General features: G+C 70.6%; 48 protein-coding genes and 1 pseudogene (1 of these 49 running past the window's edge). 22 read left to right on the plus strand and 27 right to left on the minus strand.

Annotation, left to right across the window (positions count from 1 at the left end; genetic code table 11):
* Positions 1-219: 219 nt before the first annotated feature.
* The 10 genes from PV679_RS26995 to PV679_RS27040 all read right to left on the minus strand — a co-directional run bounded on the left by PV679_RS26995 (position 220) and on the right by PV679_RS27040 (position 11,481).
* Positions 220-1,224 carry a sugar phosphate isomerase/epimerase family protein gene (locus PV679_RS26995; protein ID WP_319683008.1) on the minus strand — a complete coding sequence of 335 codons (1,005 nt, stop codon included), beginning with the start codon at positions 1,222-1,224 and terminating at the stop codon, positions 220-222.
* A 15-nt stretch (positions 1,225-1,239) separates the two neighbouring features.
* Positions 1,240-2,475 carry a Gfo/Idh/MocA family oxidoreductase gene (locus tag PV679_RS27000; protein WP_319683009.1) on the minus strand — a complete coding sequence of 412 codons (1,236 nt, stop codon included), beginning with the start codon at positions 2,473-2,475 and terminating at the stop codon, positions 1,240-1,242.
* Between the two features lie 51 nt (positions 2,476-2,526).
* A complete protein-coding gene (locus PV679_RS27005) occupies positions 2,527-3,567 on the minus strand; it encodes a substrate-binding domain-containing protein (protein WP_319683010.1) in 1,041 nt (346 codons plus the stop codon).
* 58 nt (positions 3,568-3,625) lie between these two features.
* Positions 3,626-4,693: an ABC transporter permease gene (locus PV679_RS27010; protein WP_319683011.1), complete on the minus strand. Its 1,068-nt coding sequence runs from the start codon at positions 4,691-4,693 to the stop codon at positions 3,626-3,628.
* Positions 4,690-6,222 carry a sugar ABC transporter ATP-binding protein gene (locus PV679_RS27015; protein WP_319683012.1) on the minus strand — a complete coding sequence of 511 codons (1,533 nt, stop codon included), beginning with the start codon at positions 6,220-6,222 and terminating at the stop codon, positions 4,690-4,692. The genes PV679_RS27010 and PV679_RS27015 overlap by 4 nt, the downstream gene beginning before the upstream one ends.
* Before the next feature lie 306 nt (positions 6,223-6,528).
* A complete protein-coding gene (locus PV679_RS27020; protein ID WP_319683013.1) occupies positions 6,529-7,710 on the minus strand; it encodes an ROK family transcriptional regulator in 1,182 nt (393 codons plus the stop codon).
* Between the two features lie 473 nt (positions 7,711-8,183).
* Positions 8,184-8,861, minus strand: coding sequence for a GntR family transcriptional regulator (locus tag PV679_RS27025; protein ID WP_319683014.1), 678 nt, complete (start codon positions 8,859-8,861; stop codon positions 8,184-8,186).
* A gap of 93 nt (positions 8,862-8,954) precedes the next feature.
* Positions 8,955-9,902: a beta-ketoacyl-ACP synthase III gene (locus PV679_RS27030; RefSeq protein ID WP_319683015.1), complete on the minus strand. Its 948-nt coding sequence runs from the start codon at positions 9,900-9,902 to the stop codon at positions 8,955-8,957.
* Between the two features lie 114 nt (positions 9,903-10,016).
* Positions 10,017-10,163: an MFS transporter small subunit gene (locus tag PV679_RS27035; RefSeq protein WP_319683016.1), complete on the minus strand. Its 147-nt coding sequence runs from the start codon at positions 10,161-10,163 to the stop codon at positions 10,017-10,019.
* On the minus strand, positions 10,126-11,481 hold the full coding sequence (locus PV679_RS27040) for an OFA family MFS transporter (RefSeq protein WP_319683017.1): 1,356 nt from the start codon (positions 11,479-11,481) through the stop codon (positions 10,126-10,128). The genes PV679_RS27035 and PV679_RS27040 overlap by 38 nt, the downstream gene beginning before the upstream one ends.
* Before the next feature lie 194 nt (positions 11,482-11,675).
* Here PV679_RS27040 and PV679_RS27045 point away from each other — a divergent pair, with 194 nt between their 5' ends.
* The 6 genes from PV679_RS27045 to PV679_RS27070 all read left to right on the plus strand — a co-directional run bounded on the left by PV679_RS27045 (position 11,676) and on the right by PV679_RS27070 (position 19,347).
* The gene (locus PV679_RS27045) at positions 11,676-12,647 is read left to right on the plus strand and encodes a 2-dehydropantoate 2-reductase (RefSeq protein WP_319683018.1); all 972 of its coding nucleotides are present in this window, start codon (positions 11,676-11,678) and stop codon (positions 12,645-12,647) included.
* 126 nt (positions 12,648-12,773) lie between these two features.
* A complete protein-coding gene (locus PV679_RS27050; RefSeq protein WP_319683019.1) occupies positions 12,774-14,699 on the plus strand; it encodes a molybdopterin oxidoreductase family protein in 1,926 nt (641 codons plus the stop codon).
* A gap of 6 nt (positions 14,700-14,705) precedes the next feature.
* Positions 14,706-16,616 (plus strand): NAD(P)H-dependent oxidoreductase subunit E, encoded by a 1,911-nt coding sequence (locus PV679_RS27055; RefSeq protein ID WP_319683020.1) that lies wholly within the window; start codon positions 14,706-14,708, stop codon positions 16,614-16,616.
* Positions 16,613-17,470: a 2Fe-2S iron-sulfur cluster-binding protein gene (locus PV679_RS27060; protein WP_319683021.1), complete on the plus strand. Its 858-nt coding sequence runs from the start codon at positions 16,613-16,615 to the stop codon at positions 17,468-17,470. The genes PV679_RS27055 and PV679_RS27060 overlap by 4 nt, the downstream gene beginning before the upstream one ends.
* Positions 17,471-17,512: 42 nt before the next feature.
* A complete protein-coding gene (gene fdhD / locus PV679_RS27065) occupies positions 17,513-18,352 on the plus strand; it encodes a formate dehydrogenase accessory sulfurtransferase FdhD (protein ID WP_319683022.1) in 840 nt (279 codons plus the stop codon).
* A 293-nt stretch (positions 18,353-18,645) separates the two neighbouring features.
* A complete protein-coding gene (locus PV679_RS27070; protein ID WP_319683023.1) occupies positions 18,646-19,347 on the plus strand; it encodes an alpha/beta fold hydrolase in 702 nt (233 codons plus the stop codon).
* A 106-nt stretch (positions 19,348-19,453) separates the two neighbouring features.
* Here PV679_RS27070 and PV679_RS27075 read toward each other — a convergent pair whose 3' ends face one another.
* Positions 19,454-20,500 carry a bile acid:sodium symporter family protein gene (locus PV679_RS27075; RefSeq protein ID WP_319683024.1) on the minus strand — a complete coding sequence of 349 codons (1,047 nt, stop codon included), beginning with the start codon at positions 20,498-20,500 and terminating at the stop codon, positions 19,454-19,456.
* Positions 20,501-20,626: 126 nt separating this feature from the next.
* Here PV679_RS27075 and PV679_RS27080 point away from each other — a divergent pair, with 126 nt between their 5' ends.
* The 3 genes from PV679_RS27080 to PV679_RS27090 all read left to right on the plus strand — a co-directional run bounded on the left by PV679_RS27080 (position 20,627) and on the right by PV679_RS27090 (position 24,572).
* Entirely contained in the window at positions 20,627-21,505 is an 879-nt protein-coding gene (locus PV679_RS27080) for a LysR substrate-binding domain-containing protein (protein WP_319683025.1), read from the plus strand.
* A gap of 310 nt (positions 21,506-21,815) precedes the next feature.
* Positions 21,816-23,639 (plus strand): AMP-dependent synthetase/ligase, encoded by a 1,824-nt coding sequence (locus tag PV679_RS27085; RefSeq protein WP_416069808.1) that lies wholly within the window; start codon positions 21,816-21,818, stop codon positions 23,637-23,639.
* 102 nt (positions 23,640-23,741) lie between these two features.
* Positions 23,742-24,572, plus strand: a complete 831-nt coding sequence (locus PV679_RS27090) for an aldo/keto reductase (RefSeq protein WP_319683026.1) — start codon at positions 23,742-23,744, stop codon at positions 24,570-24,572.
* A 138-nt stretch (positions 24,573-24,710) separates the two neighbouring features.
* On the opposite strand, the gene PV679_RS27095 is transcribed toward PV679_RS27090, so the two are convergent.
* A complete protein-coding gene (locus tag PV679_RS27095) occupies positions 24,711-25,691 on the minus strand; it encodes an AraC family transcriptional regulator (protein WP_319683027.1) in 981 nt (326 codons plus the stop codon).
* Positions 25,692-25,738: 47 nt separating this feature from the next.
* Positions 25,739-26,044, minus strand: coding sequence for a 4a-hydroxytetrahydrobiopterin dehydratase (locus tag PV679_RS27100; RefSeq protein WP_319683028.1), 306 nt, complete (start codon positions 26,042-26,044; stop codon positions 25,739-25,741).
* Positions 26,045-26,169: 125 nt separating this feature from the next.
* On the opposite strand from PV679_RS27100, the gene PV679_RS27105 reads away from it, so the two are divergent.
* Positions 26,170-26,991 carry a helix-turn-helix transcriptional regulator gene (locus PV679_RS27105; RefSeq protein WP_319683029.1) on the plus strand — a complete coding sequence of 274 codons (822 nt, stop codon included), beginning with the start codon at positions 26,170-26,172 and terminating at the stop codon, positions 26,989-26,991.
* A gap of 75 nt (positions 26,992-27,066) precedes the next feature.
* Here PV679_RS27105 and PV679_RS27110 read toward each other — a convergent pair whose 3' ends face one another.
* The gene (locus PV679_RS27110; RefSeq protein WP_319683030.1) at positions 27,067-29,100 is read right to left on the minus strand and encodes a DUF2264 domain-containing protein; all 2,034 of its coding nucleotides are present in this window, start codon (positions 29,098-29,100) and stop codon (positions 27,067-27,069) included.
* Between the two features lie 314 nt (positions 29,101-29,414).
* Between PV679_RS27110 and PV679_RS27115 the strand changes: the two genes are divergently transcribed.
* Both PV679_RS27115 and PV679_RS27120 read left to right on the plus strand, forming a co-directional pair.
* Positions 29,415-30,308 (plus strand): RNA polymerase sigma factor SigF, encoded by an 894-nt coding sequence (locus tag PV679_RS27115; protein WP_319683031.1) that lies wholly within the window; start codon positions 29,415-29,417, stop codon positions 30,306-30,308.
* Between the two features lie 109 nt (positions 30,309-30,417).
* Positions 30,418-30,675, plus strand: a complete 258-nt coding sequence (locus tag PV679_RS27120; protein ID WP_319683032.1) for a hypothetical protein — start codon at positions 30,418-30,420, stop codon at positions 30,673-30,675.
* Positions 30,676-30,779: 104 nt separating this feature from the next.
* Here PV679_RS27120 and PV679_RS27125 read toward each other — a convergent pair whose 3' ends face one another.
* The 6 genes from PV679_RS27125 to PV679_RS27150 form a co-directional block, all read right to left on the minus strand.
* The gene (locus tag PV679_RS27125) at positions 30,780-33,809 is read right to left on the minus strand and encodes an alpha-mannosidase (protein ID WP_319683033.1); all 3,030 of its coding nucleotides are present in this window, start codon (positions 33,807-33,809) and stop codon (positions 30,780-30,782) included.
* 34 nt (positions 33,810-33,843) lie between these two features.
* Positions 33,844-35,958: an endo-beta-N-acetylglucosaminidase gene (locus PV679_RS27130; protein ID WP_319683034.1), complete on the minus strand. Its 2,115-nt coding sequence runs from the start codon at positions 35,956-35,958 to the stop codon at positions 33,844-33,846.
* A gap of 82 nt (positions 35,959-36,040) precedes the next feature.
* Entirely contained in the window at positions 36,041-37,294 is a 1,254-nt protein-coding gene (locus PV679_RS27135; protein ID WP_319683035.1) for a glycosyl hydrolase, read from the minus strand.
* A 68-nt stretch (positions 37,295-37,362) separates the two neighbouring features.
* Complete coding sequence (locus PV679_RS27140; protein WP_319683036.1) at positions 37,363-38,223, minus strand: carbohydrate ABC transporter permease; 861 nt, start codon at positions 38,221-38,223, stop codon at positions 37,363-37,365.
* On the minus strand, positions 38,220-39,191 hold the full coding sequence (locus tag PV679_RS27145) for a carbohydrate ABC transporter permease (protein WP_416069809.1): 972 nt from the start codon (positions 39,189-39,191) through the stop codon (positions 38,220-38,222). Before PV679_RS27145 ends, PV679_RS27140 begins: the two co-directional genes overlap by 4 nt.
* A gap of 12 nt (positions 39,192-39,203) precedes the next feature.
* The gene (locus PV679_RS27150) at positions 39,204-40,490 is read right to left on the minus strand and encodes a sugar ABC transporter substrate-binding protein (protein ID WP_319683038.1); all 1,287 of its coding nucleotides are present in this window, start codon (positions 40,488-40,490) and stop codon (positions 39,204-39,206) included.
* A 393-nt stretch (positions 40,491-40,883) separates the two neighbouring features.
* Between PV679_RS27150 and PV679_RS27155 the strand changes: the two genes are divergently transcribed.
* The 5 genes from PV679_RS27155 (at position 40,884) to PV679_RS27175 (ending at position 46,582) form a co-directional block, all read left to right on the plus strand.
* Positions 40,884-41,939 carry a LacI family DNA-binding transcriptional regulator gene (locus tag PV679_RS27155; protein WP_319683067.1) on the plus strand — a complete coding sequence of 352 codons (1,056 nt, stop codon included), beginning with the start codon at positions 40,884-40,886 and terminating at the stop codon, positions 41,937-41,939.
* A gap of 12 nt (positions 41,940-41,951) precedes the next feature.
* Positions 41,952-42,641: a FadR/GntR family transcriptional regulator gene (locus PV679_RS27160; protein ID WP_319683039.1), complete on the plus strand. Its 690-nt coding sequence runs from the start codon at positions 41,952-41,954 to the stop codon at positions 42,639-42,641.
* Positions 42,638-43,450 (plus strand): creatininase family protein, encoded by an 813-nt coding sequence (locus PV679_RS27165; RefSeq protein WP_319683040.1) that lies wholly within the window; start codon positions 42,638-42,640, stop codon positions 43,448-43,450. Before PV679_RS27160 ends, PV679_RS27165 begins: the two co-directional genes overlap by 4 nt.
* Before the next feature lie 344 nt (positions 43,451-43,794).
* Positions 43,795-44,796, plus strand: coding sequence for a ferulic acid esterase (locus tag PV679_RS27170; protein ID WP_319683041.1), 1,002 nt, complete (start codon positions 43,795-43,797; stop codon positions 44,794-44,796).
* 199 nt (positions 44,797-44,995) lie between these two features.
* Entirely contained in the window at positions 44,996-46,582 is a 1,587-nt protein-coding gene (locus PV679_RS27175; protein ID WP_319683042.1) for an AbgT family transporter, read from the plus strand.
* 99 nt (positions 46,583-46,681) lie between these two features.
* On the opposite strand, the gene PV679_RS27180 is transcribed toward PV679_RS27175, so the two are convergent.
* From PV679_RS27180 to PV679_RS27195, 4 genes are all read right to left on the minus strand, one after another.
* The gene (locus tag PV679_RS27180; protein ID WP_319683043.1) at positions 46,682-46,903 is read right to left on the minus strand and encodes a hypothetical protein; all 222 of its coding nucleotides are present in this window, start codon (positions 46,901-46,903) and stop codon (positions 46,682-46,684) included.
* A gap of 72 nt (positions 46,904-46,975) precedes the next feature.
* Complete coding sequence (locus PV679_RS27185; protein WP_319683044.1) at positions 46,976-47,359, minus strand: hypothetical protein; 384 nt, start codon at positions 47,357-47,359, stop codon at positions 46,976-46,978.
* A gap of 91 nt (positions 47,360-47,450) precedes the next feature.
* On the minus strand, positions 47,451-49,574 hold the full coding sequence (locus tag PV679_RS27190; RefSeq protein WP_319683045.1) for a phage holin family protein: 2,124 nt from the start codon (positions 49,572-49,574) through the stop codon (positions 47,451-47,453).
* Positions 49,575-49,786: 212 nt separating this feature from the next.
* Positions 49,787-50,191 carry a hypothetical protein gene (locus PV679_RS27195; protein WP_319683046.1) on the minus strand — a complete coding sequence of 135 codons (405 nt, stop codon included), beginning with the start codon at positions 50,189-50,191 and terminating at the stop codon, positions 49,787-49,789.
* A gap of 264 nt (positions 50,192-50,455) precedes the next feature.
* Here PV679_RS27195 and PV679_RS27200 point away from each other — a divergent pair, with 264 nt between their 5' ends.
* Together PV679_RS27200 and PV679_RS27205 are read left to right on the plus strand one after the other, a co-directional pair.
* Positions 50,456-51,247 carry an MBL fold metallo-hydrolase gene (locus PV679_RS27200; protein ID WP_319683047.1) on the plus strand — a complete coding sequence of 264 codons (792 nt, stop codon included), beginning with the start codon at positions 50,456-50,458 and terminating at the stop codon, positions 51,245-51,247.
* Entirely contained in the window at positions 51,244-51,888 is a 645-nt protein-coding gene (locus PV679_RS27205; RefSeq protein ID WP_319683048.1) for a DedA family protein, read from the plus strand. Before PV679_RS27200 ends, PV679_RS27205 begins: the two co-directional genes overlap by 4 nt.
* Here PV679_RS27205 and PV679_RS27210 read toward each other — a convergent pair.
* On the minus strand, positions 51,868-52,998 hold the full coding sequence (locus tag PV679_RS27210; RefSeq protein WP_319683049.1) for an MBL fold metallo-hydrolase: 1,131 nt from the start codon (positions 52,996-52,998) through the stop codon (positions 51,868-51,870). The two genes, PV679_RS27205 and PV679_RS27210, sit on opposite strands and share 21 nt — an antisense overlap.
* Before the next feature lie 11 nt (positions 52,999-53,009).
* Positions 53,010-54,227, minus strand: coding sequence for an aminotransferase class I/II-fold pyridoxal phosphate-dependent enzyme (locus tag PV679_RS27215; protein ID WP_319683050.1), 1,218 nt, complete (start codon positions 54,225-54,227; stop codon positions 53,010-53,012).
* A 265-nt stretch (positions 54,228-54,492) separates the two neighbouring features.
* Here PV679_RS27215 and PV679_RS27220 point away from each other — a divergent pair, with 265 nt between their 5' ends.
* The 3 genes from PV679_RS27220 (at position 54,493) to PV679_RS27230 (ending at position 57,518) form a co-directional block, all read left to right on the plus strand.
* Entirely contained in the window at positions 54,493-56,001 is a 1,509-nt protein-coding gene (locus tag PV679_RS27220) for a bifunctional phosphatase PAP2/diacylglycerol kinase family protein (RefSeq protein ID WP_319683051.1), read from the plus strand.
* A gap of 123 nt (positions 56,002-56,124) precedes the next feature.
* Entirely contained in the window at positions 56,125-56,934 is an 810-nt protein-coding gene (locus PV679_RS27225; protein ID WP_319683052.1) for a methyltransferase domain-containing protein, read from the plus strand.
* A gap of 224 nt (positions 56,935-57,158) precedes the next feature.
* Positions 57,159-57,518, plus strand: a complete 360-nt coding sequence (locus PV679_RS27230; RefSeq protein ID WP_319683053.1) for a VOC family protein — start codon at positions 57,159-57,161, stop codon at positions 57,516-57,518.
* A gap of 145 nt (positions 57,519-57,663) precedes the next feature.
* Here the strand turns inward: PV679_RS27230 and PV679_RS27235 are convergent.
* Positions 57,664-57,671, minus strand: a pseudogene (locus PV679_RS27235) (arginase family protein); its annotated part runs 121 nt beyond the window's last position; the annotation flags it as partial.

Genomic DNA, 57,671 nt, shown 5'->3' on the forward strand with positions numbered 1-57,671 from the left:
GTAGCTATTATGGGTAATCCGATTCGGTCCTTCTGGCGTATCCACGTATTTGCATCATGGAGAGCGCGACACAAGCCCTGGCGCAACGGAGGCGCTTGGACGTCGAGGCGCCGCGGGCGTCGTCTATCGAGGCCGGCGGAGGCGGTGCCCAGGCCGGGGGGGCGGGGCTGGTCCGCGCCCAGCGCTGCGCTCGGCACGGACCAGCCCCGCCCTCAGGGCCTACTCACCGCCTCCGAACGCCGCGTCGAACGACGCCGTCGGCGCGTCGAAGTCGAAGCGCTTCAGGTCCGCCAGGGCCTCCGGCGCGCCCGCCAGGCGGTCCATACCGGCGTCCTCCCACTCGACCGAGATGGGTCCCTCGTACTTGATCGACCGCAGCATCCGGAAGACGTCCTCCCACGGCACGTCTCCGTGGCCCGCCGACACGAAGTCCCAGCCCCGCCGCGGGTCGCCCCACGGCAGATGCGAGCCGAGCCGGCCATTGCGGCCGTCGAGGCGCTTGCGCGCCTCCTTGCAGTCGACGTGATAGATCCGGTCCTGGAAGTCGTACAGGAAGTTGACCGGGTCCAGGTCCTGCCAGACGAAGTGGCTCGGGTCGAAGTTCAGCCCGAACGCGGGCCTGTTGTCGACCGCGTCCAGCGCGCGCCGTGTGGTCCAGTAGTCGTACGCGATCTCACTGGGATGGACCTCGTGCGCGAAGCGCACGCCCTCGGCGTCGAAGACGTCCAGGATCGGGTTCCAGCGCTCCGCGAAGTCCTCGTACCCACGGTCGATCATGCCCGGCGGTACCGGCGGGAACATCGCGACGAGATGCCAGATCGAGGAGCCGGTGAACCCGATGACCGTATTGACGCCGAACGCGGCGGCGGCCCTCGCGGTGTCCTTGATCTCGGCGGCTGCGCGCTGCCTGACGCCCTCGGGCTCGCCGTCGCCCCAGATCCGGGACGGCAGAATCCCCTGGTGGCGCTCGTCGATGGGGTTGTCGCAGACGGCCTGTCCCACCAGGTGGTTGGAGATCGCCCAGCACTTCAGCCCGTACTTGTCGAGCAGTTGGTGCCGGCTGTCCAGATATCCCGGGTCGGAGAGCGCCTTGTCTACCTCGAAGTGGTCGCCCCAGCAGGCGAGTTCCAGACCGTCGTAACCGAAGTCACGGGCGAGCCGGCACACCTCCTCCAAGGGCAGATCGGCCCACTGGCCGGTGAACAGTGTGAACGGACGTGGCATTCGGACCTCCTGAGCTCAAATTCCTGAAGCTTGAATTCCGGCCGGCGGCGGCACGGGCGTGTACACGGAATTCTTCGCGGCGCTGTCCTCCACCGCGGCCAGCACCCGTTGCACCTGGAGCCCGTCGGCGAAGGACGGCGCCGGATCGGTCCCGGCGGCGACCGCCTCGACCAGATCACGGGCCTGGTGGACGAAGGTGTGCTCGTAGCCGAGCGCGTGACCCGGCGGCCACCACGCCTCCAGATAGGGATGCTCCGGCTCCGTCACCAGGATCCGGCGGAAGCCGGACGACGGCGCGGGCTCGGTGTGGTCGTGGAACGACAGCTCGTTGAGCCGCTCCAGATCGAAGGCGAGCGAGCCGCGCTCGCCGTTGATCTCAAGATGGAGCGCGTTCTTACGGCCCGATGCCATCCGGGTGGCCTCGAAGGAGGCCAGCGCGCCCGAGGCGAGCCGCCCGCTGAAGAGCGCCGCGTCGTCCACGGTCACCGGGCCCGACTCGCCGCCACCGGTCGCCGAGAGCCCGGCCGACGCTCCGCTGAGCACCGGCCGTTCCTTGACGAAGGTCTCGGCGAGCGCGGAGACCCCGGTCAGCGGCTCCCCGGTCAGGAACTGCGCGAGATCGATGATGTGCGCCCCCAGGTCGCCGAGCGCTCCCGAGCCCGCGTGCTCCTTCTTGAGCCGCCAGGTGAGCGGGAAGGCCGGATCGACCAGCCAATCCTGGAGATAGCTGACCCGCACGTGCCGCAGTGTGCCGAGCCTGCCCTCCTCGATCAGCTTGCGGGCGTACGCGACGGCCGGCACCCGGCGGTAGTTGAAGCCGACCATGGCGAGCTGGCCGCGTGATCTGGCCTCCTCGGCCGCTCTGACCATGGCCTCGGCCTCGGCCACCGAATTGGCGAGGGGCTTCTCGCACAGGACGTGCTTGCCTGCCTCCAGCGCGGCGATGGCGATCTCCGCATGGCTGTCCCCGGGTGTGCAGATGTCGACCACCTGCACATCGTCGCGCGCTATGAGCGCCCGCCAGTCGGTCTCGGCGGCGGCCCAGCCGTGTTTGTCCGCCGCGGCGCGGACAGCGGCCGCGTCACGGCCGCAGACAGCGGCGAGTACGGGCCGCATCGGCAGGTCGAAGACACGTCCCGCCGTGCGCCACCCCTGTGAGTGGGCGGCGCCCATGAACGCGTATCCGACCATGCCGATGCCGAGTGTCGGCGGTGCACCGGCCTCTTTCTCCGACGCTTCCCTGGGGGTCATACGGAGTACTCCTCGTCTCTCGCTCGGTGGGGGCGGACGCGACAGGGCCGGTCAGCTGAAGCCCGTGGGGAGGTACTGGTCGATGTTCTCCTTGTCGACCACGGCGGAGAACACGGTGACCTGGGTCGGGATCTCCACCTCGGCGATCCCGCTGATGCCCTTGGCCTGGCCCAGCGCACGCGCCAGGTCGATGGCGGAGGCGGCCATGGTCGGCGGATAGAGGACGGTGGCCTTGAGGACGCTGTTGTCGGCCTTGATCGCGTCCATCGCCGACTTGGCCCCGGCGCCGCCCACCATCAGGAAGCCGTCCCGGCCCGCCTGGTCGATGGCGCGCAGCGCACCCACGCCCTGGTCGTCGTCGTGGTTCCAGATCGCGTCGAAGCTGGACTGCGCCTGAAGAAGCTGAGCCATCTTCGCCTGGCCGGACTCGACGGTGAAGTCGGCGGCCTGGCGGGCGACCTTCCTGATGTTCGGGAAGTTCTTCAGGGCGTCGTCGAAGCCCTTGGTGCGCTGCTGGGTCAGCTCCAGGGCGTCGATCCCCGCCAGCTCGATGACCTTGGCGTTGGGCTTGTCCTTGAGCTTCTCGCCGATGTAGTTGCCGGCGTTGAGACCCATGCCGTAGTTGTCGCCGCCGATCCAGCAGCGGTAGGCCTGCGGAGTGGCGAAGATCCGGTCCAGGTTGATGACGGGAATCCCGGCCCGCATCGCCTTGAGACCGGCCTGGGTGAGCGCCTTGCCGTCGGCCGGCAGGATCACCAGCACGTCGACCTTCTTGTTGATCAGCGTGTCGACCTGGCCGATCTGAGCGGCGGTGTCGTTGGAGCCCTCCGTGACCTCCAGCGTCACCTCGGAGTATGTCCCGGCCCGCGCCTTGGCCTGCTCGTTGATGGCGTTCAGCCAGCCGTGGTCGGCCTGGGGGCCCGCGAAACCGATGGTGACGGGCTTGCCCGGCTTGGTGTCGTCGGCCGCCGGCTGGGTGTTGGCCGCGGTCTCCTTCGCGTCGGGCTCGTTGCTGGTACAGGCGGTGAGGAAGGCACCCGCGGAGATGGCGGCGGTGCCGAAGAGCAGTCCTCTGCGGCTGGTTTCTGGCATGACGGTTCAACCCTTCAGTTAGGGCGGTACAACGGACGGCGGTGCGGGTGGTGCGAGGTCAGGCCTCGCCGTTGCGCGCGGTTCGGCGCTGGACCAGTACGGCGGCGACGATGATCGCGCCCTTGGCGATCTGCTGGACGTCGCTCTGCAGGTTGTTGAGCGCGAAGATATTGGTGATGGTGGTGAAGACCAGCACACCGAGTACGGAACCGACGATGGTGCCCCGGCCGCCGCTGAGCAGCGTGCCGCCGATGATGGCCGCGGCGATGGCGTCGAGTTCGTAAAGATTGCCGTTCGTGTTCTGTCCCGAGCCGGCCAGAATGATCAGCAGGAAGGCCGCGATACCGCAGCAGAGACCCGAGAGCAGATACAGGTAGAGCCGCTGCCTGCGGACATCGATGCCGGCGAGGCGGGTGGCCTCCGCGTTGCCGCCGACCGCGACGGTGCGGCGGCCGAAGGTCGTGCGGTTGAGCACCAGCCAGCCGATGACCGTGACGGCCGCGAAGACCAGGACCAGCGGCGGGATTCCCAGGATGTACGAGTCACGGACACCGAGGTCGAGGACCGACTGCACGGTGACGATCTGCGTCTGGCCGTCGGTGATCTGCAGGGCCAGACCGCGGGCGGACGCGAGCATCGCGAGGGTCGCGATGAACGGCACCATCCCGCCGTACGCGATCAGCAGCCCGTTCACCAGACCGCAGCCCAGACCCACGAGCACGGCCGTGAAGAGAATGCCGGCGAAGCCGAACTCCTGGGTGGCCAGTGTGGTCGCCCACACCGACGACAGCGCCAGGATCGCGCCGACCGAGAGGTCGATACCACCGCTGGTGATGACGAACGTCATGCCGACGGTGACCACACCGATGACCGACGCCTGGGTCAGGATGAGCTGAAGGTTGTTCGTGTCCAGGAACTGATCGGGCTTGGTGATTCCACCGACGACGGCCAGTGCGAGGAGTACACCCAGCAGGGAGAGGTTACGGAGATCGAGGCGCAGCCCGAGGGATCGCCAACCACCCTTCCCTTCGGTGGACTTGTCGGCCGTGCCGGACTGCGTGTGCGGCTCAGCGGCGGCTGCCGCGTCGGGCCCGCCCTGCTGTGCCTCGGAGGCAGGCTGTTTCATGGCGTCGGGCTCCCTTCCATCACAAGGTCGAGTACACGGTGCTCGTCGAGCTCCTGGGCCGGCGCCCGGTGGACGACCTGGCCCTCGCGGAGCACCAGCACCCGGTCGGCGAGGCCCAGGACTTCGGGGACCTCACTGGAGACGAGAAGTACGGCCAGGCCCTCGTCGGCCAGCCGGCGGATCACGGCGTACAGCTCGGCGCGCGCACCGACGTCGACACCGCGAGTCGGTTCGTCGAGTAGCAGGACCCGGCAGCCACGCAGCAGCCAGCGGGCGAGGACCGCCTTCTGCTGGTTGCCTCCGGAGAGGGTGCGGATGCGCGCCTCCGGATTGTCGGGCCGCAGCGAGAGCTCTCTGGTGGCCGTCCTGGCCGCCGTCCGCTCCGCCGCGTGGTCCAGCCAGCCGGCCCGCGAGAAGCGGGAAAGGGTCGACACCGACACATTGCGGGTGACCGATTCGAGCATCAGCAGGGCCTGCGCCTTGCGTTCCTCCGGCGCGAGGCCGAGGCCCGCGCGGACGGCGGCGCGGACGCTGCCGAGCCGCAGTGGCGTGCCGTCGACGACGACGCGGCCGGCGGTGGGTTTGCGCGCACCGTAGATCGTCTCCAGGATCTCGGAGCGTCCGGAGCCGACCAGCCCCGCGAGACCGACGATCTCGCCGGGCCGCAGTTCGAGATCGACCGGAGCGAACTCGCCTTCCCTGGCGAGTCCTTCGACCCGGAGTACGGGCTCGGCGCGGGCGGCGCCGGAGTCGGCGGGCCGGTCCGGGAAGACGTACTCGACGTTCCGGCCGGTCATCAGCGCGACGACCTCGCGGGTCGGCGTCTCCTTCGCGGGCAGCGCGACGGCCACGGTGCGTCCGTCCTTGATGACGGTGACGCGGTCGCCGATGCGCCGGATCTCCTCCAGCCGGTGGGAGATGTAGATGACGGCCACACCGTCGGCGGTGAGTGTGCCGACGATACGGAAGAGGTTGTCGACCTCGTCGGGGTCGAGGGCCGCGGACGGTTCGTCCATCACGATGAGACGTACGTCGTGGGAGAGGGCGCGGGCCATGGACACGATCTGCTGCTGGGCGGCGGAGAGCGAACCGACGGGCCGGTGCGCCTGGATCTCGGGGTGGCCGAGCCGCTTGAGCAGCGCGGTCGCCTCGGCCCTGGCCTCTCTGCCCTTGACCACGAAGCCCGCGGTGGTCGGCTCGTGTCCGAGGAAGATGTTCTCGGCGACCGACAGGCCCTCGACCAGGTCGAGTTCCTGGTAGATGGTCGCGATACCGAGCCGCATGGCGGCGATGGGCGACTTGAGCGTCACCGCTTCGCCGCGCCAGGTGATCACACCGCCGTCGGGCTGGTGCGCCCCGGCGAGCACCTTGATGAGGGTGGACTTGCCGGCACCGTTCTGGCCGAGCAGGCAGTGGACCTCGCCGGCCTGGACCTCCAGGTCCACGCCGTCGAGGGCGCGGACACCGGGAAATGTCTTGGTGATACCGGACATGGTGAGCAGAAGGGTTTCGGGTGGTGCTGGTGCCATGGCGTATCCCCTCGGCGGATGCGGCCGTAGAGCGGGCAGGGCAGAACAGGGCAGGGTGGACGGATGCAGGGCGGGACCAGGTGCGGCGGAGCTGTCGTACGCGTGCGGTGACGCGGTCGTACGGGTGCGGTGATACGGCTCGTGCAGGTGGTGCGGCTCGTGCGCGTGGTGCGTTGGAATGCGTGGTGCGTTGGTGCGGGTGGTGCGGCTCTTGCGGATGGTGCGTTTGGTGCGGTTCTCACAGGTGGTGCGGTTCTCACAGGTGGTGCGGGTGGTGCGGCTCGTGCGCGTGGCGCGCTACCGGCGTCAGGCCGGTGAGAACAAGTGGTCGCTGATGAGCCGGGCGGCGCCGGTGACACCGGCGACCGGGCCCAACTCGCCCAGGACGATGGGCAGATTGCCGGTGGCCAGTGGCAGCGACTGCCGGTAGACCTGGGTGCGGACGCTGGCGAGCAGTGTGTGGCCGAGGCCGGTGACCCCACCGCCGATCACCACAAGACCCGGGTTGAAGAAGCTGACCAGTCCGGCGATGACCTGGCCGACCCGGTTTCCGCCCTCGCGGATCAGGTCGAGCGCGGTCTCGTCACCGGCGGCCGCGGCCGCGGCGACATCCACCGCGGTGAGCCGGCCGGCCGTCTCCAGCCGGCCGGCCAGTTCGGGTGAGCGTCCGCTACGAGCGGCGTCGTCGGCGTCGCGGGCCAGCGCGGCGCCGCTGAAGTAGGCCTCAAGACAGCCTCTGTTGCCACAGGCACAGGCACGGCCGTCCGACTCGACCTGGATATGGCCGATGTCACCGGCGCTGCCGGTCGTGCCCCGGTAGACCTCACCGCCCACGACGATCCCGCAGCCGATGCCGGTGCCGATCTTGACGCAGAGGAAGTCGCCCACGGAGCGTGCGACGCCCGCGTGCTGCTCGCCCATCGCCATCAGATTCACATCGTTGTCGACCATGACCGGGCAGCCGAGCTCCTGGCTGAGCGCCTCCCGTACGGGAAAGCCGTCCCATCCGGGCATGATCGGCGGCGCGACCGGGACGCCTTCGGGGAAGCGGACGGGCCCCGGCACTCCGATCCCGGCACCGTCGAACTCGTCCGCGAGTCCGGAGACCTTGAGCTTGGCCGCCATGGCGAGCACCTGCTCGAAGATGGCGACGGGACCTTCGCGGACGTCCATCGGATGGTTGAGGTGCCCCAGCACCTCCAACTCCGCGTTGGTCACGGCCACATCGATGGAGGTGGCGCCGATGTCGACACCGAGGAAGCGCAGTGCGGGCGCCAGCCGGATGTTGTGGGAGCGGCGTCCGCCGCGCGAGGCGGCGAGTCCGTCGGCGACCACCAGGCCGGTCTCCAGCAGCCTGTCGACCTCGACGGCGAGCTTGGAGCGCGAGAGGTCCACCTGATCGCCGAGCTGCGCACGGGAGTTGGGGCCGCCGTCGCGCAACAGACGGAGCAGTCGCGCCTGGTGCGCGTTCGCGGGTCGTGCGGTCATACGTCTCACGCGCCCCTCCCCGCCTTCTCGGCTGTGTTGTCGGGCTTTCGAGGGGAACGTAGCAGCGCTTGACCGCAGTGGGAAGAAGTTGCGCGGGAATCTGTCCCAACTTTCTCCACACCGAGGACAAAGAAGCGCCGAGGGTTCTCCCGGAAGGGACCGGCGCGGCGCCGCACGGCACAGCGTGACGGCCGGCGAGAAGGGGCTCACATCGCGCCGGTAGCGGATGTCACGGGCGACGCTCCGGGCCGGGCCGGGCGGCGGTGTGGACCGGGACTCGGACGGCGGTGACACGGAGGACCGGGCGGCGCGCGGAGGACGGAGCCGGGCAGGACGGCCCGGCACGGGCGCGGAGGGGCGCGCCGATGCCGGTGAGGTGCGAGGCGGCGCGGCCGGCCGTGCCGGAGATCACCGGACGGCCGCCGCGCGATATGCGGTGACGGGCCTGGAAGCGCCCTGGTCACCGCCGGCGATCAGGACTTTTCGCGCTGGTGATAGGTCGTGCGGGTGTGCTCGGTGTGCGCCTTCATGATCTCGGTGGCGCGCCGCTCGTCCCGCGCGGAGATCGCGGCGATCAGCTCGCGGTGCTCGATCCAGGACTGCTTGCCGCGCTGCCGCGCGACCGGCGTGTAGTACCAGCGGACCCGGCGGTCCACCTGCGCGGCCAGCTCGGCCAGTACGACATTGCCCGCCAGCTCCATCACCTTGGCGTGGAAGGCGGCGTTGGTGGCGACCGTCAGATCCACGTCGTCGTCCGCCACCGACCGCTCGCCCTGCGCGCACAGCGCCTCCAGCGCGGCGATTCCCGCCGTGCCGGAGTTGGCCGCGGCGAGCCTCGCGGCCTCCGCCTCCAGGAGCGTACGGACCGACAGGAGCTGGTCCGCCTCGTCCTCGGTCGGCTCGTGGACGAACGCGCCCTGGGCCGGACGCAGATCGACCCAGCCCTCCGTATTGAGCCGCTGCAGCGCCTCGCGCACGGGCTGCCGGGACACACCGAGATGGCCCGCGAGCTCGCTCTCGACCAGATGCTGGCCCGGCTGCAGCGCCCGGGTCGTGATCAGTTCGAGCAGGGCCTCGTAGACGCGCTCACGCAGAGGCCCTGGTCGTTCGAGCTTGGGCACGGCTCCTTGTGCCAATTTTGCGGACAACATCGTCGGTCCCCCTCGTGGCCGGCAGTGCCAATGACTGTATCGATCGGATCAAGACATTGGCTATCGTCTACAGTCTACCGAGAGCTAGGACGTTCATGGGCAACGGATGACCTGCCCCGCGTAGGAGAGGTTGCCTCCGAAGCCGAAGAGCAGGGTCGGCGCGCCCGACTCGACCTCTCCGCGGTCCACCAGTTTGGACAGGGCCATCGGAATCGACGCGGCGGACGTATTACCTGATTCCACCACATCTCGGGCGATTACCGCATTCACGGCACCGATCTTCTGTGCGACGGGCTCGATGATCCGCAGATTCGCCTGGTGCAGCACGACGGCCGCCAGCTCCTCGGGAGTGACACCGGCGCGCTCGCAGACCTTGCGCGCGATGGGCGGGAGCTGGGTCGTCGCCCAGCGGTAGACGGACTGTCCCTCCTGGGCGAAGCGCGGCGGGGTGCCCTCGATCCGTACGGCGTGTCCCATCTCCGGCACCGAACCCCAGAGCACCGGGCCGATCCCCGGCTCCTCGCCGGGGCCGGTCGCCACGACGACCGCCGCGCCCGCGCCGTCGCCGACGAGTACGCAGGTCGAGCGGTCGGTCCAGTCGGCCACAGCGGCCATCTTGTCGGCGCCGATGACCAGCACCCGGGAGGCGGAGCCCGCTCGTACGGCGTGGTCGGCGGTGGCGAGGGCGTGGGTGAAGCCCGCGCACACGACATTGAGGTCCATCACCGCGGGCGAGCCCATGGAGAGCCGGGCCGCGACCCGGGCGGCCGTGTTCGGCGAGCGGTCGATCGCGGTGGAGGTGGCGACCAGGACGAGATCGATGTCCGCCGGGGTGAGACCGGCCGCGGCGAGCGCCTTGGCGCCCGCGTGCGCGGCCAGCTCATCCACGGGCTCGTCCGGGCCGGCCACATGACGGGTCTTGATCCCGACCCGGCTGCTGATCCATTCGTCGCTGGTGTCGACCATGGTCGCCAGATCATGGTTGGTGAGCACCTTGGCGGGCTGATAGTGCCCGAGCGCGGCGATACGAGTGCCGGTCATGCCCGGGACCCCCTCTGCTGTCGACGTCAGGAGTCCTCCAGTCTCGTCAGCGACCCACCGGTACGGGGACAGGTGAACCGACAGGATTCGTCGGCGCCGCTTGGAGACTCCGCATCATCTGGTGAACAGTTGTGCGGCCTTGAGGACCAGCTCATACACACCGTACGCGAGCGGAGCCCCGACCCAGAGCCAGGCAAAGGTGATCAGACGGGTGCGCCGGGGCTCAGGCGTGGTGCTGCTGCTCGCTGGTGACGTGGTCATCGGCTGCCTCCCTCGGGGCGGGAACGTGGTGGCGCGGGTTGACGGGCCTGACGAGCTCATTGGCGACAAAGCCGACGACCAGCAGCCCGATCATGATCGTGAACGAGAGTCCGTAGAGACCTGATCCGCTCTTGCCGGCCTCCTCCTGGCTGTCCGCGACCCAGTTGACGATGAGCGGGCCGAGGACGCCCGCGGTGGACCAGGCGGTGAGCAGCCGGCCGTGGATGGCGCCGACCTGGTACGTGCCGAAGAGGTCCTTGAGGTAGGCCGGAATGGTGGCGAAGCCGCCTCCGTAGAAGGACAGGATCACCAGCGCGCAGATGACGAACAGCGGCTTGGAGGAGTCACCGAACCGCGCTATCAGCAGATACATCACGGCGCCGACGCCGAGATAGACCCGGTAGACGTTCTTGCGGCCGATCAGGTCCGAGGTGGAGGACCAGCCGATCCGGCCCGCCATGTTCGCCGCGGAGAGCAGGGCGACAAAGCCGGCCGCCGCGGACACGGAGACGGGAGTGTCCGTGTCGGCGAAGAAATCGGTGATCATCGGAGCGGCCTTCTCCAGCACGCCGATACCCGCCGTGACGTTCATGCACAGCACGATCCACAGGCACCAGAACTGCGGGGTGCGCACGGCGGACCTGGCCGAGACCTGGGCGGTGGAGATCAGCGAGCCGGCCGGTGGCGCCGCCGGTGCCTTCTCCCGCCGGTCCTCCGGCCTGGGAACGCGGACCAGCAGGACGCCGAGCGACATGAACACCGCGTAGACCAGTCCGTGCACCAGGAAGGCGAAGGCGATGCCCTCGCTGTCGGAGCCGAACGACTCCAGCATCTGGGCGGACCACGGCGAGGCGATGAGCGCGCCGCCGCCGAAACCCATGATGGCGATGCCGGTGGCCATGCCGGGCCGGTCCGGGAACCACTTGATCAGCGTGGAGACGGGCGAGATGTAGCCGATGCCGAGGCCGATCCCGCCGACAAAGCCGTAGCCGAACACGATCAGCCAGTACTGCTCGGTGGCGGCGCCGAGCGCCGAGAGCAGGAATCCGGACGAGAAACAGCACAGAGCGACGGTCATGGCCCAGCGCGGCCCGTTGCGTTCGACGAGCGTGCCGCCGAAGGCGGCCGACAGGCCGAGCATCACGATGCCCAGTTGGAAGGGAAGGGCGCTCTGGGTGCCCGAGAGGCCGAGCGCGGATTCGAGCGAAGGCTTGAACACGCTCCAGGCGTAGGCCTGGCCGATCGAGAGGTGCACCGACAGCGCGGCGGGGGGCACCAGCCAGCGACTCCAGCCGGCGGGGGCGATTGGTGGGGTCATGGTCTCGCACTCTAAGAAGCCGACCGACCGGTTGGGAAGATCTTCAACCGAGTTTGCCTACTGCATACCGAACGGAAGCCTTGCCGGACAGAACTCCATACTGTAGACAATATATCGTCGACACAGAGTGATCCTCCCCTCTCCCTCCTCCTCGGTACGGACTCGGACCCTCAAACCGAACGGAGAGCCCCACAGTGAAAGTCGCAGTTGTCGGTGCCGGCGCGATCGGCGCCTATGTCGGAGCAGCTCTCGACCGAGCGGGCGCCGACGTCCATCTCATCGCCCGTGGACCGCACTTGGCGGCCATGAGGCAGCATGGAGTCCGGGTGTACAGCCCGCGGGGCGATTTCACCGCGCATGTGCACGCCACCGACCGGCCGGAGGACATCGGGCCGGTCGACTATGTGTTCCTGGGCCTGAAGGCGAACTCGTACGCGGCGTGCGGGCCGCTGATCGCGCCTCTGCTCCAGGACAAAACGGCGGTCATCGCCGCCCAGAACGGCATCCCCTGGTGGTATTTCCACGGCCATGGCGGTCCGCATGACGGCCAGCGCGTGGAGAGCGTCGATCCCGGCGGCTCGGTCAGCGCCGTACTGCCGCCCGAGCGTGCGATCGGGTGCGTGGTCTACGCCGCGACGGAGCTGGAGGGGCCGGGCGTCGTACGGCACCTCGAGGGGACCCGGTTCTCCATCGGCGAGCCGGACCGCTCCATCTCCGAGCGGTGTCTGGAATTCAGCGACGCCATGCGGACGGGCGGCCTGAAATGCCCGGTCGAAGCCGAGTTGCGCGATGACATCTGGATCAAGCTCCTCGGCAATATCTCCTTCAACCCGATCAGCGCGCTCACCCGCGCGACCATGCGGGAAATGTGTCTGCACCGGACGACACGCGAGGTCATCGAGCTGATGATGACGGAGACCCTGCGGGTGGCGGAGGCACTGGGCTGCCGGCCCGACATCTCCATCGAGCGGCGGCTGGCCGGCGCCGAACGCGTCGGCGACCACCGGACCTCCACGCTCCAGGACCTGGAGAAGGGCAAGCCCCTGGAGCTGGACGTACTGCTCGCCGCCGTCGTGGAACTCGCCGGGATCACCGGGGTGCCGGTGCCGACGCTCCGCACGGTGGACGCCATCTCGGACCTGCTGGCCCGCGGCGCCGCCGCCTGACCCTCTGTCCGACAGGCGGGCACCGGCCAATCCCGTACACGGGGTTCCGCTGCGTGCCCGCCTACAGAATACTGTATGCAATGGGCGCGGGCGCAGCAGGCCATCACCCCCTGAGGAGAACGCACCGTGAAAAAGCGAGACCGCACACCGAAGACCTATGCCCGCATCACCCATCCGATGGTGCGGGACGAGAAGGGCGGCCCGTTCCGCAGGGCGACCTGGGACGAGGCACTGGACCGGGCAGCCGAGGGCCTGCGCGCCGCGCGCGGCGCGTTCGGGATGTTCTCCTGTGCCCGGGCCACCAATGAGATGAACTATGTGGCGCAGAAGTTCGCGCGGGTGGTGATGGGCACCAACAACGTGGACTCCTGCAACCGGACCTGTCACGCGCCGAGCGTGGCCGGCCTCTCCGCGGTCTTCGGATCCGGCGGCGGCACCTCCTCGTACGGCGAGGTCGACCACACGGATCTGATCGTGATGTGGGGCTCCAACGCGCGCTTCGCGCACCCGATCTTCTTCCAGCATGTGCTGCGCGGCATCAGGAACGGCGCGCGGATGTACGCCGTCGATCCGCGCCGTACCTCCACCGCCGAATGGGCCGAGAGCTGGCTCGGCCTGAACGTCGGCACCGACATCCCGCTGGCCCACGCGGTCGGCCGCGAGATCATCCACGCGGGCCTGCACAACGTCTCCTTCATCGAGCGCGCGACCTCCGGTTTCGAGGAGTACGCCGCCGAGGTCGAGCCGTGGACACTGGCGGTGGCCGAGAAGGTGACCGGCGTGCCGGCCGAGGCGATCCGCGAACTCGCCCACGCCTACGCGCGCGCCGAACGGGCCCAGCTCTGCTGGACGCTGGGCATCACCGAACACCACAACGGCACCGACAACGTACGGGCGCTGATCAATCTCTCGCTGCTCACCGGGCATGTCGGGCGCTACGGCTCCGGAGTGCAGCCGCTGCGCGGCCAGAACAACGTGCAGGGCGGCGGCGACATGGGAGCCATTCCCAACCGGCTGCCCGGCTTCCAGGACATCCTGGAGCCCGGGATCCGGCGGAAGTTCGAGGCCGCGTGGGACACCGTCATCCAGCCGCACTACGGGATGACCCTGACGGAGATGTTCGAGGCGATGGAGTCCGGCGGTCTCAAGGCCGTCTACTGCATCGGTGAGAACCCGGCCCAGTCGGAGGCGGACAGCGAGCAGGCCGTCCGGCGGCTGCGCGAACTCGACTGTCTCGTGGTGCAGGACATCTTCCTCACCAAGACCGCGGAGCTCGCCGATGTGGTGCTGCCCGCCACCGCCGCGTGGGCGGAGACGGACGGCACCACCACCAACAGCGAACGCCGGGTCCAGCGCGTGCGCAAGGCCGTCGAGCCGCCGGGCGAGGCACGCGAGGACATCGACATCATCTGCGATCTCGCCGGCCGCCTCGGTCATCCGTGGAAGTACGCCGACGCCGAATCGGTCTGGAACGAGCTGCGTTCGGTCTCGCCCGACCACTACGGCATGACGTACGAGCGGCTGGCGGAGCACCAGGGAATCCAGTGGCCCTGCCCCGACACCGAGAAGCTCGAACCCACCTATCTGCACGGCCGGCTGTGGGACGCGGATCCGGCCAGGCGCGGCAGGCTCGCGCCGTTCGGCATCGTCAAGCACGATCCGCCGGTCGATCTGACGGATGATCAGTATCCGATCAGGCTCACCACAGGACGCCGGCTGGACTCGTACAACACCGGTGTGCAGAGCGGGAGTTTCGCCTCTCCGCTGCGCCGTGGCGAGTATGTCGAGCTGTGCCCGGAGGACGCCGAGCGGTACGGCGTGTCGGTGGGCGAGGAGGTACGCGTCAGCTCTCGGCGCGGCACGGTGCAGGCGCCGGTCTGGGTCGATCCGGGACTGCGTCCCGGACTGGCCTTCATGACCATGCACTTCCCGGACGAGGTGGACACCAACCAGCTCACCATCGAGGCCAATTGCCCGATCGCGGGCACCGCGGAGTTCAAGGCGTCCGCGATCCGGATCGAGAAGCTGCCCATGGCAGCCATGAGGAGCTGAGACTCTGTGGACCTGCACTTCGGTGACAGCAAGCCGACGGACGAGGAACGGGCGGCGGTCGACGCGCTGCTCGGCCCGCCCGAGTCGGCCTGGGAAGGCGCGGACGACCGTACGGACACGGATCTGCGCTGGGCACGGGGCGGCCGCGCGGCACGCGAGCGGCGCGACCTGCTGTTACCGGGGCTGCACGCGGTCAACGACCGTATCGGCTGGATCAGCGAAGGCGCGCTGGACTACCTCTGCCGGCGGCTGACGGTGCCGCCGGCGGAGGCGTACGGCGTCGCCACCTTCTACGCGATGTTCGCCGTCAAGCCGCGTCCCGCGAAAGTACTGCATGTCTGTACCGACATCGCCTGCGCGAGTCGCGGCGCCTCGGCGCTCCGCGCGGGCCTGGAGGAGCGGCTGGGAGCGGCGGGTTCGGCCGCCGGCGGTGTCGTGTGGCAGCCGAGCCCCTGTCTCGGGCTGTGCGAGCGCGCTCCGGCCGCGCTCGTCATCCAGGCGGGCACCGGCGACCCGGCCGGCGCGGCGTCCTCGGAATCCGCGCCGCCGGAGCCCGGAGCGCGGCGCTACGCCACGGCCGTCATCGCGCCGGCGACCGCCGAGGCGCTCGTCCTCGCGGCGTCCGCGCCCGAGGCGGCACCCGCCGAACCGGCCGCCGTGATGGCCGTACCACAGGCCGGACAGCCGGGACTGACCCTGCTCGGCCGGGTCGGCGTCGTCGATCCGTACAGCATCGACGACTACCGTGCCCACGGCGGCTACACCGCTCTCAGGAACGCCTTCGCCATCGGACCCGCCGGAGTCATCCGCGAGGTCACGGACGCCGGTCTGGTCGGCCGCGGCGGCGCGGCGTTTCCCACCGGACGCAAATGGCAGGCCACCGCCGCGGCGCCGGAGCGCCCGCACTATCTCGTCTGCAACGCCGACGAGTCCGAGCCCGGCACCTTCAAGGACCGCGTGATCATGGAAGGCGATCCGTACTCGCTGATCGAGGCGATGACCGTCGCCGGATACGCGGTCGGCGCGCGGCGGGGCTTTCTCTATCTGCGCGGCGAATACCCGCGCGCCCTGCGCCTGCTCCAGCACGCGATCGACCAGGCACGCGCCCGTGGGCTGCTCGGCGACGACATCCTCGGCCAGGGCTACGCCTTCGACATCGAGATCCGGCGCGGCGCCGGCGCCTACATCTGCGGCGAGGAGACCGCGCTCTTCAACTCCATCGAGGGCTATCGCGGCGAGCCGCGCTCCAAGCCGCCGTTCCCGGTGGAGAAGGGTCTCTTCGGCAAGCCGACGGCCGAGAACAACGTCGAGACGCTGATCAATGTGCTGCCCATCCTGACCGGCGGCGCGCAGGCGTACGCGGCGATCGGGACGGGCCGGTCGACCGGTCCCAAGCTGTTCTGTGTCTCCGGGAATGTCGAGCGTCCCGGAATCTACGAGCTGCCGTTCGGCGCCACCCTCGGCGAGCTGCTCGATCTCGCGGGAACACCCGGGAATGTCCGGGCGATCCTGCTCGGCGGCGCCGCGGGCGGTTTCGTACGTCCCGACGAACGGGACATCCCGCTCACCTTCGAAGGGACCAGGGCGGCCGGCACCACGCTCGGATCCGGAGTGGTGCTGGTCCTCGACGACAGCGTCGAACTGCCGCGGATCCTGCTCCGGATCGCCGAGTTCTTCCGCGACGAGTCCTGCGGGCAGTGCGTGCCCTGCCGCGTGGGCACGGTCCGGCAGGAAGAGGCCCTGCACCGGATCGTGGACCGCACCGGCGCGGCGGCCGCCGGCGACATCGCACTGCTGCGTGAGGTCGGGCAGGCCATGAAGGACGCCTCGATCTGCGGTCTGGGACAGACCGCGTGGAACGCCGTCGAATCCGCCATCGACCGTCTCGGTGTCTATGAATCAGGGAGTGCCACGTGACCGCCGTACCTCTGGGGCCACCGCGCCGGCTCGTCGAGTTCACGCTCGACGGTCAGGAGACGCGGGTGCCGGAAGGCTCAACGATCCTCGACGCCTGCCGGGCGGCGGGCAAGGACGTCCCGACGCTCTGTGAGGGCGACACGCTCACGCCGAAGAACGCCTGCCGGGTGTGTGTCGTCGAGGTCGAGGGAGCCCGCACACTCGCGCCGGCCTGCTCCCGCCGCGCGGAGGCGGGCATGGACGTCCGTACGGACACCGAGCGGGCCCGGCACAGCCGGAAGATCGTCCTGGAACTCCTCGCCTCGTCGACGGATCTCTCGACCACTCCGAGGGCCGCCGAGTGGATCAAGGAGTACGAGGCGGAGCCGGCCCGCTTCGGCCCGGACGCGGCCCGGCTGAACGAAGAACCCAGGATCGACAACGATCTGTACGTCCGTGACTACGACAAGTGCATCCAGTGCTACAAATGCGTCGACGCGTGCGGCGAGCAGTGGCAGAACTCCTTCGCGATCTCCGTGGCGGGCCGCGGCTTCGACGCCCGTATCTCCACCGAGCACGACGCGCCGCTCACCGATTCGGCCTGTGTGTACTGCGGAAACTGCATCGAGGTCTGCCCGACCGGAGCGCTCAGCTTCACGTCGGAATTCGACATGCGCGAGGCGGGTACGTGGGACGAGTCGGCCCAGACGGAGACCACCACGATCTGCGCGTACTGCGGCGTCGGGTGCAACCTGACACTGCACGTGCAGGACAATGAGATCGTGAAGGTCACCTCTCCGCACGACAACCCGGTGACACACGGCAACCTCTGTATCAAGGGCCGCTTCGGCTACCAGCATGTACAGCAGCGCTGACCGGGCCGGTCGCGCTGATCGAGACGAGTAGGACTGATCACCATGGGACGGGTCACCGAGCGCCGCCGCACCATCCGTATCCGGGACGGAGCCATTACGACCCGTCCCGACACCCTGGTGGCCGAGGAGCCACTGGAAATCCGGCTGAACGGCAAACCGCTCGCCATCACGATGCGCACACCGGGTGACGACTTCGCGCTCGCCGCGGGTTTCCTGGTGAGCGAGGGAGTGCTCGCGCACGGCGCCGATGTGCAGTCCATCGTGTACTGCGCCGGCGCGAAGGACGACGGCTCGAACACCTACAACGTGGTCGATGTCCGGCTCGCGCCCGGCGTGCCCGTCCCGGACATCACGCTGGAGCGCAACGTCTACACGACCTCGTCGTGCGGACTGTGCGGCAAGGCCAGCCTGGACGCCGTACGGACCACCGCCCGCTTCACGATCGACGACACTCCCCCGGTCCGGGTGGAGCCCGCTCTGCTCGCCGGCCTCCCCGACCGGCTGCGGGCGGCACAGCAGGTCTTCGACCGGACCGGGGGCCTCCACGCGGCCGCGCTGTTCTCGGAGGACGGCGAGATGCTGGACATCCGGGAGGACGTCGGCCGGCACAACGCGGTCGACAAGCTGGTGGGCCGTGCGCTGCGGCAGGATCTGCTGCCGCTGTCCCGGGCGATCCTGCTGGTCTCCGGCCGGGCCTCCTTCGAGCTGGCGCAGAAGGCCGTGATGGCGGGCATTCCGGTGCTGGCGGCGGTCTCGGCGCCTTCGTCGCTCGCCGTAGATCTCGCCGCGGAGACCGGTCTGACGCTGATCGGCTTTCTCCGGGGCCCTTCCATGAACGTGTATGCGGGCGACGAGCGCATCGCCTTGCACACCGGGGTGTGACCGTCCCCGCTGCACGGGAAAAGGGACCCGGCCGGCGGGGAGCGCCCCCTGCGCCGGCCGGGTTTCTCCGGGCAGCCACACCCACCCCTCACCGGTGAGGGGGAGGCCGCTACGGCCTCCCCCGGGCCGGTCCCTCGCGAGGGCCACGACTCAGGCGCCCGGTCCGACCGTGCGTTGTCCGTCCGTGCCTTGTCCGTCCGTGCCTTGTCCGTCCGTGCGTCGTCGGACCGTGCGTCGTCGGACCGTGCGTCGTCGGACCGTGCGTTGTCAGACCGCCGCGCTACGTTTCCACGATGACTGAATTCGTATTGGTGGCGGGCGCGTGGCTCGGGTCGTGGGCGTGGGACGAGGTGGTGCCCGAGCTGCGTGCGGCCGGACACGGCGCTCATCCGCTGACGCTGTCCGGCCTCGCCGACAAGCGGCAGGTGCCGGCCGGCCAGCAGACCCATGTACAGGACATCGTCGGTGAGGTCGAGCGCCTCGATCTGCGTGATGTCGTCCTGGTCGGGCACAGCTACTCGGGCATCCCGGTCGGTCAGGCCGCCGAGCGGATCGGTGACCGGCTGTCCCGCGTGGTGTTCGTCGACTCCAATGTTCCGGTCGACGGCGAGTCGTTCGTCTCCGGCTGGCCGGACGGCCGGGCGGCGGTGGAGGCGTCCATCGCCGGGAGTGGCGGCTTCTGGACACCGCTGACCGCGGCCGACTACCAGGGCCAGGGTCTGACCGATGAGCAGATCGGACGGATCGTGGCCGGCTCCACACCGCACCCGGGCGCCACGCTGACCGAGCCGGCCGTACTGCCGCGTCCGCTCGGTGAGCTTCCGGCGACCTACATCAAATGCCTGCTGGACGGCCCCGAGCCGAACGACGACGTGATCGAGCTGCTGAAGAGCGAGCACTGGCGGCTGGTCGAGATGGACACCGGCCACTGGCCGATGTTCTCGCGGCCTCGCGAGCTGGCAGGGATTCTGTGCCGGTCGGGCGCGGACTCCTGAGAGCCGGTTCACCGGCGGCCCGGTCAGGTGTCCGTACCGTCCGCCGGGCCGCCGGGCCGCCGGGCCGCCGGGCCGCCGGGTCCAGGATCGCGGTGTCGCGCGCGGCTCAGCGCAGCGCGGCGGGACGGGCCGCCGGCCGGGCCCGCGCCATCTCGTCGCCTGCCGCCTCCTTCGGCAGCGGATCGCGCGAGCGGCGCTTCGCGATCACCGCGCACACCATGAGCTGCGTCTGGTGGAAGAGCATCAACGGCAGCACGGCCAGGCTCGCGTGCGCGCCGAACAGCACGCTCGCCATGGGCAGTCCCGCGGCCAGGCTCTTCTTCGACCCGGCGAACTGGAGCGCGATACGGTCCTCCCGGCCGAAGCCCAGGCGCTTGCCGCCGTACCAGCTCAGCGTCAGCATCACCGCGAGCAGCACCGCCTCGACGCCCAGCAGCGCCGCCAGCCGGGCCGGGGTCACCTGGTGCCAGACGCCCGCGACCATGCCCTCGCTGAACGCGGTGTAGACGACCAGCAGGATCGAACCACGGTCGACCACACTCAGCAGCCTCTTGTGCCGGCTGAGAAAACCGCTCACCCAGCGGCGGAGCAACTGACCGGCGACAAAAGGCAGCAGGAGCTGCGCCCCGATCTTGAGCAGCGAGTCACCGGAGAAACCGGCCTGACCGCCGCCGATCAGCAGCGCCGCGAGCAGCGGCGTGATCACGATGCCCGCGAGGCTGGAGAACGATCCCGCGCAGATCGCGGCGGGCACATTGCCGCGCGCCATCGACGTGAACGCGATCGACGACTGGATCGTCGACGGCACCAGACAGAGGAAGAGCAGCCCGCTGTAGAGCTGCGGTGTCAGGACGAACGGCACAAGTCCCCTGGCGGCGAGACCCAGCAGCGGGAAGACCACGAACGTACAGCCGAGGACGGCCGTATGAAGCCGCCAGTGCTTCAGCCCGTCGAGCGCCTCACGCGTGGAGAGCCGCACTCCGTAGAGGAAGAACAGCAGCGCCACCGCGCCGGTCGAGGCTCCGCCGGCCACCTCGGCGGCCGCGCCGGAAGCCGGCAGCAGCGCCGCGATCACCACGGTCCCTATCAGCGCCAGGAGGTACGGGTCGACGGGCAGCCAGGACGGCGGACGCGGCGTGCGGCGGCGGTTCATGTGCTCCACTACTGGTTCTCGGTACAGGACGTGCCTCCCCATCGTCCACCGGAACACCTTGATCGGGAATCCCGTACACCACGCTGACTGTTATCACGTACCCCGATAACGCCGTAACCTGCCGGTGTGTACGACCCCGGACAGCTACGCACCTTCCTGGCCGTCTCCCAGACCCTGAGTTTCACTCAGGCGGCCCGTCGGCTCGGGCTGCGCCAGTCCACGGTGAGCCAGCATGTACGGCGGCTGGAGGACGCGACCGGCCGCCTTCTCTTCACCCGCGACACCCATGGCGTGGAGCTGACCGAGGACGGCGAGGCCATGCTCGGTTTCGCCCGCACCATCCTGGCGGCCCACGACCGCGCGGCGGCTTTCTTCACCGGCACCCGGCTGCGCGGCCGGCTCCGTTTCGGCGCGTCCGAGGACTTCGTCCTGACCCGGCTTCCGGAGATCCTTGAGGCGTTCCGGCGCGACCATCCCGAGGTCGATCTGGAGCTGACCGTCGAGCTCTCCGGCGTTCTGCACGAGCAGCTCGCGTCCGGCCGGCTCGATCTGGTGCTGGCCAAGCGCCGTACCGGCGACACCCATGGCGAGCTGGTCTGGCAGTCCACCCTCGTCTGGATCGGAGCGCCGAAGCTGCGTCTCGACCCCGACCGGCCCGTCCCGCTGATCGTCTTCCCGCCGCCCGGCATCACCCGCGCCCGCGCGCTGGATGTGCTGGAGGCACACGGACGGCCCTGGCGCATCGCCTGCACGAGCGCCAGCCTGAGCGGACTGATCGCGGCGGCGCGCGCGGGCCTCGGCGTGATGGCCCACACCCGGGGCCTGATCCCGCCCGGCCTCAGCCCGGTCTCGGCGCGGGCGGGACTGCCCGACCTCGGCGAGGTGGAGTTCGTTCTGCTGCACGGGCCGGGTCGCGGACAGGCGGCCCAGGAGACGGCGGACGCGCTGGCCGCGGCGATCCTGGCGGGCGGCGACCGGCTGCACCGTCCGGCCGCCGGAGGCTGAAGGGACGTACGGCCGCACGGGCCACCGTCTGTTCTTCTCGCCGTTCCGAGGAGAGCGGCAGGTCCAGACCAAAAAAACCTCCCGGTGGCGGTGCCCGCGTGACCACGGCGTACGGATTCGGTGGAGATTCCCTCGCCGCATACTTACTCTTCGGTCAGAAGAGTGTCCCGTCCTTCGCTGGTCCGGCCCTGTTTCCCGCTCTGACCTGTGGAAATACGGCTCAGCACCGGTTGCGCTCAGGCCCTCCCGCCGGGCCGCGCGGTGGGGTACCGTCACCGGCGCTGTGCGGAGCACCACAAGGAGCAAGTCATTGCGCGAGTTCACCGTCCCGCCCCTGGAGTCCGCGCCCCACGTCGGTGGGCTCGCGGATGTCGTGTTCGATCACGCCCTCGACGATCCGCACCGTGTCGCGCTCGGCCGCAAGGACGAGCTGGGCGAATGGCGGGACGTGACCTCCGCGCGATTCCGTGACGAGGTGCTCGGCCTGGCCAAGGGACTGCTGGCGCACGGCATCCGGTTCGGCGACCGGATCGCGATCATGTCCCGTACGCGCTACGAGTGGACGCTCTTCGACTTCGCGCTCTGGTCCCTGGGCGCCGAGTCCGTACCCGTCTATCCCACCTCGTCCGCTGAGCAGGTCTACTGGATGCTGCACGACGCCGAGGTCTCGGCGTGCGTGGTCGAGCACGAGGACCACGCGATGACCGTCGGCTCGGTGATCGACCGGCTGCCGCGGCTCAAGCGGCTGTGGCAGCTCGACGCCGGGGCCGTCGAGGAGCTGCTGGAGGCGGGCGCGGACATCGACGAGGAGACGGTGCACCAACACCGCAAGGCGGTCACACCCGACTCGGTGGCCACGGTCATCTACACCTCGGGCACGACCGGCCGCCCCAAGGGCTGTGTGCTCACACACGCGCACTTCATGTACGAGACCGACACGGTCATCAACCGCTGGGAACCGGTCTTCCACTCGCGGCGCGGCGACGAGGCATCGACGCTGCTCTTCCTGCCGCTCGCCCATGTCTTCGGGCGGATGGTCGAGATCGCGGCGATCCGCGGCCGGGTGAAGCTGGGCCATCAGCCGGAGCTGCGCGCGAGCGCCCTGCTGCCCGATCTGGCCGCGTTCCGGCCGTCGTTCATCCTCGCCGTGCCGTACATCTTCGAGAAGGTCTACAACGCGGCGCGGCGCAAGGCGGAACGCGACGGCAGGACCGGGCCCTTCGACAAGGCCGTGGAGGTGGCGGTGCGTTACGCGGAGGCGGCGGAGCACCGCGCGTTCGGGCTCGGCCCCGGACCGTCCGCCGCGCTGCGGATGCAGCACCAGTTCTTCGAGAAGGCCGTCTACAGCAAGGTGCGCGAGGCGATGGGCGGCCGGGTGCGGCACGCCTTCTCCGGCGGCTCGGCGATGGACCGGCGGCTCGGTCTCTTCTTCGAGGGCGCCGGTGTCACGATCTTCGAGGGATACGGGCTCACCGAGTCGTGCGCGGCGGCCACGGTCAACCCGCCGGAGCGCACCCGCTATGGCACGGTGGGACTGCCGATCCCGGGCACAACGGTCCATATCGGTGCGGATGGTGAGATCTGGCTGCACGGTGGCCTGGTGTTCTCCGGATATCTCAACGACACGAAGTCCACGGACGCCGTCCTCCACGACGGCTGGCTGGCCACCGGCGATCTGGGATCGCTCGACGAGGACGGCTATCTGACCATCACCGGACGGAAGAAGGAGATCCTGGTGACCTCCGGCGGCAAGAGCGTCTCGCCCGGCGCCCTGGAGGAGCGGGTGCGGGCGCATCCGCTGGTGGCGCAGTGCATCGTGGTCGGCAACGACCGGCCGTACATCGCGGCGCTGGTCACGGTGGACGAGGAGGCCGTCGATCACTGGCTGTCCGTGCAGGGCAAACCGCCGCTGAAAGCCTCCGAGTTGGTGCGGGACCCGGATCTGGAGATGGAGGTCAGGCGCGCGGTGGTGGCCGCCAACACGGCCGTGTCGCAGGCCGAGTCCATCCGTACGTTCCGGATTCTGGCGCGTCCGTTCAGCGAGGAGCACGGGCTGCTGACGCCGTCACTGAAGCTCAAACGCAAGGCGATCGAGTCCGCGTACGCCGTCGAGGTCGACGCGCTCTACCGTTGAGACGCCACCGCCCGTCCGACGGGACACGATGGCGGGAATCCACCCGCCCTCGTGGTCGTTGTACTACGGACAGGCAACCGACGACGTTAGGATCGACCGCTCGTGAGCAAGGTCCCCACCCTCACTCTCAACAACGGCATCGAGATGCCCCAGCTCGGCTTCGGTGTCTGGCAGGTGCCGGACGACGAGGCGGCGCGAGCCGTGGGCACCGCGCTGGAGGCCGGCTACCGCAGCATCGACACCGCCGCCATCTACGGCAACGAAGAGGGCACGGGCAAGGCCATCGCCGCCTCCGGGACACCCCGTGAGGAACTCTTCGTCACCACGAAGCTGTGGAACAGCGACCAGGGCTACGACGCTACACTGCGGGCCTTCGACACCTCGCTGAAGAAGCTCGGCCTGGACTACGTCGACCTCTATCTCATCCACTGGCCGATGCCGGAGGTCGGCAGCTACACCGACACGTACAAGGCGTTCGAGAAGATCTACGCGGACGGCCGCGCCAGGGCCATCGGCGTCTCCAACTTCCATCCGGAGTATCTGGAACGGCTGACCGGCGAGACCTCGGTGGTGCCGGCGGTCAACCAGATCGAGCTGCACCCGCAGCTCCAGCAGGCCGAGGCCCGTGCCTTCCACGCCGAGCGCGGTATCGCCACCGAGGCATGGTCGCCGCTGGGCCAGGGCAAGGGTCTGCTCGATGTCCCGACGGTGGTGGCCATCGCGCGCAAGCACGAGAAGACCCCGGCCCAGGTCGTCCTGCGCTGGCACCTCCAGATCGGGAACGTGGTCATCCCCAAGTCCGTGACGCCCGCGCGGATCCGCGAGAACATCGATGTGTTCGGCTTCGAGCTGGACGCGGACGACCTGGCGGCGTTCGCCGCGCTCGACGAGGGCAAGCGCCTCGGATCGGACCCGGCGAAGGTCAACCGCTGACCCCGGTCGTCCCGTGAGTGACCGTGGCGCCGCAGGCCGGACAGGCCGGCGGCGCCACCGCTTTCGCGCCGGTCCCGGCCCTGAGCGGCGCACCGGCCGCACGGGCCGGAAGCATGGCTGCCCGTCGGCATGGCGTGCTCACGCCGGTGGCGAGCTGCGCCGCGGCTCCGGCACCGCGGCCGGCTGAGCGCCGCGCGCCCGGTACTCCTGCGGGCTGACGCCACGGACCCGCTTGAAGGCCGCGCTGAGCGCGAACGAACCGCTGTAGCCGACCTTCCTGGCCACCGACTCGACCGTCGCGTCCGTCCCGCGCAGCAGATCGGCGGCTGTCGCGAGCCGCCAGCCGGTGAGATACGCCATCGGCGGCTCGCCGACGAGCTCGGTGAAGCGGCGGGCGAGCCCGGCCCGTGAGATTCCGCAGGCGGCGGCGAGCGAGGCGACCGTCCAGGGACGGGCCGGTTCGTTCTGCAACAGCCGCAGAGCGCTGCCGACCGCCGGATCCGCCATGGCCCGGTACCAGCCGGGCGCTTCGGCGTCCGGACGCGAGAACCACGCTCTGAGGACGGCGATCAGCATCAGATCGAGGACCCGGTCGAGGACGACGCTCTGACCGGGCTCGTCCCGGGAGATCTCGTCGTCGAGGACCGGCATCAGCGGCCCGTTCCACGCGTCGGCCGGCAACTGGAGCAGGGTGGGCAGGGCGTCCAGCAGGCGTCTGCTGACCTCGCCGTCCATCTGGTACGTACCGATGAGCACGGTCGTACCGCCGTCCGGAGCGTTCCCCCAGGTCCGTACGCCCAGCCGCATGGACTGGGCGAGCGGCTCGCCTTCCAGAGTGTGGCAGACACCACCGGGACCGATCAGAGCGCGCGGGCTGGTGGTGGGACTGTCGGCGGTGATGTACGGCTCGGGGCCACGGGCGATCGCGACATCTCCCGGACGCAGCCGCACCGCTTCCCCGCCGTCGGGCACGATCCATGCCTCGCCGCGAGTGACACACATCAGACAGAGCGGGGCGCGGTCCTCGATGCGCACGGACCACGGCGGCTCCATCACCATGCGCAGCAGAAAAGCCCCCCGGGCCCGCGGTCCGTCGAGGAGTCCGGCGAGTACGTCCATGGTCACCAGCGTAAATGCAGCGGCGGGACCGTCTGTCGCGCCACCGGTCAGTTCGCGCCGTGTGCCGCGGCAATCTCCTCGACGCGCCGCGCGAGCGTGAAGTCCCGTTCCGTGACGGCGTGTCCGGCGTCATGCGTGTGGACGGCGAGCGACACCGTGTTGTAGCCGAGGGTCAGATCGGAGTGGTGGTTCAGCTCCTCCTGGATCTGGGCGACATGGACGACCATGGCGGTCGCCGCGAAGTGGGTCCCGAGACGGTAGGTACGGCCGATGCGACCGTCCTTCAGGGACCAGCCGGGAAGGCTCCGCAGCCGGTCCTCGGTCTCGCTCTGCGACAGCGGCTCGGTGGCCATGGTCTGGGCTCCTTCCGGGACGGCACCTGTGCGGCCGACGATACGTCGTGCTGACGCGCCGCCGGTGCCGCCGTGCCGCTGCCGCCGGTCATACCGGTCCGCGGGCGTTGTATTACGGTCTTCGTATGGCAGCTCTCGCTCCGACCACGGCGGTCGGTCCCTTGTTGCGCGACTGGCGCAGACGGCGCCGGATCAGCCAGTTGGAGCTGGCGCTCCGGGCCGATTCGTCCGCCCGGCACATCAGCTTCATCGAGACGGGACGCTCGCGCCCGAGCGAGGAGATGGTGCTGCGGCTCGCCGAGCGTCTCGATGTCCCGGTCCGCGAGCGCAACTCGCTGCTGCTGGCGGCCGGTTACGCTCCCCGGTTCAGCGAGACCGCGCTGGACGACCCGGCCCTGGACGCGCTGCGCGAGGGACTGACCCGGCTTCTGCGGGGATACGAGCCGTATCCGGCGCTGGTCGTCGACGGCACGTACACCGTGGTGGCGGCCAACCGCGGCATCGCCATGCTGCTGGACGGTCTGCCAGGAAAGCTGCTCGCGCCGCCCTTGAACGCCATGCGGATCACGCTCCATCCGGAGGGCCTGGCCCCGCGCATCCACAATCTGCGGGAGTGGCGCGGCCATCTGCTGGACCAGATGGAGCGTCAGCTCGCGCTCTCCCGCTCACCGGCGCTGCGCGAGCTGTACGACGAGGTCGCGGCCTATCCGCCGGCGGAGCGGGCCCGGCCGGAGCGGACGGCGGAGACATCCGTGGACGGTGACGCCGCCGCGCCGAGGTTCGCGCTTCCGATGCGGATCGAGCACGACGGCCATGTGCTGTCCTTCGTCTCGTCCATCTCCACCTTCAACACGCCGATGGATGTGACCGTCGCCGAACTGGCCGTCGAGACATTCCTCCCGGCGGATCCGGCGACGGTCAAGTATCTGACCTCGCTCATGCCCTGAGGTCCGTCCGGACAGCGGTCAGGCGTCTGGAAGGGCCGCGACGTGCCGGTCCGGTCGTCGACGATCCGGCGGTCGTCACGCGCGGTACGAGTCCTGCCACCGGTCTCCGGCCGGAGGCGGCGCGGGAAGTCGTACGGTGTCCGTGCTGCCGTCCGGCCAGGCCACCTCGGCCTCCACAGCGGCGCCGGGCGCCGGCTCCTCGTCGGATCCTTCGAAGCGGACGGTCAGGCGCGGGAGTTGGTCCGGCCTGAGGCGGTCGCCGCCGAGATGGACGGCCGCGGCGAGCGGCGCACCGTACGGCACGGGTCCTTCCGTCCACAGCACGGGTGTCGCGGACACGGCGCCCAGGGCGTTGCTGTCGGTGGCGCGGTGGGTCTCCGCGGTGGAGAAGCCGCGCAGCGCGACAACGGTGGACCACAGTCCGCCGGCGCCGGTGACGCCGGCGCTCGCGCGCTCGTCCCAGGAGGTGTGCCCGCCGCTGTCACGGGCGCCGACCGGAAGCGACCAGCCGCCGAGCCGCAGCCGCCACGGCCCGGGACGGTCGTCGCTCCGGACGGGGTCGACCCGGACGAGCCGGATCTCGACCGGGCCGCGCAGTACGGAGGCGACGGTGATCCAGGGTCCGAGGCGGTACTCCGTGTCGGGGCCGCCGAACGGGTCCCAGCGTTCGTCGGCGGGCCAGTGGGCGCGGCTGCGGGAGACGCCGGTCGCGCCGTCGACCGCGATCCGTTCCAGCGGACGGCGGTGGGCGGCGCGTCCTTCGGTGTCCACCAGCGTGACGGTGGAGTCGACCGGCCCGCCGGCCGGATCCGCCGGCGTCTCCGGCGCGGTGTGGGTGGAGTACGCCAGCCGGGCGTAGGCGGGGTCGTCCGAGTGCGGGCGCGCGGGATCGGTGTGGTCGGCGCCGTGGTTGACGACCCGCACGACTCCGTCCGACGCCGTCCCGGAGACCAGCCAGCCGGGAGCCCGCAGCGTACGGCTGAAGTCGCTCCGCTCGACGGCGAGCGGGCTCTCCCGCTCGGTCCACACGGCGTGGTCCGGCGGAAGGAGCAGTCCGATGAAGCCCTTGCTCGCCCAGTACGGCGAGGCCGGGCCCGAGTAGCCCTGGAGGAGCGGCCGGAAGGGCCGGTGCCAGCCGAGTGTGAGCAGCCCGTCGCCGTCGACCGCGCCATGGGAAGTGAAGTGGCCGAGCATCCTGGAGGCGAGCGCCCGGGTCTCGCCGGGAGCGAGCGGAGTGGCGTCGAACAGCGCGCCGGTCCATACCGGTGCGAGCGCGGCGAACCGGTAGGTGAGCGAGCGGCCCTGGATCAGCGGAGAGCCGTTGGCGCCGACGAGCAGCCGCTGGTCCGCCAGGAAGCGGCGCAGCCGGGCGCGGTAGCGGTCGAGCAGGCCCGGCGGCGCCGCGTCGCCCAGCATCCGGCAGTACCAGAGCGGATAGAGGTGCATGGCCCAGCCGTTGTAGTGGTCGAAGTTCCGGTGCCGGCCGCCGGTGAGCCCGTCGGAGTACCAGCCGTCGCCCGCGTACCACTCGTCGGTGAGCGCGATGGTGCGGTCCAGGTCCTCCTGGCGCCAGTCGCCGCCGGCGCCGCGCGCGAATGCCTCGGTGACGGCCTGGAACCAGATCCAGTTGTTCTGCGGCATGTCGGTGCCGACCATGGCGCCCAGCCAGTCCAGTGCCTGACGCTGTACGCGCCGGGACAGCCGGTCCCAGATCCAGGGCCGGGTCTCGTGCAGGGCGAGCGCGACGGAAGCCGCTTCCACCTTGGCCTGGTTGCTCTCCTTGAAGGAGGGCCAGCGTTCCGGGCTCGCCGGGTCGACGCCGGCGGCCAGTCCCGCCGCGTACCACTCGGCGAGTCCGCCCGGGTCCGCGCCGTCGGCGCCGCGCAGCCGGAACGCGGCCAGCAGGAAGGAGCGTGCGAAGCCTTCCAGGCCGTCGCTCCAGGCGCCGTTGTGGCTGGCCGGTCCCGGCAGCCGGACGAGAGCGTGACCGGGAGAGGCGTACGGGCGCAGGGCCGACAGCAGTTGGTCGGCGGTCCGCTCCCAGTGGGCGCGGCCGGCGGCAGGGTTTCCTGGCGGGACAGGGTCGGTGGTGGCGGAGGTGGGCGTCATCGGTGCAGGCTCTCCCGTACGTCTCGTACTCACCGCGGATCGTGTCGCCCGCGTCCGGCGGTGCGGCCGGTCGGTACCGGCCACCGCTCTGAGAAAGCCCTTTCTTGCACTGCCCTGTACCTCCGTGGTGGCCGACGGTGCCATGTAAGTCCAGTCGATCGTCTGCGTCAACGCCTGATAGAAAGCGCGTTCCCCGAGTGCGCCGGCCCGGCGGTGGTGAAACTCCCGGAAGCCTTCTTTCCGGACCGTGGCATGAGTGGGCCGGCCGGGGGCAGAAGCGCAACCTGAACGTCCGCCGCGTTGGAGGGTGAGTGATGACGACCAGAACTGTGCGAGCTGCCGAGGTGGAGCGGACGGAGGGTGTCGTCCGGGCACCCGGGACGGACGCTCCCGCCGAACTGCCCCGGATCGACGACCCGGGCAAGGTCGCCCCGAAGGACGCGCGGGCGCTGTCGAAGCTGTTCTTCGATCAGCTCCAGGTCCTCGAAGAGGGCACGCGTGAATACCAGTACGCGCGCAACACGCTGATCGAGATGAATCAGTCGCTGGTGAAGTTCGCGGCCGGCCGCTTCCGTAATCGCGGCAGCGGCGAGATGGAGGACATCCTCCAGGTCGGGATGATCGGGCTGATCAAGGCGATCGACCGGTTCGATCTGTCCCGCGAGGTCGAGTTCACCTCCTTCGCCGTCCCTTACATCGTCGGCGAGATCAAGCGCTTCTTCCGCGACACGAGCTGGGCCGTCCATGTCCCGCGCCGGCTCCAGGAGCTCCGGGTCGAGCTGGCCAAGGCGAAGGAGCATCTCGCCACGAGCCTGGACCGGGACCCGACCGTCAAGGAACTCGCCGAGCTGCTCGGAATCAGCGAGGAAGAGGTCATCGAGGGCCTGGTCGCGACCAACGGCTACACGGCCGGTTCACTGGACATGCCCGCCGGTGAGGACGGAGAGCCCAACACCTCCGGACGCACCTTCGCCGATGTGCTGGGCGACACGGACCCCGGCATGGAGAAGATCGAGAATCTGCACGCGCTGGCCCCGCTGCTGGAGCAGCTCGACGAGCGCGAGCGCGGCATCGTGGAGATGCGCTTCGGCCGGGAGATGACTCAGTCCCAGATCGGCGCGGAGCTGGGCGTCTCGCAGATGCATGTGTCCAGGCTGCTGAACCGGATCATCACACGGCTCCGCGCGGGAATGCTCGTCGAGGACTGAGCCGCCGCACACGGTGCGGGAGACAGGCGCCCGGGCGGTGCGGTACGGCGGATTGTCAGACCCGTGAATCAGACTTGGAGTCCGACTGATTCACGGGGAGGAAGCCGATATGACCACCACCATGCCCAGTGAGCGCGCCGCCGCGCGGGCGTACCTGCGACTCCTGGCCGCCGCGCGGGCCGTGCTGGACGACCCGCGTCGGCCGTCGCCGGCCGCACCGCTGTTGGCGGCCCCGCTCGCCGAGGCGGACGAGGCCCTGATGGCGGCCGCCCTGGCCGGGAACGAGCAGGAGTTTCTGCGCCTGGTCGCCGTCCAGGCGCTGGGCTCGGCCCCGGCGGACCGGAGCGCCGCCGATCCGGCCCGCTGAACGACACCCGGTCGGCGGCACGCACGCTCGCGCACGCGGGCCGGCACCGGGCGGGCGCTCTGAGAGGCGCCCGCCCGGTGCCGCCTGCCGGAGACCGCGGCGGATCAGCGGCGGGTCAGGCGCAGCGTGACCAGCTCGAACGGACGCAGCGACAGACGCACGGCTCCGTCGGCCAGTTCCGGCTGTTCGGTGTCCGTCAGTGGACGCTCCAGGAGATCGGTCGCGGCGACCGCGGTGGCGTCGAAGTCCGTCCCGATCCGGACGCGGGCGCGTCCGCCGGCCGACTCGTAGAGGCGTACGACGAGGTCGCCGCTCTCGTCGTCGGCCAGCTTCAGCGCGCTGACCACGACGGCGTCGTTGTCGACGGTCACCAAGGGAGCGACCGCACCGGACCCGGTGAGCCGGCGCTCCGGCAGATTGACGCGATAGCCCTCCCGCACCGCGTCACCGATCGTCGCGCCCGGCGCCAGCGCGTGCCGGAAGCGGTGCACGCCCTGGTCGGTCTCCGGGTCGGGAAAGCGCGGAGCGCGCAGCAGCGAGACCCGGACGGTCGTGGTCGTACCGGCGTCCGACTCGCGGACCGTACGGGTCACATCGTGGCCGTAGGTCGAGTCATTGACGAGCGCGACGCCCCAGCCCGGCTCCTCCAGATGGACGAAGCGGTGGTTGCACGCCTCGAACTTGGCCGCCTCCCAGCTCGTGTTGGTGTGCGTGGCCCGGTACACATGGCCGAACTGCGTCTCGGAGGCGTACCGCTCGGCGTGCACGTCCAGCGGGAACGCGGCCTTGAGGAACTTCTCGGTCTCGTGCCAGTCGACCTCGGTGTCGATGTCGAGCCGCTTGACTCCCGGCGTGAGGGTCAGCGACTGGATGACCTTCGACGAGCCGAAGCTGCGGACGACACGTACGCCGGCGGTGTGTCCGTCCTCGACCGGGACGAGTTCGTCGAGGTCCGTCAGATCCGTGACGGTGTTCCGGTAGAACTCGTCCACGTCCCACGCGTCCCACTGGTTCGGGAAGTCGGGATGGATCTGGAGCAGGTTGGCCGCCTCGCCCGGCGCGACGGTCTCCCGCTCGGCGCCGAGGTCGTACGCCGAGACCACCAGACCGCGCGCGTCGATCTCGACCTTCAGCAGATCGTTGCTGAGCACATAGCCGCCGCCGTCGCGCGGCTGGAGCCGGGCGGTACCGGCGCCGGCCTCCGGCCCCGCCGCGCCCGCCGCGACGCCGCCGCGCGTGTGCGGCGCGGAGTTGAAGAGCAGCGCCGTACCGCCGGTCGCGTCACCGGCGAGGGCGCGCTGGGCCGCGTCGATGACGCCGTTCAGCTCCTCGGCGAGGGCCGCGTAGGTCTTCTCGGCCTCGCGGTGCACCCAGGCGATCGACGAGCCGGGCAGGATGTCGTGGAACTGGTGCAGCAGCACCGTCTTCCAGATCCGGTCGAGCTGCTCGTACGGATACGCCGAGCCGGTCCGAACGGCCGCGGTGGCGGCCCACAACTCGGCCTCCCGCAGCAGATGTTCACTGCGCCGGTTGCCCTGCTTGGTCTTCGCCTGGCTGGTGAGGGTGGCGCGGTGCAGCTCCAGATAGAGCTCGCCGACCCAGACCGGCGGATTCGGATACTCCGCCTCGGCCTTGGCGAAGAAGTCACCAGGGGTCTCCCACGCGACCGTGGCGGACCCTTCCAGGCTGCGCATCCGGGCCGCCTTGGCGATCATCTCCCGGGTGGTGCCGCCACCGCCGTCGCCCCAGCCGGTCGGCGCGAGTGAGTGCCTGGCGACCCCCTTCTCCTTGAAGTTCCGCGCCGCGTGAGCGATCTGCTCGCCGGTCATGGAGCAGTTGTAGGAGTCGACGGGCGGGAAGTGGGTGAAGATCCGGGTGCCGTCGATGCCCTCCCAGCGGAAGGTGTGGTGCGGGAACTTATTGATCTTGCTCCACGAGATCTTCTGGGTGAGCAGCCACTTGGATCCGGCGGCCTTGATGATCTGTGGCAGCCCCGCGGCGAAGCCGAAGGTGTCCGGCAGCCACGCCTCGTCGTTCTCGATGCCGAACTCGTCGAGGAAGAAGCGCTTGCCGTGGACGAACTGCCGGGCCATCGCCTCGGAGCCCGGCATATTGGTGTCGGACTCGACCCACATACCGCCGGCCGGTACGAACCGTCCCTCCGCCACGGCCTTCTTCACCTTGGCGTAGACCTCGGGCCGGTGCTCCTTGATCCAGGCGAACTGCTGCGCCTGCGACATCGCGAAGACGAATTCGGGCTCGTCCTCCAGCAGCGCGGTCATATTGGCCGTCGTACGGGCGACCTTGCGGACCGTCTCGCGCAGCGGCCACAGCCAGGCGGAGTCGATATGGGCGTGACCGACCGCGCTGATCCGGTGAGCGGTCGACGGAGCGGGCGTCGCCAGCACCTCGGCGAGCTGTGCCCGCGCCGCCGCCGCGGAGCCGTTCACATCCTGGAGGTCCACCGCGTCCAGCGCGCGGCTGATCGCGCGCAGGATCTCCCAGCGGCGCGCACCGTCGACGGGCAGCTCCGCCATCAGCTCGCCGAGCACCTCCAGATCCAGCACGAGCTGCCACACGGTCTCGTCGAAGACCGCGAGATCCATCCGGGCCAGCCTGTACTGCGGCTCACTGCCCGCGGTCTCCTTGTCACCGAGCCGGGTCGGCAGGAAGGGGTGGTAGTCGAGGATGACCGGGTTGGAAGCCGCCTCGACATGCAGCAGCACCTCTTCGCCGCCGGCGGCCGGCGCCGCGACGCGCACCCACTGGTTGCGCGGGTTGAGACCCTTCACCGGCGAGCCGTCCGGCCGGTAGACCAGACCCTCGCACTGGAATCCCGGCATGTTCTCGTCGAAGCCGAGGTCGAGGATCGCCTCGACGGTCCGGCCCGCCCACTTCTCGGGGACGGTTCCCGAGACGCGGAACCAGCTCGTGCCCCAGGGGGCACCCCACCGGTCACCGACCGCGACCGGCTCGGCGGGACCGGCGAGGCCCTCCGCCACCGGCACGGGCTCGCCGGGCGCGTTCCAGACCGCCACGTCCAGCGGTATCGATTCGGGATAGACGGCTGGCCGGATGCGCTCGTCGAGGACGCGCTTGAGGCGGGCTTCGACCAGGCTGCGGTCGTCGTGCATGAGGGGAGGCTCCTGAGCTGCTTAAGGGTGCGGGTTACCAGGGACGGCCGGTGCCGGTGGCGCCGGAGACGGAGTAGACCTCTCCGACACTACGCACTTCGAAACGGGCGGTGTCCTCGCCCTGCTCCGGCCGCAGGGACGAAACATAAAAGGCCGCGCCGCAGGTCGCGCCGAGGAAGCGGCGCGACCCGTCGGGCAGGACGCGGTGCAGCTCGTAGTGGCGGACCTGGCCGGAGGCCCGGTCCCAGGCGAAGCGGAACGCGGTGCCGGTGCCGTCGGGCGCCGTGCCGGTGATCCGCAGCGCGCTTGGCGCGGCGGGCGCGGCGGTGGCGTTGTGGACCGACAGCGCGCCGAGCCGGAACCGTACGGAGGTGGCGCCCGAGGCCGCCGTGAGCCGGATGCCCAGAGCGTGGACCGTGCCCGTGGGCCGTCCGCCGAGCAGGGCCGAGAGCCGCAGTGTGGCGGTGGCCCAGCCGGTACCGGGCCGGAGGGTACCGGCCGGCAGATAGCTGTACGGGAGCGCCGCGCCCGGCGTCGCGGGCTCGGCGGTGGCCACCGCGAGGTCGACGGTGACCGGTCCCGCGTCGGCGCGGTAGGTGAGGTCGACGACGGTGTCGGCGGTCAGCGGCAGCCGGGTGCTGTACAGATCGACGGTCGTGGGAGCGCTGAGCGCGCCGTCCACCAGCAGACTGCTGCCGCCGCGCCAGGCGTCGGCGAAGTCGAAGGTGACGGCCGGTCTCACACCGGTGGTGCGCACGACCCAGCGGCGGTTCGGCAGCCGGTCCTGGACGCCGAGGTGGTTCCAGCCGGTGTCGGAGGTGACGGCGCCGTTGTCGTACCAGCGCAGTCCGTGGCCGGTGTTGAAGGTCGTGCCGAAAGGCAGGGAGGCCACGGCCGACCGGTCGGCGACGGAGACGGCCGGCGCGCGCCAGGTGCCCGCCGTGTCCGGCTTGGACGGGTCGAGGGACTGGCCTGTCCAGAAGCGGTCGTCGGCCGCGTGGAACTGTCCGGGAGTGCGGCCGGCCGGGAGCTGGTTGCGGGTCCACTCGGGCCGGTAGAAGCCGAAGGAGACGACATGCGGACCGCCGGTGGGGACGATGGCGTTCCAGTTGACGGACTTGTTCCAGCCGCTCGCCTCGACGTCCACGCCCGCCCACAGCTCGTAGCGGTCCCGGCCGAGCGTGCCCGCCAGCGTGCCGGAGGAGGCGAGGCTCGCCGCGCTCCAGCGGAAGTCCAGGAACATGGAGTCGCTGACCGTGCCGCCGGTGTCCTGGAAGAAGGTCTGGTTGCGCGAGTTGAGGGCGCCCTGCCAGGAGATCCTGCCGTCGGTCGTCATCGCGTCGTACCAGGTCACCTTGAGCCCGTGGGCCTGGCTCAGCGAGCGCAGCCGGCGCAGGAAGCCGAGCATGTCGGCGGCGAGCGCCGCGTCTCCGCCGTCGGTCTCGGCGTTGATGAACCAGCCGTCGAAGCCGTGGGCCACGGCCACCTCGACCAGCTTGTCGGCGAGCGGATAGCCGCCGGCGGCGTCGCGCTGGACCAGGTCACGGGTCCACTGGAGCTGGCCGCCGTACGCGGCGGGCGGCAGGAAGACATTGCCGAGCACCGGTACGCCGTTGCGGTGGGCGGCGTCCACGATCGGCGCGTTGGGCGCGAGGATCAGTCCTTCGCCGGAGGAGCCGCCCCAGAAGACCAGTTCGTCGATGTACTGCCAGTGTGCGAGGGCGTAGTAGTCGGCGGTGGCGGAGCCCTGGGACGGGTTCTGCGCGGTGGGGCCGAAGGAGACGAGCGAGGCGACACGGGCCTGTCCGGCGCGGGCCGTGGTGTTCACGGCCACCGGTGTGAAGCGCGGAGCGAGCGGTATGGACGCCTGGTTGAAGGCGAGGTCCGGGTCGTCCTCGGCGCGCCAGGTCTTCAGTCCGCGCCAGGTGATGCCCGCGCCGGGAGCGCCGGCGGGAAGGGAGTCCGGATACCAGTACGAGGCGTACGGCTGTCCGGCCGCCGCCGCTTCGGCTGCCGCGGCGGGCGCGGTGGCCGCCGCCGCGTTCCCGGCGAGGGAGGTGCCGAGGACGGCGGCCGCCGTGGCGGCGCCGGCGAGCACGACCGTACGCCGGGCGGGCAGCGCGGACGGCTGGGGCTCTGCGTGGTTCATGGGGCTCTCCGTATCGTTGGGGGCGATTCCGGTGCTGAGCTGAACTGGACGGCGGTGCGGGTCCGTTGACGGCGCGGGCCGGTCATCGGACGTCGTGCGGATGGAGGACCTCGGTGATCCCTCGGGCCGCCAGATGCATCTTGTCCGCGGCGAGGCTCGCCAGAACCACCGCGGGCCTGTGACCTTCCTCCGTGAGCCGGGCGAACGCCTCGAAGAACTCTCCGCCGGGAGCACAGGTGGCGCGGGCGGGCGAGGTCTCGTCGCCGCCGGTGTCGACGGCGAGGGCGGTGGTGCGGGGCGCGGGCCGGTGTTCACCGCTCCGCGCTTCACGGACAAGCCGGGCGATGGACTCGCCGGCCGGTTTGACCTGGCGGTCATTGGTCAACAGGCCGAGGCCGTACTCCAGTTCCGGGAAGTCGGCGAGCGAGCGCGACACGTCGTGCGAGCACCACCAGGTGACGCCCCAGACATCCTGGCAGTCCAGCGCGTTGGCCACGGTCGCCTCGGTGAACTCGGCGGCGTGCTCCGGCGGGATCAGCGGCGCCGGGGCGCCGACCTCCTGGAGCCAGACCGGCCGGTGCGGTTCGAGCGCCCAGGCCTTGGACAGCTCGATCATGTACGCGGCGTGCTGTTCCGTGGCGGTGCCGGTACGGCCGTGGCGCTGGGCGGTGCCGTTGAACACCCAGGAGTGCACGGCGGTGACGGCGCCGATCCTGGCGGCGTGCGCGGGAGTGAAGGCGTGCCCGTCCTGGTACCAGGCGGCGTCGTACTCGGCGTGCAGATGGAGCTTGCCGGGTGCGCCTTCCTCGCAGGCGTCCAGCAGTCGCCGGAGCCAATCGCCGGCCTGGCCCGGTGTGACGGGATCCGGGTCGGGATGCGGCGGCCCGGAGAACTGGTTGATCTCGTTGCCGATGGTCATGCCGATGAAGTTGGGCCGGTCGGCGAGCGCGGCGGCGAGTGTGCGCAGATACTCGGCCTGTCCGGAGACCACGTCGGGGTCGGTGAAGATGTTCCGCCGGTGCCAGGTCTGGGTCCAGGCGGGCAGGAAGTCGAAGCTCGACAGATGGCCCTGGAGTCCGTCGACATTGACGTCGAGTCCGCGTTCGCCGGCGGCGTCGGCGAGCTGGACGAGCTGTTCGACGGCCCGGGGCCTGATCAGCGTGCGGTTGGGCTGGAAGAGCGGCCAGAGCGGGAAGACCCGGATGTGGTCGAGGCCGAGTCCCGCGATCGAGTCCAGGTCGGCGCGTACGGCATCGAGATCGAAGTCCAGCCAGTGGTGGAACCAGCCCTGGCTGGGCGTGTAGTTGACGCCGAAGCGCGGCGCGGAAGAGCTCATTCGGGAAACCGTGTCCTGGTTCTGTGGTGCGGGCGGCTGCGGTCGGAGCGTGGGCCGGAGCGGGCGGGTCAGCCCTTCACGGCCCCTTCGCCGACGCCACGGAAGAAGAAGCGCTGAAGAGAGGCGAAGAGCACGATGAGCGGCAGCACCGCGATGATCGTGCCGGCGGCGACCAGCCGTTCGTCGTTGGCGAAGGTGCCGTGCAGATAGTTCAGACCGATGGTCAGAGTGAAGTTCTCGGGGTCGCTGAGGACGATCAGCGGCCAGAGGAAGTCGTCCCACGCGGCCATGAACGCGAAGATCGCGACCACCGCCAGAGTGCCCTTGACCGCCGGCAGCGCGATTCTGAGGAACCTCTGCCAGACATTGGCGCCGTCGACGAAGGCCGCCTCCTCCACCTCCTGCGGCAGGTTCAGAAAGGCGTTGCGCATCAGCAGGACGTTCATCGCGTTGACGGATCCGGGCAGCAGGACGCCGATCAGCGTGTTGTTCAGACCGAGATCACGCATGGTGGTGAACTGGGCGATGATGATGCCTTCGACGGGGACGAGCATCGCGAGGATGAACGCCAGGGTCGCGGCCCGGCGGCCGCGGTAGCGCAGCCGCGCCAGCGCGTAGCCGGCCAGGGCCGCGCCGACGCAGTTGGTGACCACGTTGGCGGCGGCGACCTTGAGGGAGTTCAGCGCGTAGTCCCAGACCGGGATGGTGTCGGCGACCCGGCCGTAGTTGTCCAGCGTCGGGTCGCTCGGGAAGAACTTCGGCGGTGAGCTGAAGATGTCCTCGTGCGGGCCCTTGAGCGAGGTGGAAAGCTGCCAGAGGAACGGCCCGACGGTCAGGGCCAGTACGGCGAGCAGCAGGACATAGCGCAGGACGAGCGACCAGGGCGCGATGCGCCGGCCGTCGGCGTCGGTGATCTTCAGGAAGCTCACGCGTCCTCCTTGCGGTCGGCGCGGAGCACCAGCAGCATCAGCGCGACGGTGACGACGAAGACCACGACGGAGATGGCGGAGGCGTATCCGACGCGGCCGCTGAGTCCGGTGCCGACGCGCTGGACGAGCATCACCAGGGTGGTGTCCTCACCGGCGGGGCCGCCGTTGGGTCCGGCCATCAGATAGACCTCGGAGAAGACCTTGAAGGCGGCGACCGAGGAGAGCGCTCCGACCAGGACCATGGTGGAGCGGACCGCCGGAACGGTGACGGTGAAGAACCGGCGTACGGCTCCGGCGCCGTCGACGGCGGCGGCCTCGTGCAGTTCGCGCGGCACATTGGCCAGGGCCGCCAAGTAAATGATCATGTAGTAGCCGAGGCCCTTCCAGACCGTGACGGCCATCGCGCTGAACAGCAGCAGCCACTGGTCGCTGAGGAAACCCACCTTGCCGGCGCCGACGGCCTCCAGCAGCGAGTTGATCAGCCCGCGGTCGTCCAGCATCCACACCCAGATCAGTCCGACCACGACGATCGACGCGACGACCGGGGTGTAGAAGGCGGAGCGGAAGAAGGCGATGCCGGGGATGTGCCGCTGGACGAGCATGGCCAGCAGCAGCGGCAGCAGGACCAGGGCCGGGACGACGCCGAGGACGTACAGCGCGCTGTTGCGCAGCCCGATCCAGAACATGTCGTCGTGGATGAGTTCCTGGAAGTTGGCGAAGCCGACGAAGTGTCCGGGGACCAGGGTCCGCCGGTCGGTGAAGGCGTTGACCAGGGTGCTGAAGAAGGGATACAGGCTGAATACGGCGACGATCAGCAGGCCGGGCGCCGCGAACAGCCAGGGGCTGAACGGCAGATGCCGTCTCATGCCGCGGCCGGGCCCACGGCCGCCGGAGCCGGGGCTCCGGGGCGCGGGACCGGCCGGAGCGAGCTCCGAAGAGGTCGCCCGGCGTGCGGTGGTGGTCTTCATCGTGGACTCGGCTCAGCTCTGCTGAAGCAGCCGGTCACACGCCTTGACAGCGTTGTCGAGCGCTTCCTTGGGGCTCTGCTTTCCTTGCAGCGCCTTGGCCACCTCGTTGCCCAGCTCGGTCTTCATCTGGTCGCTGAACTGGACCGGCGTGTAGTTGACCGCGTTCTTCAGCGACTTGGCGGCGGCGATCCGCACCCGGGTCTCGTCCGTGCCGTCCTCCTTGGTGAAGTACGGGTCGTCCAGGGAGCCCGCGGTGCTCGGGAAGATGGCGACCTGCTTGGCGAACGCCATCTGGCGGGTCGCGTCGGTGACGAAGTGGGCGAACGCCACGGCGGCCGGCTTCTGCTTCGTCTGAGCGTTCACCATCACGCCCATGACATACATGTTGACCTTGCCCGTGTTGGTGACCTGGTCGGTGATCCCGATGTTCTTGTAGAGGTTCGGGGCCTGCTTCTTGAAGTTGGCGAGGTCCAGCGCGCTGCCGGGGTTCATGGCGACGGACTCGGTGAGGAACTTGTGGCCCGAGGACTCCGGCGTGGCGGTCAGCGCCTGCGGGTCGAGCGCCTTGGCGTCGTACAACTCCTTGTACTTGGTGAGGAGTTGTACGCCCTTGGCGTCATTGAAGGCGAAGCCGGTGCCGTCCTTGTTGGTCAGCTCGGCGCCGTAGCGGCCGAAGTCCTCGATGGTCGGCACATTGGCGAGGGTCGCGATCTTGCCCTTGGACCGCTCGGCCAGCTTCAGACCGGCGGCGAAGACGTCGTCATAGGTCGTCGGCGGCTTCTCCGGGTCGAGCCCGGCCTCCTTGAAGAGGCGCTTGTTGTAGAACATCGGCCCGGTGTTGAGGTACCAGGGGAAGGCGTACGTGCCCTCCAGGCCCGGCACCTGATCGCTCTGCCAGGCGCCGGGAAGGTACTCGTCGCGGTACTGGGACGCGGACTTGTCGAGGTCGAGCGCGAGCCCGGCCTTCGCCAGCGGAGCCAGCAGGTCCGGAGAGACATTGACGACGTCCGGCAGCGTGCCGCCGGCGGCGTCGGCGCTGATCTTGTCGGCGTAGCCCTCGGCGGGCCGGTCGACCCACTTCACGTCCGTGCCCGGGTACTTCTTCTCGAAGTCCGCGATGACCCCGTTGAAGTAGTCCTTGAAGTTGGCCTGCAGGTTCCAGGTCTGGAAAGTGATCTTTCCTTCGACCTTGCCGGAGGCGGCGGACGAGCCGCTGTCGGCTCCACCGCCACAGGCGCTGAGCGGCAGGACGGTGGCGAGAACGGCGGCAGCGGCGACTGCTCTGCGGGAGATACGCACGGTGAACGGCTCCTTTGCTCGGACCAGGCGTGCGACGGCGAGCCGAGGTCACTGGCCACCGGCTGCTTACGCTCAGCAGACCTTGCAATGCGTCTGGATGAAAGTCAACAGATTCATCTGAGAAAGGCGAGCGGCGCTGACATACCGGCAGGCCAGAGCGTTGTTACGGACAGATCACAGCAGGTTGCTAATGCGCTTTAGCGGCCTTCAGCTCAAGCGCATTAGTGTGGTGGTGCATCCGCTCGCTAGATACGGCGGGAGGGCATACGATGCGCAGGTCGAGCAGCGCGGGAACGCGAGAACGATAGAAATGGGGCGCACACGGTGGCAGCGAACCGGCCGTCGGCCAGGGACACTTCAGCGGCCAGACGCACTCCCGCCCGCCGCCCCACGATGAAGGACATCGCTCAGCGCGCCGGAGTGTCGGAGAGCGCCGTCTCGTTCGCGCTCAACGACCGCCCCGGCGTCTCCGAGGTGACCCGTGACCGCGTCCGCCGGGTCGCCGAGCAGCTCGGCTGGCGGCCCAGCACCGCGGCGCGCGCCCTGTCGGGCGAGGGTTCGGCCACAGTGGGTCTGGTGCTCGCCCGGCCGGCCGCGACCCTCGGCGTGGACTCGTTCTTCCTCCAGCTCATCTCCGGTATCCAGGAGATCCTGGCGGAGCGTCAACTGGGCCTGCTCTTCCAGGTGGTGGAGGACGTGACCGCCGAATGCGCGGTCTACCGGCGCTGGTGGGCGGAGCACCGGGTCGACGGCGTCCTGGTGGTGGATCCCAGGACCGACGATCCCCGGCCCGGCCTGCTGGACGAGCTGGGGCTGCCCGGTGTGGTCATCGGCGCGCTGCCCGGCGACACGGGGCCGCACCCCGGTCTGTCGCAGGTGCGCGCGGACGACGCGGGAGCCATGGCCTCGATCGTCGGCCGGCTGCACGAGCTGGGACACCGGCGGATCGTGCATATCGCGGGCCTGCCGTCGCTCGCCCACACCGAGCGGCGCATCCGTTCGCTGCGGATCGAGGCCGACCGGCGCGGTCTCGCCGAGGTCCGCTCGCTGACCACGGACTACTCCGACACGCAGGGCGCGGCGGTCACCCGCCGGGTGCTGGAGGAGGACCTCCCGCCGACGGCGCTGATCTACGACAACGATGTGATGGCGGCGGCCGGTTCGGCGGTCACGGCCGGGCTCGGCCTCGCCGTGCCACGGGACGTCTCGGTCGTCTCGTGGGAGGACTCGGCGCTGTGCCGGCTGATGCATCCCTGGCTGACGGCGCTGTCCCGGGACACGATCGCCTTCGGCCGGCTCGCCGCGCGAGAGCTGGCCGCACTGCTGGACGGCGGCGCGGCCCGCACCGTACAGGTCCCGCTGCCACGGCTCATCGAGCGCGAGAGCACGGCTCCGGCCCGGGTGGAACCCACCGTGTCACGACCATTGACACCCGAAGAGATCAAGTGATCTATTCACTTTATGAGTCGCAGTGAACTGTCGCTGTCCGAGCATCTCGCGGACAGCATTGTCGAGATCATCCGTGCCGAACGGCTGGTCCCTGGAGACGCTTTGGCGTCCTCCCGGGATCTCGCCAAACGGTTCGACGTCACCACGCCCACGGTCCGCGAGGCCCTGCGCAGACTTGAGGCCACCGGCGTGGTGGAGTTCCGGCACGGCTCGGGGACCTATGTGGGCGCCGGCAGTGAAAGGCGACTGCTCGCCAATCCGCATCTCCCGCACGGCAGCCGTGAGTCGGTGCTCGAACTCGTCGAGGCACGGCTGGTCCTGGAGCCCGCCGTGGCCGCCGTCGCGGCGCGCACGCGCGCTCCGGAGGCGGTAGGACAACTGGAGGCGGCGGCCGCCAACGCGCTGCATCCGCCGGAGGAATCGCTCCGGCAGTCGGTGCACTTCCATGTGGCGCTCGCGGCGGCCAGCGGAAACGCGCTGCTGCGCGAGGCGGTCGAGGCACTGCTCCAGGTCAGGGCGCGGGAACAGGTCGAGATCCGGCATCGCTACAACGACCGCGCCCGGGACCACGCCGAACATGTGGAGATCTTCGAGGCGGTACGGGACGGCGACGCGGACGCGGCCGAGCGGCTGACCCGGGAACACCTGGGATCCATCCGTGAAGCGGTCCTCGCCGCCGACTTTCCCGGGGCCGGCCGATGAGCGCCCGGCCGCCGCTGCGGCTCGCCGGGCCGCCGGTGAGCGATCAACCGCCGCTGCGGCTGGCCGAGATGACCACCGAGGAGGCCGCCGCGGCGGTCACGGCGAGTCCCGTGGTGATCATCCCGGCCGGCGCGTTCGAACAGCACGGTCCCGGGATGCCGCTCGCCACGGACACGATCCGGGCCGAGGGCGTGGCCGAACGCGTGGCCGCCGAACTGGCCGGCGGCGCGGTGATCGGCCCTCAGTTGCCGGTCGGTGTCTCGCCGCACCATCTCGCCTTCGCCGGCACGGTCACTCTGACCACCACCACACTGGCCGCGGTGGTCCGTGAGTATGTGGAGAGTCTCTACCGGCACGGCTGGCGCAAGGTGCTCGTGGTGACCGGTCACGGCGGCAACAACGCCACGCTGGCCACGGTGGCGCAGGACCTGCTCACCACCCACCCCGAGCTGCAGTTCGCGTGGACACCGGTCACCGCGCTCGCCTCCGACGTCGTGTCCGGCCTCGGCGTCAGCGAGGTGCACGGCCACAGCGGCGAGGCCGAGACCGCACAGATGCTCCATCTCGCACCTCATCTGGTGCGTACCGGCCGACTCGCCGCCGGTACGACGCACACCTCCCAACTCGACCCGCTCTCCCGGCTCGCACGGCAGAGCAGCCACCCGGCGCTCGCCGTGCGCTACGACCGGCTCAGCCGCAATGGCGTCCTCGGCGACCCGCGCCGAGCCACCGCCGAGGACGGGCAGGCGGTCGTCGACGCCGTCGTGGTCCGGATCGTCGCCTTCGTCAAGGAGTGGCTGGAGGTCTGACACCGGCCTCGGGCCGGCCTCGAAAGCCCGCACTCGGCACCACGCCCGCCCCGTCCGTCAGGCGTGGTGCCGAGGACCGGACGTGCCCCGGCGCCGGGCCTCTCCGCACCGCCCGGAGCACCACACACATCCGTGACGCGCGTCGGGACCGCGCGCCACGGGTCATACCTCCGCACAGCGTGCGCACCACACATCCGTACGCCGGTTCCCGCCCGCGACGCGGAGCACCCACGCACCAACACCACTGAGCCGTAAGCCTCCTGGAGGCGACAACACCATGGCCGCGCGGCTCGCGACGGCCACGGTGTCCCTTCCTCCCAGGCGTCCGGCAGAAGGAGCCTGCCATGAATGACATCCCGCGAAGCGACCGTCGGAGCCGGACCATCCGCTTCCTCCGGCGGACGGCGACGGCCACCGCCTGCCTCGTCCTGTGCGCCGCGGCGGCCGGAGCCGTCCCCGCCACCGCCGCGCCCGGCGGTACGGCGAAAGCCGCGGCCTGCCGTCAGCCCGCCCCGCAGCGGCCCGGCACCAGCGAGCAGCACACCCTCACCAGCGGCGGCCGTGAGCGGACCTACCAGCTCCATCTCCCGGCCGGTTACACCAAAAAGCGTGACTGGCCGGTGGTCCTGGCCTTTCACGGACGCGGCAACACCGGAGCCGGTACCGAGGAGTTCTCCAAGCTGTCGACGCTGCCGGCCGTCGTCGTCTATCCCGATGGCGTGATCGGCACCGGCGACGGTGACCGCCAGGCCTGGCAAGGTGCTCCCTACGCGGCGGCCGGCGTCGACGACGTCCGGTTCACCGCGGACCTCCTCGACCGGATCGAGGACACGCTGTGTGTTGACGAACGGCGGGTGTACGCCACCGGAAAGTCCAACGGCGCGGGCTTCGTCGGCACCTTGCTCGCCTGCCGGATGGCCGACCGGATCGCCGCCATCGCACCCGTGGCCGCCGCGCTGTATCCCACCGGTGAGAAGTGCGAGCCGTCCCGTCCCGTCCCGGTCATCGAGTTCCACGGCACCGGCGACGCGACCATCCCGTACACCGGCGACGCCGACCGCGGACTGCCCGCCATCCAGGACTGGGTGGCCGGCTGGGCCGAGCTGGACGGCTGCGAGCCCCGCGTCCGGCACCGGGTGATCCAGCCCGACATCACCGTCTCCCGGTGGAGCGGCTGCGACCGCGGGGCCGAGGTCCGGCATGTCGCGGTGACGGACGGCGGACACACCTGGCCCGGCGCCGACATCTACAGCGGCGGCGGCATCACCACGCAGACCATCGAGGCGCACGAGGTGCTGTGGCAGTTCCTGCGCCAGTTCCGGACGCCTCCGTCCCACCACCGCTGACCCGCCAGGACCTGAGCCAGGGCCTCTCGTTCGGATCTTGCCGGGCTCGCGTGCCCCGGCACCGCGCCTCGCGGCGTTGGCGGCGGAGGAGGGAGCCGGCGCTCCGCGTGGGCTCCCTCCTCCGCCTCGCGATCCACGGCACCAGAGCCCGCTCCCCGACCCAGCCAGATCCAAACGAAAGCCCCTAGGAGCCGCTGCCATGACCACGCCGACATCCGGCCCACCCAGTACACCGCACCCACCCGGTGCGCCCTCCTCAGGGCCCGACGGCACCAGGCTGCCGCGCGTCGTCCGCGCGATGGCCGTCATCGAGCGGGCCGGCAACGCGCTGCCGCATCCGTTCTGGCTGTTCTGGATTCTGTCCGCCGTGCTCGCGGTCGTGAGCGCGGCGCTGGCCGCGGCCGATGTCTCCGTCGTCTCGCCGAGCGACCACAAGACGGTCGCCGTACAGAATCTGCTCAGCGGTGACGGACTGGCCATGGCGGTCTCGACGATGATCGAGAACTTCGCCACCTTCCCGCCGATGGCCACGATCGTTGTGGTGATCATGGGTGTCGCGGTGGCGGAGCGCACCGGTTTCCTCGCGGCGCTGATGCGGGTCAGCGTCTCGCGGGTGCCGGCCTCGTGGGTGGTGTTCGCCGTCGCCTTCGCCGGCACCGTGGCGCATGTCGCCTCGGCCGCCGCGTACATCATTCTCGTACCGCTCGGCGGTCTGGCCTTCCGGGCCGTGGGACGCTCGCCCGTCCTCGGCATAGTCGTCGCCTACACGGCCATCGCCTCCGGCTACGACGCCAGCCCGGTCCCGACGCCCAACGACGCCATCTTCGCCGGCATCACCACCGCCGCCGCGCGGATCGTCGGAGGAGACGCGGCCTATGTCTCACCACTGAGCAACTGGTTCTTCAACATCGCCTCGTCGCTGCTGCTCGCGGTCGTCATCACGCTGGTGACCAAGTTCGTCCTGAGCCGGCGGCCCGATCTCGACTCCGATCCGGACGCGGAACTGGAAGACCTCGGCACACTCACTCTCAGCCCGCGGGAGCGCTCGGCGCTGCGCGCCGCCGTACTCACTCTGCTGGCCACGCTCGTGGTGCTGGTCGCGGTGATGCTGCCGCAGTCGTCGCCGCTGCGTGGCGAGGGCGGCGGCATCGTCGAGTCGCCGTTCCTCGACGGCATCGCGGCGGTCGTCGCCGTGGTCTTCGGCCTGGTCGGCATCGTGTACGGATACCGCTCCGGCTCGATCACCTCTCCCGGTGACGTACCGGCGCTGATGGGACAGGGCGTCCGGCAGATGGCACCGGTGCTGGTGCTGTTCTTCGCCATCGCCCAGTTCCTCGCGTACTTCGACTGGACACACATCGGCGATGTGCTGGCCGTCCGGGCGGCGGAGGCACTGCAACAGAGCGGGATGCCGATCGTCCTGGTGTTCCTGCTGATCCTCGTACTGCTGACCCTGGTCAATGTCATGGTGACCAGCGGTTCGGCGATGTGGGCACTGGCCGCGCCCGTCCTGGTGCCGACGCTGATGCTGGTCAGCGTCCCGGCCGAGACGACTCAGGCGCTGTTCCGTATCGCCGACTCCGGATCGACGGCCATCACACCGATGAGCCCGTACTTCGTGATGGCCCTGGGCTTCCTGCAGCGTTACCGCAAGAACGCCGGTATCGGCACGCTGGCCTCATACACGCTGCCGCTGGCCGTCGCGATGACGGTCGCGTGGACGGCGCTGTTTCTCCTCTGGTGGGCGGTGGGCATTCCGCTCGGGCCCGGCGCGCCGGTGCGCTGAGCGGGCACGCGCCGGGACGGAACCGGTCTTCCGCCGCCGGACACGAACCGGTCGCGCCGCCCCGAAAGGCGTGCGCGACCGGCCGTGTTCCACAGCGCGTTACGGCTGCGCGACGACCTCGGCCGGTTCGGCGTCCGGGGTCAGACGCTCAACGGCCACGACGGGCTTGGTTTCCCGGCCCGGGCCTCCGGAGCCTCCGGAACCTCCCGAGCTGCCCGAGCCGCCCGCACCGGCGGCGCGACGACGGGACTCGGACTGCTCGGCGCGCGCGGCCTCGGCGCGCAGGATGGCGTTGAGTGCCGCGTAGGGGTCAATGGGCATGGCTGTGTCCTCACTGTGAGACGGAGCTGAATCAACTGCTGTGGGCCGAAGGGCACTTCAGTGCCTGACCTGTCAGCAGCGCAGCACCACACAGCACGTGTCACCCGGCGCGCGCGGTGCCCGCGCCGAAGTGGCCCGTCCGGTACGCGCGTCCTGTTCCCGGCCGGCGGACGGTCCTGGACCCGTCAGCGGCTCGACGCGCTGCGTCCTGCCGGCCCGCTCGGTCCTGCCGGGAGGAGACTGCTCGGTCTCGGACGTGTCCTGCTGTCCCTCGCTCGCGGGATCGGGGACGGCCGAGGCGGGCGGCGGAGGCTCCGCGCCTCGCGCCGGGCGCGAGTCGAGCGACATTCCCAGGAGGGCGCTCAGCACCAGCAGCGTCACCAGCGCGGCCCGGCGCGCGGCGACGGCAGCGCGAACTGCTGCGGCGCTGGGCGCGGCGGGTGCGGCGTGGCGCATGGTCACTACCTCCTGGACAAGCCCTCTCTGCCCATATGCGGAGGCGTTGCGTCCTCTTACCCCTGGAAATCACTCGCACGGGGGACGGAGGTCATGCCGACCTCATCTCGTCCCCGGCGGCCACCGGATCGTCCTCTGCCTGTCTCTGACGTGCCGCGATGGTCTGTCCGAGTGGCACCTGCGGTCCGCTGCCCTCGCGCAGCCAGCGCCCGAGGACCCGGTGCACCTGCTCGGCGCCGACGAGTTCACCGCCGTCGGGGACCGGCGCGGAGAGCACCAGTGGCGAGAGCAGGAACGCCCGCGACTGTTCCCCGCCGAGCCCGCCGTGCGAGCCGATCTGCTCCTCGAAGGCGTGCACCCGGCCCGTCGCCGGGTCGTACATCGAGTTGACCATGATGTCGGCGACATGCGGGAAGGTGTCGGTGCGCCGTACGGCGTCGGCGGCGCCCGGGCCGAGACCGGCGAGCGGGCCGTCGTCGCGGAGTTCGGCGAGCGGGACCTCCGCGCCGTCCGGGCCGAGCACCACAGAACCGTGCCGCTCGCTCCGTACGAGCAGGAAGCCGATCCCGGGATGGTTGGCGAGGGTCCGCAGCAGCGCGGGATGACGCCGGTCGATCCACTCGCGGCTCATCCGTCCCGGTACGTCGGGGAAGGAGATCAGCGCGAGATTGCCGGAGGCGAGCACGATCGGTTCCCTGCCGCGCGCGGGCGTGTCCTCGCCGCCCTCACGCTCCGGCCGGTGCAGCGCTCCGCGTACGGCGTGGCGCCCGGCGTCGCGCGCCTCCGCGCCGCTCTTGGTCCGCTCCGCCTTGCGGGACACGGGCAGTCCGCAGCCCGCTCTGACCAGGTCTCTGAGCGTCAGTCCGTAGACGCCCTCGAAGGTCTCACCGGGGCTCTGGCCATGGTCGGAGAGCAGCACGATCCGATAGGTACGAGGCGCGTGCTCGGCGGCCCTGGCGATCAGGCCGACCGAACGGTCAAGACGTTCGAGGACCCGCGCCGCGTCCCGGCTGTGCGGTCCCGAGTGATGGGCCACCTCGTCGTAGGCGACGAGGTCGGCGTAGACGGCGGTGCGTCCGGCCAGCATGTCTCCCATCACCGCCGCGACCACCACATCGCGCTCGACGACGGTGGCGAAGGCCCGGATGAGCGGATAGAGCCCGCCGCGGCTGACCCGTGGCCGGTCGTCGCGCATCCGCGCCCGCGTCGACTGGCCGATCTCGCGGGCCACGTCGGCGACGAAGGAGACCACCGTACGCACCGCGTTGGCCGGATCGGAGAAGTAGGCGAAGTAACCGGCGCGGGAGCGGTTGGCCCTGCCGCGTCTGGCGGCGATCGACAGCACCAGGGCGAGCTGGTCGGCGCCGCCGCTGAAGAGGTTGCCGCGACTGGCGCCGTCGAGAGTGAGAAGGCCGCCGTCGCCGGTGTACTCGATGGCCCGGCGCTGGAGTTCGGCGGCGCTCGCGGGCCGGTTGCTCACCATGATCCGCCCGGTGTCCTTCTCGTACCAGCGGAAGGCGGGAACATCGTGGTTGGTGCCGTGCAGGATGCCGAGCTGGCTGGCGCCGGTCTGGCTGGACCAGTCGGTGCGCCAGGCCGTCAGCCGGTGGGTCGGCCGCTCGCCCAGCCAGCCCGCGACATTGGGCATCAGCCCGCCGGCCACGGCGTCCAGCAGCACCTGGTGCCCCACTCCGTCGAGCTGGAGGAAGACCGTGCCGGGCAGTCCGCCGTGACCGCCGTCCTCGCCGGTTCTGCGCCGCCGCCGGTCGGCGAGCCGCGAGAGCCGGCGCCGGTAGGCGTCGTCGTCACCGACCGCGAGCGCCGTGGAGGTCGCGGAGGCGACGGCGGACATCACCGCGGCGACCACCACCGCGGTCTCCGGGTTGGCCACGCCTCGGCCGTCGGGGATGAGCCAGAGCGCGATCAGCAGCAGTGAGCCGTTGAGGAAGAACACCAGCATGCCGAGGATCAGCGCCGGGACGAGCAGCAGCGCTCGCACGAGCAGTGGCCAGACCAGCGCGCTGAGCAGGCCGAACGCGCCCGCGCCCCAGCCCGCGGTGACCGCGGTCCGGGTGGCGCTGTCGCCGTCGTCGGACTGGAGCTGGAACTCCGGCAGGATCCCGGCGAGCACCAGCAGGGTCAGTGTGGACACCGCCCACACGACGATCACCCGCAGCAGGGCTCTGCCTGTCGTACGCCATCGCCCCTGCAGCACTGCGCTTCCACCTCACGTCCGGGCCCGCGCACACACGGGGCTCGTCCCAGCCTGACACAGCGCGCCGAGGTCTCCGGACGGCGCTCGGAGCGCGCCGGAGGTACCGGCTCGGACGCGTGCCCGGCCGAGCGCTCGGCCGACAGAGAGGACGATCTTGCCGCGGACATGCCCGGCCTCGCGACCGCGCGCGTCGCAGGCCGTGACGGACCCGGTCAGCAGCCGTCGTAGCCGGCCGTCGGCATCGACAGCCTGCGGTGCACCTCGGCCCTCATCGCCGCGTCATAGGAAGGCTCGTCCAGTCCGACGGTCTCCAGCCGGACACCTCTGCGCTCGCACTCCGCGGAGAAGGCGGGCGCCGAGGAGAACGCGCGGTCGAGTACGCGGTCGTTCGCGGCGACGAAGAGGTCGACCAGACCTCCTTCGACATCCACCCATAACGCGCTGTGGTCGGCGCGCAGTCCGTAGAAGAGGAGCTGCCGTGTGACGACATAGCCCTGGTCCTCGGCCCATCGCGCGCACATCGCCTGCTGGCCGCGCGTGTCCACCAGGAACGGGACGTGGTGGAGCTCCTCCAGCGGGGTCAGGCTGGCGATCACGGCCACTCGTACCTCACCCATGTGCCGTCCCCCCACGCTCGATCACTCGCTCGACCATTCGATGGACTCGTGCCCCCGCACCCGCCTCGGTCCGCAGACCCTACTGTGCGCGCGACCTCGCAGGGGAGGCGCGCGTCGGGCGTGCGAGAGCGCGTGAACGCGCCGGAGCGGCGTGTGCCCTGGCGCATCCCGCCCGCCCCCGGCGGGTACCCGCCGTACTCTGAGTACGGACATCGTGCCGGGACGGAAGTGGAACGTCCCCGGGCGGACGGAGTTGAGGTCGGGTTGGGAACTGTCATCACCTGGTGGGGTCACGCCACCTGCACCGTCGAGGACTCCGGCGTCCGGGTGCTGACGGATCCGCTCTTCGTCCGCCGGCTGGCCCATCTGCGCCGCCGTCTCGGACCGGTGCCGCCGCCGGAGGCCGCGGTGGCCGACGCCGTACTGGTCTCCCATCTCCACTCCGACCACCTCCACACCCGGTCGCTGACACGGCTCTCTCCGGGCACCCGGCTGATCGTGCCGCGCGGTGCGCGGCGGTCCGTCCCGCTGCTCAGAAGGCTCGACTCGCGCAGAAACCCCACGGGTCTGCTGATCACGGAGGTCGACGCCGGCGACGAGGTGGTGATCGGCGCACTGCGCGTGCGGGCCGTGCCCGCGCGGCACGACGGACGCCGGCTGCCGGTCGGACCGCAGCGTTCACCCGCTCTCGGCTATGTGATCACCGGCGAGTCGCGGACCTACTTCGCCGGTGACACCGGACTCTTCGACGGGATGGCTGAGGCCGTGGGACAGGTGGATGTGGCGCTGCTGCCGGTCGGCGGCTGGGGACCCCATCTCGGGCCCGAGCATCTCGACGCGGAACGGGCGGCGCGGGCGCTGGTCCAGCTTGAGCCGAGCGCGGCGGTGCCGGTGCACTTCGGTACGTACTGGCCGATCGGTCTGGACGGCGTCCGGCCGCACGAGTTCTACTCACCGGGCGACGAGTTCGTACGGGAAGCGGCGCGCCTCGCACCGAAGGTGGCGGTGCATCTGCTGCGCCACGGCGAGAGTGTGCGGCCGGAGGCCGCGCGGTGATCGACCAGATAGTTTCGCAGTTCCCGGCCGAGTCGACACAGCAGGCCGTCGGCTATCCGTCGATCTTTCTGCTGGTGGCCCTGGGAGCGCTGGTGCCGGTGGTGCCGACAGGCGCCGTGGTGAGTTCGGCGGCGGTGGTGGCCTATCACCAGACGGCGCCGCTCGCCATGGTCTATGTCTTCCTCGTGGCGGCCTCCGCGGCCTTCCTCGGTGACACCTCGCTCTACTGGCTCGGACGGCGCGGCGTCGGCTCGAAGAGCGGCTCGCGCTGGCTCGCCGCGCTGCGCCGGAACGCCCCGCCCGACCGTCTTGAGCAGGCACAGCGGAAGCTGCGTGAGAACGGTGTGACGGTGCTGGTGCTGTCGCGGCTGGTGCCGGCCGGAAGGATCCCGGTGATGCTGGCCTGTCTGCTGGCGCAGTGGCCGATGCGGCGGTTCGCGCGCGGCGATGTGCCGGCCTGTCTGGCCTGGGCGGCGACGTACCAGCTCATCGGGGTGCTCGGCGGCTCGCTCTTCGACAGGCCCTGGGAGGGAGTGCTCGCCGCGGTGGTGCTGACGGTGGTGCTCAGCGGTGCGCCGGCCCTGTGGCGCAGACTGCGCCGGCCCGGCTCGGAGGGCCGCTCAGAGGGCCAGGAGACGTGAGGCGCCGACCGGCAGGTCCCAGAGCTGCTCGCGCGGCCGTCCCGTCTCCTGCCAGGCGGCCCTGACCCGGGCGAGAGGTTCCAGGACCGGTTCGGCGGAGAGCACGAATGTCGCCCAGTGCATCGGCGCCATGTTCCTGGCTCCCACGTCCTGGCAGGCCCGCACGGCTTCCTCCGGGTTGGTGTGGACGTCACTGAGCCACCAGCGCGGTTCGTACGCGCCGATCGGCAGCAGCGCCAGATCGATGTCCGGATGGCGGCAGCCGATCTCCTTGAACCACCGGCCGTATCCGGTGTCTCCGGCGAAGTAGACGCGATGCCCGTGGCTGTCGCTCAGCACCCAGCCGCCCCAGAGCGAGTGGCAGGTGTCGGTGAGTGTCCGCTTGGACCAGTGGTGGGACGGCACGAAGTCGAAGCGCACGATCCCTCCGTCGGCGCCGCGCAGCTCGGCGGCCTCCCACCAGTCCAGCTCGGTGACCCGGCTGAACCGGCGCCGCCTGCACCAGCCCGCCAGGCCCGCGGGAACGAACAGCGGCGTGTCGCGCGGCAGTCGCTTGAGCGTCGGTGCGTCGAGATGGTCGTAATGGTTGTGGCTGATGACGACCGCGTCGACGGGCGGCAGATCGTTCCAGCGGACGCCGACGGGAGTGATCCTGGCGGGAGTGCCGAAGATCCGGTGGGACCAGACAGGATCGGTGAGGACGGTGAGCCCGCCCACCCGGATCACCCAACTGGCGTGCCCCGCCCAGGTGACGGCGACGGTGGCGGCGTCCACCAGAGGCAGCGGGCCCGGTGCGAACGGGAGCTGCGGAACATCGCGCAGTCCGTCGGCGCCGGGACGTACGGCGCCTTCCTTGGCGAGCCGGGCCATCGCCCGGACTCCGGGCAGCGGAGCGGTGAGCCGGCCGGCGAAGGACCGGGGCCAGTGGCGGAGTTCGCCGAGCGGGCGCGCGACAGCGCGCGGGTCGTCGCGCGGACCGGTGGCGGTGGGCGCGGTCCGGCGCCCGGTCACGGTACGGTCCTCCACCGGCCCCGCGCCGCCGCTCTGTCCGGCCGGCCCGGCCTCCTCCGCCGGTTCCGCCGGATCGGCCTGTTCGCTCTGCTCCGTCATCGAGGCTCCGTTCAGCACAGTTCGTCGAAGGCAGATCCGAGGATGCTGAGCGCTCGCGCGACATGCGGCAGTTCCAGTGGCGCCGGCGCGGTGAGGGACTCCAGGCGCTGCTCCGGCGTCGACCCGAGCAGCGGTCCGGTCGACAGGCGTACGCGCAGCGCGCCCAGTTCGTCACCGAACCGGTGGCCGCCCGGCACGGGCATCCCCAGCCGTTCGCTCAGATAGTTCTCCAGCTCCAGGGAGTCGGTGACTCCCAGGCCGGCCAGTCGCGCGCGCAGCGGCCCGAGGTCGGCGTAGAGATGACGGCCCGCCTGCGGCGGACGGGCGAGGGCGCCGGAGACAAGGACCGCCCGGTGCGCCGCCGCGGCCACTCGCGCGTGCAGCGCCGCGGCGGCGGCCACTCTCGCCCTCACCGGCTCCGGTTCGTCGAGCGCGACGGCGGCCGCCGCCGCGACCGGACCCGCGACCAGGGCGCCGAGCGCGGTGAGGATGTCCAGCGTTCTGGCCCGCAGCGCGGTGCCGGCGGTGGTGGCGGGGAATCGCGCGACGGCCGCGGGCCAGGCGGCCGGAGTGAGCGCGCCCGCCAGGTCGGAGACGATGACGACCTCCTCGGGCCACATCTCGGCCGGGCTGAGCAGCACCGTCTCCCGAGGCCGGTGCAGTGTGTCGCGCCAGGTCTCGTCGCTGATGATGTGCAGACCCTCGTCGACCGCGGCCTCGCACGCCTCGCGGACCAGTTCGGGCGGCGCGACGGTGGCGGTGGGATCGTCGACGAGGGAGAGCAGCAGCACCCTGGGCGCGCCGCCCTCGCCGCGCACCCGGCGGACCGTCTCCAGCAGCGCGTACGGATCGGGCACGCCGCCCGCCTCCGCCGGTGTCGGCACAAAGTAGGCCGGCCGGCCCAGCAGCCGGGCCTGCGGTGTCCACCAGGCGGGGCAGGGCCGGGGCATCAGCACATCGCCGTCGTACGCGGCGAGCAGGGCGAACAGCAGAGGCTGCGCGCCGGGCGCGGCGGCCACCTCGTCCTCGCCGGTGTGCAGTCCGCGCCGCCACCAGTAGCCCCGGGCGGCGGTGCGCAGGACCGCGCCGCCGCCGGACGGCTCTGGCGAGGTACGGCCGGCGGCGGCCGCGCACACCTCGACCAGCTCCGGCAGCGCGGGCAGTCCCGCCTCGGGAGCGGGCGGGCCGAACCGGACGGGGCCGCGTCCCTCGGAGACCGTCCGCCGCATACCGCCACCTCCCGTCCAGTCGACCGCCGGACGCCCGGCCCCTGTGCCCGTTCTACGGGCCTTGAGCCCTTTATACGGAGGTTTGACACTCCCTGCTCCCCGGGCCTCGTTCCACCTGCTACCCCGGGCGGCCACCTCCGTACACCCGCGTCCCGCAGGGGCTCGGCCTCCTTGTCGAGTGCGCTCGCGACCGGCCACGGGACGGATCTGGTCCGGATGCCGTACATGCTGCTTGGAGCCGCTGCCGCCGGGGTACCCGCGTTCCATGTTCGAGACCTTCGCGGCCCAAGGCCAGGTGACTCCGGGGACGCGCGCCCGGGTCGCGGCACTCCTCAAGTCCTGGGACGAGCGCGCCTTTCGCTCCGTCGCCGCCCGGCACTGGCCGGCCGCGGAGCCGGTGCTGCCCCGGCTGAGCCGTAGCGCCAATCACGGACTCCTCTGGTTCGGAGCCGCCGCCGGCATGGTCGCGCTCGGACGGAGCGCGCGCACGCGCCGGGCCGCGGTGCGCGGCATGGTGTCGCTGGGACTCGCCTCGGCCGCCATCAACACCGTGGGCAAGCGCGCGGTCCGCCGTCAGCGGCCACTGCTGGACGCGGTGCCGATGATCCGGCAGCTCAAGCGGCAGCCGTTCACGACCTCCTTTCCGTCCGGGCACGCGGCCTCGGCCGCCGCCTTCGCGACCGGTGTGGCGCTGGAGTCCAAGAGCTGGGGCGCGGTGGTGGCGCCCGTGGCCGCCGCCGTGGCCCTCTCCCGTGTCTACACCGGCGTGCACTATCCGAGCGATGTGCTGGTGGGCGCGGCGCTGGGCGTCGGCGCGGCCTACGCGGTACGAGGAGTGGTGCCGACCCGTTCACAGATGCCCTCGCCGGGCCGGCCGTACGCCGAGGCTCCCGCGCTGCCCGGCGGCCGGGATCTGGTCGTCGTGGTGAACCGGGCCTCCGGTTCGTCGGACATCGCCACGCTGGTGCGTGACGCGCTGCCGTTCGCCGAGGTCGTGGAGTGCGAACCGGAAGACGTGGAGACCGAGCTGGAGAAGGCCGCGAGGCGCTGCCGCGCCCTCGGCATCCTCGGCGGTGACGGGACGGTCAACCGGGCCGCAGGAGCCGCCGTACGGCACGGTCTGCCGCTGGCCGTCCTTCCCGGCGGCACGCTCAACCACTTCGCCTACGACCTGGGAATCGAGAGCGTCCATGACACCTGCCGGGCGCTGACGGCCGGCGACGCCGTCCGGGTCGACCTGGGGCGTTTCACTCCCGGGCCGGACGGGACGGAGCCCGGTCATTTCCTGAACACCTTCAGCCTCGGCGTCTATCCGGAGCTGGTGCGGGTGCGTGAACACTGGGCACCGCGGATCGGCGGCTGGCCGGCCGGGGTCCTGGCGGCGCTGAAGGTGCTGCGCGACGGGCATCAACTGGAGGCCGAGTTCGAGGGCAGGCACCGGTCGTTGTGGCTGCTGTTCGCGGGAAACAACATCTATCAGCGCATGGGGCCGACGCCGGGCCGGCGGCACGATCTGGCCGACGGTCTGCTGGACGTACGGATCGTGCACGGTGGCCGCGCTCCGGGACTGCGGCTGCTCGCCGCCGCGCTGGCCGGACCGCTCAGCCGCTCACCGGTCCACGCGGCGGAGCGGATGCGGCGGGTACGTATCGCGGACATCGCGCCCGGTACGCCGCTGGCGTTCGACGGCGAAGTGGAAGAGGCACCGGCGGAGTTGATACTGGACAAGGCGATCGAGGCACTGACGGTCTACCGGCCGATGGCCCTGCCGTAGACAGTCGCGGGAGTCCCGAGGGCCTCCGGCGTTGACCAGGATGCCCATGGAGTGAGACGCGGGTCTCATTATGCGACATGACGGCGTACGGTGGCGGGACCGTCTACGAGAGGAAGCCGGGTCATGCCGAAGGAGACCGCCGTCTACACCCATGGCCATCACGAGTCGGTGCTGCGCTCGCACCGCTGGCGGACCGCCGCCAACTCGGCGGCGTATCTCCTCCCGGAACTGCGGCCGGGACAGGATGTGCTGGACGTGGGATGCGGGCCAGGCACCATCACCGCCGATCTGGCCGCGCTCGTCGCTCCGGGCACGGTGACCGCCGTCGACGCCGCCGAGTCCGTCCTGGTCACCGCGCGGGAGACGGCCGCCGCGGCCGGCCTGGACAATGTCCGCTTCGCGGTCGCGGATGTCCACGCGCTGGACTTCCCCGACGACTCCTTCGACATCGTCCACGCCCATCAGGTCCTGCAGCATGTCGGCGATCCCGTGCGGGCCCTGCGCGAGATGCGGCGGGTGTGCAGGCCCGGCGGGGTCGTCGCGGCGCGTGACGCGGACTACGGCGCCTTCACCTGGTTTCCCGCCGTGCCGGTGCTGGACGACTGGCAGGAGCTGTACCGGCGAGTGGCGCGCGCCAACGGCGGAGAGCCGGACGCCGGGCGCAGGATGCTGTCCTGGGCACGGCGGGCCGGATTCACCGACCTCACCGCGACGGCCACCAACTGGTGCTTCGCGAGCCCCGACGAGCGTGCCTGGTGGAGCGGCCTGTGGGCGGACCGCACCACGGCGTCCGGCTACGCGGATCAGGCGACCGGCGGCGGACACGCGAGCGCCGGGCGGCTGGCGGAGATCGCCGAGGCATGGCGGGAGTGGGGCCGCGACGAGGACGCGTGGTTCATGGTTCCGCACGGTGAGATCCTCTGCCGGGTGTGATCCCGGCCCGACCGGCCGAATCGATCTCGTGTGCCGCCACCGCCGGCCAAGGGCTGTGCCGTCATCCCTGGTGGATCAGCGCGCGGCGTCGGATGCGGTGCGTCGCAAGGCGGGGGTGCGCCCGCACACTGGATGTGTCCGGGCGTTCCGACAACGCGGCGAGGCGCCGTAGTTGTCGTCGAGGGCCCGCCCGGGACGACGGGACAGCCCTTAATCTGACTCCTATGGAAATCCTGGGAACCACGTTGCGCATCTGCGTCGACGACCTGGAGACCTCGGTGACGTTCTACGAACGTCTCACCGGAAGCCACGCGCTCCGTTTCGAGCGCGGTGGGGTCTCGGTCGCCGCCGTCGGCTGCTTCCTCCTCATGAGCGGCCCCGCCTCGGAGATCGATGTCCTGCGCCGGGTGACGGCGACGATCGCCGTCAAGGACGTCGACGAGGCGCTCACGACTCTCACCGAGGTCGGCGCCCAGGTCCTCGCGGGCCCGGTGCCGACCCCGGTGGGCCGCAATCTGATCGCCGTACACCCTGATGGTTCGGTCTTCGAGTACGTCGACCGCAGAGCGCTCCAGAACGGCTGACGACCCAGGCACGGCAAGACGGTCGCGGGGCCGCGCCACGGCTCGGCTCCGCGACCGAATCCGGTACGCACAGACGTCCGGCGGCCGACCGTCCGGCGGATCCGGCACCTCGCGACCGGTCCTACCGTCCCGCGTCCGGCGACCCTCCGAGCC

This window comes from Streptomyces sp. AK02-01A (assembly GCF_033795305.1).
In the GTDB taxonomy this organism is placed as follows: domain Bacteria; phylum Actinomycetota; class Actinomycetes; order Streptomycetales; family Streptomycetaceae; genus Streptomyces.

Coding starts and splice junctions, on each gene's coding strand:
- PV679_RS27225 (WP_319683052.1), top strand. CDS start 56,125: ATGCCGAAGGAGACCGCCGTCTACACCCATGGCCATCACGAGTCGGTG.
- PV679_RS27145 (WP_416069809.1), bottom strand. CDS start 39,191: ATGAAGACCACCACCGCACGCCGGGCGACCTCTTCGGAGCTCGCTCCG.
- PV679_RS27015 (WP_319683012.1), bottom strand. CDS start 6,222: ATGGCACCAGCACCACCCGAAACCCTTCTGCTCACCATGTCCGGTATC.
- PV679_RS27215 (WP_319683050.1), bottom strand. CDS start 54,227: ATGCGGCGGACGGTCTCCGAGGGACGCGGCCCCGTCCGGTTCGGCCCG.
- PV679_RS27020 (WP_319683013.1), bottom strand. CDS start 7,710: ATGACCGCACGACCCGCGAACGCGCACCAGGCGCGACTGCTCCGTCTG.
- PV679_RS27160 (WP_319683039.1), top strand. CDS start 41,952: ATGAGTCGCAGTGAACTGTCGCTGTCCGAGCATCTCGCGGACAGCATT.
- PV679_RS27195 (WP_319683046.1), bottom strand. CDS start 50,191: ATGGGTGAGGTACGAGTGGCCGTGATCGCCAGCCTGACCCCGCTGGAG.
- PV679_RS27230 (WP_319683053.1), top strand. CDS start 57,159: ATGGAAATCCTGGGAACCACGTTGCGCATCTGCGTCGACGACCTGGAG.
- PV679_RS27040 (WP_319683017.1), bottom strand. CDS start 11,481: ATGACCCCACCAATCGCCCCCGCCGGCTGGAGTCGCTGGCTGGTGCCC.
- PV679_RS27110 (WP_319683030.1), bottom strand. CDS start 29,100: ATGACGCCCACCTCCGCCACCACCGACCCTGTCCCGCCAGGAAACCCT.
- PV679_RS27005 (WP_319683010.1), bottom strand. CDS start 3,567: ATGCCAGAAACCAGCCGCAGAGGACTGCTCTTCGGCACCGCCGCCATC.
- PV679_RS27025 (WP_319683014.1), bottom strand. CDS start 8,861: ATGTTGTCCGCAAAATTGGCACAAGGAGCCGTGCCCAAGCTCGAACGA.
- PV679_RS27175 (WP_319683042.1), top strand. CDS start 44,996: ATGACCACGCCGACATCCGGCCCACCCAGTACACCGCACCCACCCGGT.
- PV679_RS27210 (WP_319683049.1), bottom strand. CDS start 52,998: ATGACGGAGCAGAGCGAACAGGCCGATCCGGCGGAACCGGCGGAGGAG.
- PV679_RS27000 (WP_319683009.1), bottom strand. CDS start 2,475: ATGACCCCCAGGGAAGCGTCGGAGAAAGAGGCCGGTGCACCGCCGACA.
- PV679_RS27170 (WP_319683041.1), top strand. CDS start 43,795: ATGAATGACATCCCGCGAAGCGACCGTCGGAGCCGGACCATCCGCTTC.
- PV679_RS27030 (WP_319683015.1), bottom strand. CDS start 9,902: ATGACCGGCACTCGTATCGCCGCGCTCGGGCACTATCAGCCCGCCAAG.
- PV679_RS27105 (WP_319683029.1), top strand. CDS start 26,170: ATGGCAGCTCTCGCTCCGACCACGGCGGTCGGTCCCTTGTTGCGCGAC.
- PV679_RS27220 (WP_319683051.1), top strand. CDS start 54,493: ATGTTCGAGACCTTCGCGGCCCAAGGCCAGGTGACTCCGGGGACGCGC.
- PV679_RS26995 (WP_319683008.1), bottom strand. CDS start 1,224: ATGCCACGTCCGTTCACACTGTTCACCGGCCAGTGGGCCGATCTGCCC.
- PV679_RS27095 (WP_319683027.1), bottom strand. CDS start 25,691: ATGGACGTACTCGCCGGACTCCTCGACGGACCGCGGGCCCGGGGGGCT.
- PV679_RS27125 (WP_319683033.1), bottom strand. CDS start 33,809: ATGCACGACGACCGCAGCCTGGTCGAAGCCCGCCTCAAGCGCGTCCTC.
- PV679_RS27100 (WP_319683028.1), bottom strand. CDS start 26,044: ATGGCCACCGAGCCGCTGTCGCAGAGCGAGACCGAGGACCGGCTGCGG.
- PV679_RS27035 (WP_319683016.1), bottom strand. CDS start 10,163: ATGACCACGTCACCAGCGAGCAGCAGCACCACGCCTGAGCCCCGGCGC.
- PV679_RS27185 (WP_319683044.1), bottom strand. CDS start 47,359: ATGCGCCACGCCGCACCCGCCGCGCCCAGCGCCGCAGCAGTTCGCGCT.
- fdhD (WP_319683022.1), top strand. CDS start 17,513: ATGGGACGGGTCACCGAGCGCCGCCGCACCATCCGTATCCGGGACGGA.
- PV679_RS27130 (WP_319683034.1), bottom strand. CDS start 35,958: ATGAACCACGCAGAGCCCCAGCCGTCCGCGCTGCCCGCCCGGCGTACG.
- PV679_RS27165 (WP_319683040.1), top strand. CDS start 42,638: ATGAGCGCCCGGCCGCCGCTGCGGCTCGCCGGGCCGCCGGTGAGCGAT.
- PV679_RS27120 (WP_319683032.1), top strand. CDS start 30,418: ATGACCACCACCATGCCCAGTGAGCGCGCCGCCGCGCGGGCGTACCTG.
- PV679_RS27075 (WP_319683024.1), bottom strand. CDS start 20,500: ATGAACCGCCGCCGCACGCCGCGTCCGCCGTCCTGGCTGCCCGTCGAC.
- PV679_RS27135 (WP_319683035.1), bottom strand. CDS start 37,294: ATGAGCTCTTCCGCGCCGCGCTTCGGCGTCAACTACACGCCCAGCCAG.
- PV679_RS27155 (WP_319683067.1), top strand. CDS start 40,884: ATGAAGGACATCGCTCAGCGCGCCGGAGTGTCGGAGAGCGCCGTCTCG.
- PV679_RS27010 (WP_319683011.1), bottom strand. CDS start 4,693: ATGAAACAGCCTGCCTCCGAGGCACAGCAGGGCGGGCCCGACGCGGCA.
- PV679_RS27115 (WP_319683031.1), top strand. CDS start 29,415: ATGACGACCAGAACTGTGCGAGCTGCCGAGGTGGAGCGGACGGAGGGT.
- PV679_RS27070 (WP_319683023.1), top strand. CDS start 18,646: ATGACTGAATTCGTATTGGTGGCGGGCGCGTGGCTCGGGTCGTGGGCG.
- PV679_RS27180 (WP_319683043.1), bottom strand. CDS start 46,903: ATGCCCATTGACCCCTACGCGGCACTCAACGCCATCCTGCGCGCCGAG.